The sequence below is a fragment of the Methylobacterium sp. AC690 genome (assembly GCF_979256535.1).
In genome coordinates this window covers 280,482-335,885 of sequence record NZ_CEEDOX010000002.1, presented here as the reverse complement: position 1 = coordinate 335,885, position 55,404 = coordinate 280,482, and the positions used below count along the sequence as shown (strand labels likewise).

The 55,404-nt window shown below is 66.4% G+C and carries 51 protein-coding genes, 1 tRNA gene and 2 pseudogenes (1 of these 54 cut by a window edge); 26 read left to right on the top strand and 28 right to left on the bottom strand.

Translation table 11 applies throughout. The features are described from left to right. The first annotated feature begins 148 nt into the window (after positions 1-148). Entirely contained in the window at positions 149-2,140 is a 1,992-nt protein-coding gene (locus AC0IY1_RS03945) for a right-handed parallel beta-helix repeat-containing protein (protein ID WP_471767873.1), read from the top strand. Between the two features lie 73 nt (positions 2,141-2,213). Here the strand turns inward: AC0IY1_RS03945 and AC0IY1_RS03940 are convergent, their stop codons facing one another. After that, positions 2,214-2,570 carry a hypothetical protein gene (locus AC0IY1_RS03940; protein WP_471767871.1) on the bottom strand — a complete coding sequence of 119 codons (357 nt, stop codon included), beginning with the start codon at positions 2,568-2,570 and terminating at the stop codon, positions 2,214-2,216. A gap of 22 nt (positions 2,571-2,592) precedes the next feature. Between AC0IY1_RS03940 and AC0IY1_RS03935 the strand changes: the two genes are divergently transcribed. Further along, positions 2,593-3,558 carry a UDP-glucuronic acid decarboxylase family protein gene (locus AC0IY1_RS03935; RefSeq protein ID WP_055948409.1) on the top strand — a complete coding sequence of 322 codons (966 nt, stop codon included), beginning with the start codon at positions 2,593-2,595 and terminating at the stop codon, positions 3,556-3,558. Between the two features lie 17 nt (positions 3,559-3,575). Here the strand turns inward: AC0IY1_RS03935 and AC0IY1_RS03930 are convergent, their stop codons facing one another. From AC0IY1_RS03930 to AC0IY1_RS03915, 4 genes are all read right to left on the bottom strand, one after another. After that, positions 3,576-5,687, bottom strand: coding sequence for a GumC family protein (locus AC0IY1_RS03930; RefSeq protein ID WP_055948412.1), 2,112 nt, complete (start codon positions 5,685-5,687; stop codon positions 3,576-3,578). A 155-nt stretch (positions 5,688-5,842) separates the two neighbouring features. After that, positions 5,843-7,240, bottom strand: a complete 1,398-nt coding sequence (locus tag AC0IY1_RS03925) for an O-antigen ligase family protein (RefSeq protein WP_471767868.1) — start codon at positions 7,238-7,240, stop codon at positions 5,843-5,845. Between the two features lie 224 nt (positions 7,241-7,464). Further along, on the bottom strand, positions 7,465-8,769 hold the full coding sequence (locus AC0IY1_RS03920) for a lipopolysaccharide biosynthesis protein (protein WP_471767866.1): 1,305 nt from the start codon (positions 8,767-8,769) through the stop codon (positions 7,465-7,467). Positions 8,770-8,791: 22 nt separating this feature from the next. Beyond that, entirely contained in the window at positions 8,792-9,793 is a 1,002-nt protein-coding gene (locus tag AC0IY1_RS03915) for a lipid II:glycine glycyltransferase FemX (protein WP_471767864.1), read from the bottom strand. A gap of 200 nt (positions 9,794-9,993) precedes the next feature. Here AC0IY1_RS03915 and AC0IY1_RS03910 point away from each other — a divergent pair, with 200 nt between their 5' ends. Both AC0IY1_RS03910 and AC0IY1_RS03905 read left to right on the top strand, forming a co-directional pair. After that, a complete protein-coding gene (locus AC0IY1_RS03910) occupies positions 9,994-10,773 on the top strand; it encodes a polysaccharide deacetylase family protein (RefSeq protein ID WP_471767862.1) in 780 nt (259 codons plus the stop codon). Continuing rightward, positions 10,770-11,894: a glycosyltransferase family 4 protein gene (locus AC0IY1_RS03905; protein WP_471767860.1), complete on the top strand. Its 1,125-nt coding sequence runs from the start codon at positions 10,770-10,772 to the stop codon at positions 11,892-11,894. Before AC0IY1_RS03910 ends, AC0IY1_RS03905 begins: the two co-directional genes overlap by 4 nt. Before the next feature lie 13 nt (positions 11,895-11,907). Here the strand turns inward: AC0IY1_RS03905 and AC0IY1_RS03900 are convergent, their stop codons facing one another. Next, the gene (locus AC0IY1_RS03900; protein WP_471767858.1) at positions 11,908-12,732 is read right to left on the bottom strand and encodes a WecB/TagA/CpsF family glycosyltransferase; all 825 of its coding nucleotides are present in this window, start codon (positions 12,730-12,732) and stop codon (positions 11,908-11,910) included. Positions 12,733-12,758: 26 nt separating this feature from the next. Beyond that, positions 12,759-14,024 carry a glycosyltransferase family 4 protein gene (locus AC0IY1_RS03895; protein ID WP_471767855.1) on the bottom strand — a complete coding sequence of 422 codons (1,266 nt, stop codon included), beginning with the start codon at positions 14,022-14,024 and terminating at the stop codon, positions 12,759-12,761. 715 nt (positions 14,025-14,739) lie between these two features. Between AC0IY1_RS03895 and dps the strand changes: the two genes are divergently transcribed. Next, positions 14,740-15,294, top strand: coding sequence for a DNA starvation/stationary phase protection protein Dps (gene dps / locus AC0IY1_RS03890; RefSeq protein WP_055948435.1), 555 nt, complete (start codon positions 14,740-14,742; stop codon positions 15,292-15,294). Positions 15,295-15,605: 311 nt separating this feature from the next. Here the strand turns inward: dps and AC0IY1_RS03885 are convergent, their stop codons facing one another. The 3 genes from AC0IY1_RS03885 to arsH form a co-directional block, all read right to left on the bottom strand. After that, the gene (locus tag AC0IY1_RS03885; RefSeq protein ID WP_471767853.1) at positions 15,606-16,487 is read right to left on the bottom strand and encodes an esterase/lipase family protein; all 882 of its coding nucleotides are present in this window, start codon (positions 16,485-16,487) and stop codon (positions 15,606-15,608) included. Between the two features lie 175 nt (positions 16,488-16,662). Continuing rightward, positions 16,663-16,974: a DUF2171 domain-containing protein gene (locus AC0IY1_RS03880; RefSeq protein ID WP_471767851.1), complete on the bottom strand. Its 312-nt coding sequence runs from the start codon at positions 16,972-16,974 to the stop codon at positions 16,663-16,665. Between the two features lie 83 nt (positions 16,975-17,057). Continuing rightward, complete coding sequence (gene arsH / locus AC0IY1_RS03875; protein WP_181017366.1) at positions 17,058-17,768, bottom strand: arsenical resistance protein ArsH; 711 nt, start codon at positions 17,766-17,768, stop codon at positions 17,058-17,060. Positions 17,769-17,917: 149 nt separating this feature from the next. Between arsH and AC0IY1_RS03870 the strand changes: the two genes are divergently transcribed. The 4 genes from AC0IY1_RS03870 (at position 17,918) to AC0IY1_RS03855 (ending at position 20,505) form a co-directional block, all read left to right on the top strand. Next, positions 17,918-18,265, top strand: coding sequence for an ArsR/SmtB family transcription factor (locus AC0IY1_RS03870; protein ID WP_082512836.1), 348 nt, complete (start codon positions 17,918-17,920; stop codon positions 18,263-18,265). After that, a complete protein-coding gene (gene arsC / locus AC0IY1_RS03865; RefSeq protein WP_471767850.1) occupies positions 18,265-18,690 on the top strand; it encodes an arsenate reductase (glutaredoxin) in 426 nt (141 codons plus the stop codon). Before AC0IY1_RS03870 ends, arsC begins: the two co-directional genes overlap by 1 nt. Before the next feature lie 109 nt (positions 18,691-18,799). Further along, entirely contained in the window at positions 18,800-20,095 is a 1,296-nt protein-coding gene (locus AC0IY1_RS03860) for an arsenic transporter (protein ID WP_471767847.1), read from the top strand. A gap of 113 nt (positions 20,096-20,208) precedes the next feature. Further along, the gene (locus AC0IY1_RS03855) at positions 20,209-20,505 is read left to right on the top strand and encodes a hypothetical protein (RefSeq protein WP_146056403.1); all 297 of its coding nucleotides are present in this window, start codon (positions 20,209-20,211) and stop codon (positions 20,503-20,505) included. A 2-nt stretch (positions 20,506-20,507) separates the two neighbouring features. Here the strand turns inward: AC0IY1_RS03855 and AC0IY1_RS03850 are convergent, their stop codons facing one another. Continuing rightward, the gene (locus AC0IY1_RS03850; RefSeq protein ID WP_471767845.1) at positions 20,508-20,888 is read right to left on the bottom strand and encodes a TonB family protein; all 381 of its coding nucleotides are present in this window, start codon (positions 20,886-20,888) and stop codon (positions 20,508-20,510) included. Between the two features lie 982 nt (positions 20,889-21,870). Here AC0IY1_RS03850 and AC0IY1_RS03845 point away from each other — a divergent pair. Together AC0IY1_RS03845 and msrA are read left to right on the top strand one after the other, a co-directional pair. Further along, positions 21,871-22,140, top strand: a complete 270-nt coding sequence (locus AC0IY1_RS03845) for a hypothetical protein (protein ID WP_471767844.1) — start codon at positions 21,871-21,873, stop codon at positions 22,138-22,140. Between the two features lie 279 nt (positions 22,141-22,419). Continuing rightward, positions 22,420-22,929 carry a peptide-methionine (S)-S-oxide reductase MsrA gene (msrA, locus tag AC0IY1_RS03840; protein ID WP_471767843.1) on the top strand — a complete coding sequence of 170 codons (510 nt, stop codon included), beginning with the start codon at positions 22,420-22,422 and terminating at the stop codon, positions 22,927-22,929. A gap of 435 nt (positions 22,930-23,364) precedes the next feature. On the opposite strand, the pseudogene AC0IY1_RS03835 reads toward msrA, so the two are convergent. Further along, positions 23,365-24,128: pseudogene (locus AC0IY1_RS03835) on the bottom strand (IS3 family transposase); the annotation flags it as partial. A 563-nt stretch (positions 24,129-24,691) separates the two neighbouring features. Between AC0IY1_RS03835 and AC0IY1_RS03830 the strand changes: the two are divergent. After that, entirely contained in the window at positions 24,692-25,549 is an 858-nt protein-coding gene (locus AC0IY1_RS03830; RefSeq protein ID WP_471767842.1) for a tyrosine-type recombinase/integrase, read from the top strand. Here the strand turns inward: AC0IY1_RS03830 and AC0IY1_RS03825 are convergent. Beyond that, the gene (locus AC0IY1_RS03825) at positions 25,447-26,517 is read right to left on the bottom strand and encodes an IS630 family transposase (RefSeq protein WP_471767841.1); all 1,071 of its coding nucleotides are present in this window, start codon (positions 26,515-26,517) and stop codon (positions 25,447-25,449) included. The two genes, AC0IY1_RS03830 and AC0IY1_RS03825, sit on opposite strands and share 103 nt — an antisense overlap. A gap of 84 nt (positions 26,518-26,601) precedes the next feature. Between AC0IY1_RS03825 and AC0IY1_RS03820 the strand changes: the two genes are divergently transcribed. The 3 genes from AC0IY1_RS03820 to AC0IY1_RS03810 all read left to right on the top strand — a co-directional run bounded on the left by AC0IY1_RS03820 (position 26,602) and on the right by AC0IY1_RS03810 (position 29,067). Then, complete coding sequence (locus tag AC0IY1_RS03820) at positions 26,602-27,288, top strand: site-specific integrase (protein WP_471767839.1); 687 nt, start codon at positions 26,602-26,604, stop codon at positions 27,286-27,288. Then, the gene (locus tag AC0IY1_RS03815; RefSeq protein ID WP_471767838.1) at positions 27,288-28,268 is read left to right on the top strand and encodes a hypothetical protein; all 981 of its coding nucleotides are present in this window, start codon (positions 27,288-27,290) and stop codon (positions 28,266-28,268) included. The genes AC0IY1_RS03820 and AC0IY1_RS03815 overlap by 1 nt, the downstream gene beginning before the upstream one ends. Before the next feature lie 394 nt (positions 28,269-28,662). Further along, positions 28,663-29,067: a hypothetical protein gene (locus AC0IY1_RS03810; RefSeq protein WP_471767836.1), complete on the top strand. Its 405-nt coding sequence runs from the start codon at positions 28,663-28,665 to the stop codon at positions 29,065-29,067. Positions 29,068-30,001: 934 nt separating this feature from the next. Here AC0IY1_RS03810 and AC0IY1_RS03805 read toward each other — a convergent pair. From AC0IY1_RS03805 to AC0IY1_RS03760, 10 genes and pseudogenes are all read right to left on the bottom strand, one after another. Beyond that, positions 30,002-31,132, bottom strand: a complete 1,131-nt coding sequence (locus AC0IY1_RS03805; RefSeq protein WP_471767835.1) for a reverse transcriptase family protein — start codon at positions 31,130-31,132, stop codon at positions 30,002-30,004. A gap of 207 nt (positions 31,133-31,339) precedes the next feature. After that, positions 31,340-31,663: a hypothetical protein gene (locus tag AC0IY1_RS03800; RefSeq protein ID WP_471767834.1), complete on the bottom strand. Its 324-nt coding sequence runs from the start codon at positions 31,661-31,663 to the stop codon at positions 31,340-31,342. A gap of 2 nt (positions 31,664-31,665) precedes the next feature. Beyond that, entirely contained in the window at positions 31,666-32,520 is an 855-nt protein-coding gene (locus AC0IY1_RS03795) for a phosphoribosyltransferase-like protein (protein ID WP_471767833.1), read from the bottom strand. 507 nt (positions 32,521-33,027) lie between these two features. Next, positions 33,028-33,817, bottom strand: a pseudogene (locus AC0IY1_RS03790) (IS5 family transposase). 513 nt (positions 33,818-34,330) lie between these two features. After that, positions 34,331-34,897 (bottom strand): hypothetical protein, encoded by a 567-nt coding sequence (locus AC0IY1_RS03785; protein ID WP_471767832.1) that lies wholly within the window; start codon positions 34,895-34,897, stop codon positions 34,331-34,333. A gap of 360 nt (positions 34,898-35,257) precedes the next feature. Beyond that, complete coding sequence (locus AC0IY1_RS03780; RefSeq protein ID WP_471767830.1) at positions 35,258-36,385, bottom strand: hypothetical protein; 1,128 nt, start codon at positions 36,383-36,385, stop codon at positions 35,258-35,260. Positions 36,386-36,465: 80 nt separating this feature from the next. Beyond that, positions 36,466-36,939 carry a hypothetical protein gene (locus AC0IY1_RS03775; RefSeq protein ID WP_471767828.1) on the bottom strand — a complete coding sequence of 158 codons (474 nt, stop codon included), beginning with the start codon at positions 36,937-36,939 and terminating at the stop codon, positions 36,466-36,468. A 12-nt stretch (positions 36,940-36,951) separates the two neighbouring features. Beyond that, on the bottom strand, positions 36,952-38,457 hold the full coding sequence (locus tag AC0IY1_RS03770) for a hypothetical protein (RefSeq protein WP_471767827.1): 1,506 nt from the start codon (positions 38,455-38,457) through the stop codon (positions 36,952-36,954). Between the two features lie 132 nt (positions 38,458-38,589). After that, a complete protein-coding gene (locus AC0IY1_RS03765; RefSeq protein WP_471767825.1) occupies positions 38,590-38,805 on the bottom strand; it encodes a helix-turn-helix transcriptional regulator in 216 nt (71 codons plus the stop codon). Between the two features lie 363 nt (positions 38,806-39,168). Further along, positions 39,169-39,244, bottom strand: a tRNA-Thr gene (locus tag AC0IY1_RS03760). 225 nt (positions 39,245-39,469) lie between these two features. Here AC0IY1_RS03760 and AC0IY1_RS03755 point away from each other — a divergent pair. Genes AC0IY1_RS03755 through AC0IY1_RS03745 form a run of 3 tightly spaced genes read left to right on the top strand, consistent with a single transcriptional unit; the run spans position 39,470 to position 41,068 of the window. Beyond that, positions 39,470-39,943, top strand: coding sequence for a tellurite resistance TerB family protein (locus AC0IY1_RS03755; RefSeq protein ID WP_471767824.1), 474 nt, complete (start codon positions 39,470-39,472; stop codon positions 39,941-39,943). A gap of 13 nt (positions 39,944-39,956) precedes the next feature. Further along, the gene (locus tag AC0IY1_RS03750) at positions 39,957-40,355 is read left to right on the top strand and encodes a CidA/LrgA family protein (protein WP_055956517.1); all 399 of its coding nucleotides are present in this window, start codon (positions 39,957-39,959) and stop codon (positions 40,353-40,355) included. Continuing rightward, positions 40,352-41,068 (top strand): LrgB family protein, encoded by a 717-nt coding sequence (locus tag AC0IY1_RS03745; protein ID WP_055956514.1) that lies wholly within the window; start codon positions 40,352-40,354, stop codon positions 41,066-41,068. Before AC0IY1_RS03750 ends, AC0IY1_RS03745 begins: the two co-directional genes overlap by 4 nt. A gap of 3 nt (positions 41,069-41,071) precedes the next feature. On the opposite strand, the gene AC0IY1_RS03740 is transcribed toward AC0IY1_RS03745, so the two are convergent. Next, positions 41,072-43,183 (bottom strand): ABC transporter ATP-binding protein/permease, encoded by a 2,112-nt coding sequence (locus AC0IY1_RS03740; protein ID WP_471767823.1) that lies wholly within the window; start codon positions 43,181-43,183, stop codon positions 41,072-41,074. A 136-nt stretch (positions 43,184-43,319) separates the two neighbouring features. Then, entirely contained in the window at positions 43,320-43,613 is a 294-nt protein-coding gene (locus AC0IY1_RS03735) for a hypothetical protein (protein ID WP_471767821.1), read from the bottom strand. A gap of 39 nt (positions 43,614-43,652) precedes the next feature. On the opposite strand from AC0IY1_RS03735, the gene AC0IY1_RS03730 reads away from it, so the two are divergent. From AC0IY1_RS03730 to AC0IY1_RS03720, 3 genes are all read left to right on the top strand, one after another. After that, positions 43,653-44,441: a 2OG-Fe(II) oxygenase gene (locus tag AC0IY1_RS03730; RefSeq protein ID WP_471767820.1), complete on the top strand. Its 789-nt coding sequence runs from the start codon at positions 43,653-43,655 to the stop codon at positions 44,439-44,441. A 467-nt stretch (positions 44,442-44,908) separates the two neighbouring features. Continuing rightward, on the top strand, positions 44,909-45,832 hold the full coding sequence (locus AC0IY1_RS03725; protein WP_471767818.1) for a ParA family protein: 924 nt from the start codon (positions 44,909-44,911) through the stop codon (positions 45,830-45,832). After that, positions 45,822-46,337, top strand: coding sequence for a hypothetical protein (locus AC0IY1_RS03720; protein WP_471767816.1), 516 nt, complete (start codon positions 45,822-45,824; stop codon positions 46,335-46,337). Before AC0IY1_RS03725 ends, AC0IY1_RS03720 begins: the two co-directional genes overlap by 11 nt. Positions 46,338-46,445: 108 nt before the next feature. On the opposite strand, the gene groL is transcribed toward AC0IY1_RS03720, so the two are convergent. Continuing rightward, positions 46,446-48,089 (bottom strand): chaperonin GroEL, encoded by a 1,644-nt coding sequence (gene groL, locus AC0IY1_RS03715; protein WP_055956495.1) that lies wholly within the window; start codon positions 48,087-48,089, stop codon positions 46,446-46,448. Between the two features lie 85 nt (positions 48,090-48,174). After that, on the bottom strand, positions 48,175-48,462 hold the full coding sequence (gene groES, locus AC0IY1_RS03710) for a co-chaperone GroES (RefSeq protein WP_018042554.1): 288 nt from the start codon (positions 48,460-48,462) through the stop codon (positions 48,175-48,177). Positions 48,463-48,675: 213 nt separating this feature from the next. Here groES and AC0IY1_RS03705 point away from each other — a divergent pair, with 213 nt between their 5' ends. The 4 genes from AC0IY1_RS03705 (at position 48,676) to AC0IY1_RS03690 (ending at position 54,061) form a co-directional block, all read left to right on the top strand. Further along, on the top strand, positions 48,676-49,686 hold the full coding sequence (locus AC0IY1_RS03705; protein WP_471767813.1) for a magnesium transporter CorA family protein: 1,011 nt from the start codon (positions 48,676-48,678) through the stop codon (positions 49,684-49,686). 89 nt (positions 49,687-49,775) lie between these two features. Further along, positions 49,776-51,227, top strand: a complete 1,452-nt coding sequence (locus AC0IY1_RS03700) for a lipopolysaccharide biosynthesis protein (protein ID WP_471767812.1) — start codon at positions 49,776-49,778, stop codon at positions 51,225-51,227. 101 nt (positions 51,228-51,328) lie between these two features. Next, positions 51,329-52,516, top strand: a complete 1,188-nt coding sequence (gene glcE / locus AC0IY1_RS03695; protein ID WP_471767811.1) for a glycolate oxidase subunit GlcE — start codon at positions 51,329-51,331, stop codon at positions 52,514-52,516. A gap of 162 nt (positions 52,517-52,678) precedes the next feature. Then, entirely contained in the window at positions 52,679-54,061 is a 1,383-nt protein-coding gene (locus AC0IY1_RS03690; RefSeq protein WP_055956485.1) for a heterodisulfide reductase-related iron-sulfur binding cluster, read from the top strand. A 7-nt stretch (positions 54,062-54,068) separates the two neighbouring features. On the opposite strand, the gene AC0IY1_RS03685 is transcribed toward AC0IY1_RS03690, so the two are convergent. Next, positions 54,069-55,070: an MBL fold metallo-hydrolase gene (locus AC0IY1_RS03685; RefSeq protein WP_471767809.1), complete on the bottom strand. Its 1,002-nt coding sequence runs from the start codon at positions 55,068-55,070 to the stop codon at positions 54,069-54,071. Between the two features lie 88 nt (positions 55,071-55,158). On the opposite strand from AC0IY1_RS03685, the gene AC0IY1_RS03680 reads away from it, so the two are divergent. Then, positions 55,159-55,404, top strand: the 5' portion of a protein-coding gene (locus tag AC0IY1_RS03680) for a helix-turn-helix domain-containing protein (RefSeq protein WP_471767807.1). The gene runs 594 nt beyond the window's last position; 246 of the gene's 840 nt are visible here — the first part of the coding sequence; its start codon is at positions 55,159-55,161; the stop codon falls past the right edge of the window.

Sequence of the window (55,404 nt, the reverse complement as noted above, 5' to 3'; positions counted from 1 at the left end):
GGTTGGGGGGCGGTGGATCGAGGGGTGTCGCTTGGGGCCAAGCAATCGGAATCCAGGCGGCCTGACCCGGATCCGCCGGGACCACAGACGGAACGTCACTGCGTTTCGTCTCCGGGCCGGCCTTGCGGCCTTCCTCTTCCTAACGGTGATGCAGGTCGCGGTTCGCGCCGCCGAGCCCGTCGTCATCACCGTCGATCCGAGCGGCGCTCCCACTTCAGGGGCCACCCCGAAGCGCGCGGTCGGCAACGCCGTCGTCGCCACCCTGCCGGAAGCCCTGTCCCTGCGCCGCACCTGGCGCCGATCCGATCCGCGCCGGCCGATCGCGATTGCCCTCGCGCCGGGCCCGCACCGCCTCGCCGAGCCGGTCCGGTTCGGTCCCGAGGATAGCGGCACGGCCGCCGATCCCCTGGTGGTGCGCGGCAGCCCGGACGGCAGCAGCCGCCTCGTCGGCTCCATCCCCCTGCAGCCCGCCCCGGGCGGCATTCCCGCCGACCTGCTCGCGCGCCTGCCCCCCGCCGCCCGCGCGCAGGTCCGCGCCTATCGGCTGCCGGTATCGGCCGGTCTCGAACCCCGCATCCAGGAGCCGCGCACCCTCGCGCAACGCGACGCCCGGGTGAACTTCGCCGTCTTCGACGGAGCCGGGGCGCTCTGGCCCGCGCGCTGGCCGAATCAGGGCTGGGCGAAGGTGTCGGCCGTCTCCGGCGATGCCGCCGGCTTCACCGCGTCGGACGGGCGCATGGCCGGCTGGCGCGGCGAGCCCGACCTGTGGGCCGAGGGCTACTGGCACTGGGACTGGCTGTTCGAGGCCTTTCCGGTGGTCGGCCTCGAGGGAGCGGCCAAGCGCCTGACCCTCGGGAGCCAGCCCTACGAGGGGATTGTGCCGGGTGCCCGTTACCGCATCGTCCATGCCCTCGCCGAACTCGACGCGCCCGGCGAGTGGTGGCGCGACGTCGGCTGGGGCGTCCTCCTGGTCTGGCCGCGCGATCCCGCCGCTGCGCCCGAGGTGGCGATCACCGACGGGCTGGTGGTGGTGGAGGGCGCGTCGCACCTGCGCCTCTCCGGCCTGACCCTCGAACAGGCGCGCGGCGACCTCGTGCGGGTCGCGGATGCCACCGACGTCGTCCTGTCCGGCGTGACCCTGCGCCGAACCCCCGGCCGAGCCCTGTCGATCGCGCGCGCGACCGCCAGCGGCCTCGAACTCAGCCGCGTGGCGGAGACCGGCATCGGCGCCCTCCACCTGTCGGGCGGGGACCGGGCGGCCTTGAGTCCGGCCGGGCTGTTCGTGCGGGATTGCCGGATCCGCAACTACGCGCAGCTGGCCCGGACCCAGAGCCCGGCGATCACCCTCGAGGGCGTCGGCCAGGTCGTGGAGGGCAACTACATCCACGACACCGACGAGTACGCGATCCTGCTGCGCGGCAACGCCCACCGGGTCGCCTGGAACGAGATCGCCCGGGTCCTGTCCGGCTCGACGGATAGCGGCGCGATCTATTCCGGCCGTGACTGGACCGCCCGCGGCACGGTGATCGCGCACAATTACCTGCACGACATCCGCGCCGCGCCGGGCTTCGAGATCAAGGGCGTCTACCTCGACGACATGGCGAGCGGCTTCACCGTGCGGGACAATCTGTTCGTGCGCGTCGATCAGCCCGTCTTCCTCGGCGGCGGCCGCGACAACCGCGTCGCCGACAACCTGTTCGTCGAGTCGAGCCCGGCCATTCACGTCGATGCCCGCGGCCGGACCTGGGCCAGGGACGCGATCACCGACCCGCAATCGGAGCTGCGGGCGGCCTTCGCGGCGATGCCGGTCGGCTCCAAGCTCTGGCGCGCCCGCTATCCCGGCCTCGCCACGATCCTGCAGGACGATCCCGCGGCGGCGCGCAACAGCCTGACCGGGAACGTCTTCCTCGGCAGCGACCCGTTCCGGTTCGGCGACGGCGCCCGGGCCGACGAGCAGGTCCGGTCCGGCAATCGCGGTCCGGACGGCCTGCACCTGCCGGCCGACGCACCCGCGCAGGGCGTGGCGCGCTTCGGCACGGTGCGCGACGCGGCGGGTGCGGTGGTGTGGCGGGCGGATCTCGCGCGCCTGGACCGCGACGCGCAGCTCGCCCCATCCCCCGTGGCCGCGCCGGCAAAATAGCGCCCAAACCGCACGCGGCCCCCGGTTGTTCCCTGGCCCGGACGGGAATTTTTTCTCGTGAATTCGGCGCCGATCACGGCGCCGTTAGCGTATGTTGAAGCGCGCGGGCGATGGGCTGGTATCCGACGAGGACGTAGCGAGAGACGAGCGCGACCGCGTTTTGGATGCTTGGACCCGTCACACCGACAAGTATCGCCAAGATGATCCCCCTGCCGCCTTGCTGCAGCAGCGGCGCGCAGCTTCGCTTCCAGTCCCACGAAATCTCCTCACGGGATCGACGGCGCGGGGCCTGCACGGCCGCGCTCGCCGCGGAGACATCGGTTGCGCGGGTCGATACGGTGGCGGCCGCTCCATGATCGCGGACCTGCTGCGCGCTGGGGCAGCGATCGCCGGCCTCCACCCCGACCACCCCAACGGCATCATCCTGCAACGCGAGTCAGTTCGGATCCGGCATGCGATACGGTGAGACGAAGACGGTTCTGGTCACCGGCGGGGCGGGCTTCCTGGGCTCCCACCTCTGCGAGCGCCTGCTGGAGCAGGGCCACGAGGTGCTCTGCGTCGACAACCTCTTCACCGGATCCCGCCGCAACATCGCGCCGCTGCTCGACCATCCGCGCTTCGAGTTCATGCGCCACGACGTGACGTTCCCGCTCTACGTCGAGGTGGACGAGATCTACAATCTCGCCTGTCCGGCCTCGCCGGTGCACTACCAGTTCGATCCGGTGCAGACCGCCAAGACCAGCGTCATCGGGGCGATCAACATGCTGGGGCTGGCCAAGCGCCTGAAGATCAAGATCTTCCAGGCCTCCACCAGCGAGGTCTACGGCGACCCGGAGGTGCATCCGCAGCCGGAGGAATACTGGGGCCGGGTCAATCCGATCGGGTATCGCTCCTGCTACGACGAGGGCAAGCGCTGCGCCGAGACGCTGTTCTTCGACTACCACCGCCAGCACAAGCTCTCGATCAAGGTCGCGCGCATCTTCAACACCTACGGCCCGCGCATGCACCCCAACGACGGGCGGGTGGTGTCCAACCTCGTGGTCCAGGCCCTGCGCAACGAGGACATCACGATCTACGGCGACGGCTCGCAGACCCGGGCCTTCTGCTACGTCGACGATCTCATCGACGGCTTCCTGCGCCTGATGGAGACCGGCCCCGCGGTCACGGGCCCGATCAACCTCGGCAATCCCGGGGAGTTCTCGATCCGCGAACTCGCCGACCTGGTGATCGAGCTGACCGGCTCGCGCTCCCGCGTCGTCGCCCGCCCGCTGCCCCCGGACGATCCGCGCCAGCGCCGGCCCGACATCGCCCAGGCCAAGGCGGTCCTCGACTGGGAGCCGACGGTCTCGCTCCGGGAGGGGCTGATGCACACGATCGGCTATTTCGACCGCCACCTCGGCGCCAACACCCCCGCCTGACGGGGGCGTACCGCGCCTCAGTCGAGCGCCTCGGCCTCGGTGAGCACGAGGCCGACGAAGGGGCGCGGGCCGATGGCCGCGAGCGCCCGGTCGAGGGTGGCGTAGCGGCTGCGGCCGTGGCGGACGGTGACGAGCACCGCCGTGACCCGGGGATCGGCCGCCAGGCGCTCGGCGATGGCGTCGGCGCCGATCAGGCCCACATGGATCACCACGAGGTCGTAGGCGTCCTGGGTGCCCAGGATGCTGTCGACGTAGCTGCGCAGATCGCTGCGCGCGGTCTGGCCGTCCTGCGGGATCAGGGCGAGGCCCGAACGGTGGCGCACCAGCACGTCGGAGAGGTCGGACCGGCCCGGAACCGGGGGCCCGCCGCGCCGGGGCGGCAGCCCGACCTCGCGGGTGACGGTGCCGTCGGCGGAGGCGTCGACCAGGAGGACGCGCTCGTTCTCCTGGGCGGCCGAGGCGGCGTAGTCGAGGGCGAGCATCGAGCGGCCGGCGACGTCGTCGGCGGAGGTGACCACGATGACGTGCGGGCGCTTGGCCGGCAGGTCGCGCCGCAGGCGGTTGCGCAGGCGGGTGATCGCGACCTCGTAGGGGCCGCTGCCCAGGCGGTCCGTCCCGTTGCGGACGCCCCGCGGCAGCGACGGCAGCAGTCCGAGCACGAGGCGCTGGGTCCGGGTCTCGAGGCGGGTGCGCGAGCGGATGCGTCCGCTGAACTGCTCGGCCGTCAGGCTGCCGCCGATTCCGAGCCCCAGGCCCGCCACGAGGGCGGCCGCGAGGACGAGGGCGGCGGGCGGCCCCTGGCGCCGGGTCGGCGGCAGGGCGGGCGAGATGATGCGCGAGGTGGAGGTGTCGAGCTGCTGCTGCTCCTGCAGTTCGCGCGTGCGCACCAGGAAGGCCTCGTAGACGCCGCGCCGCGCCTCGACCTGGCGCTCCAGCTCGCGCAGCTTCACGAAGCTGTCGCCGACCTTCAGGGCCTCGGCCTTGCGCTTCTCCAGGGCCTGCGAGAGCTCGGTGACGTTGGCGAGGCTGGCGCGGTACTCGTTGCGGATGGCGGCGGCGATGCGCTTCACCTCGGCATCGAGCTGGGTGCGGGCGCTGCGCACCTGCACGTCCGAGGCGTTCATGGCCGGGTGGCGCTCGCCGAGGCTGAGCGCGGCGTCGGCGCGCTGGCGCTCGGCCTGGGCGAGCTGGCCGCGCAGCTGCCCGATGGTCTGCGACTGCAGCACCTCCTGGATCGAATCGAGCTTGGCCGGGTCGCCGCCGGCGGCGCCCTCGATCTGGCGCAGCTTCGCCTGCTGCTCCGCGGCCTTGGCGCGGGCGGCGCCGAGCTGGTCGCTGAGCTGGCCGAGCTGCTGCTCGCTCACCAGCTGGGTGCGGGTGCCCACGAGGTTGTTCTTCGTGCGGAAGGCCTGGGCCGCGGTCTCGGCCTGCTGGACGCCGTCGCGCAATTCGCCGAGGCGGCTGTTGAGCCCCTCCCGCGCCCGGCGGATCGCCTCGGAGCGGTTGCCGATCTCGGTGGCGAGGTAGGTCTCGGCGATGCTCTGGGCGAGGCGGGCCGATTTCTCGCGGTCGTTGGACGAGACCGAGACGTCGACCGCGAAGCTGCGCTCCAGGCGCCGGGCCGACATCCGGTCGCGCAGGGCCCGCAGGGCCGTCAGGGCGGGGTCGGCCTCGGGCTCCGCCGGGCGCCCGAGCATCTGTCCGATCCAGGCGCGGATCCGGTCGAGGGCGCCGGGCTCCACGAAGTCCGGATCGGTGGCGAGGTGCTGCGTGGCCACGACCTTGCGCAGGACGTCGTCCGACTGCAGCACCCGCAGCTGGCTGTCCACCAGGAGCAGGGTGGATTCGTTGGCCTGGCCCTGGGGGTTGGCCTCGTCCTTCAGCACGGCGAGGCCGCGCGGGTCGATGAGGAGCTGGACCGTCGCGGCGTACTGGGCCGGCAGGGCGAGGAAGCCCGCCGCCAGGCCCAGGAGGACCAGGATCGGCAGGAGCACGGTCAGCCAACGGCGGCGCAGGATGCGGCCGACCTCGCCCATGTCCAGGAACCAGGGCAGGGCCTCGCGCGACGTCTCGGTGCCGGCACCGAGGTGCTGCAGGATCGCTGGTGGGGCGCGTTCGATGACAGCCATGGACGCTTTCCGTTACGCAATCGGCGAGGGCTGGGGCTCGGGGCCGCAGGCGTCCCGTCCTGGGACACCCGGGTCCGCCGAGTCCCGGCCCGGTCGGTCGATCCGGCCGATTTCGGCACGTGGTGCGCCGAAAGCCGCCGGGTGGGGGGCGCGTTTCATGAAATGCGCCACGTGCTCGGGATCCCGGCCTCGGGGGAGGGCGCGCGGGCACGCGGCGCGGGCGCCGGCGCGCGGGGATAGGCCGGCACGCGCCCGTCCGGCGGCAGCTGGACGCGGATGAAGGCGAGCAGGCCGGCGAGCGCCAGGACGTTGACGTTCCAGTCCTGGAAGATCCCCGGCGTCGTCATGCCGTTGAGCACCAGCATCAGCACGCAGGCGGCGACGAAGCGGCGCCCGCCGAGGTCGAGCTTCATGCCCCACGACAGGGTCGTGAGCAGGACCACCAGGGCGAAGCCGAGGCCGATCAGGCCGGTGCCGGCCCAGGCGCTGAGGAACATGTTGTGCGAGCTGGTGATGAAGACGTCGTCCCGCCCGAGGGTCTCGGCCAGGGTGGTGGTCGGGATCAGGAGCTGGATGAAGCGATCGCCGGCCGAGAAGCCCGATCCGGCCAGCCGGTCCTGCGTCGCCGCGATGAAGGTCGGCCAGAAGGTCGAGCGTCCGGTGCCGTTGGCGAGCTCGATGGCGGGCTTCTGCAGGAGGGTGGCCAGGAGGTCGAGGAGCGCCGGGAAGGCCGCGAGGTCGAGCATCAGCAGGACGAAGCCCGCGATGGCCAGGAGGGCGCCCGCGATGCCGAGGCGGCGCAGGACGGCACGGCGCGAGGACATCAGCAAGGCCGGGCCCACCGCGACGAGGGCGCCGGTGCTGGCGGCCGAGCCCGCGATCACGAAGCCCGCCAGCGCGAGGGCGAGGTAGGTCCGCCGGCGCCGCTCGGGCGGCCGGAAGATCACCAGGAAGCCCAGCATCGCGCAGACGTAGGGCATCATGTTGTTCTTGGCGGCCGAGAACACGATGCCGTGCGCCAGGCTGTCGAGGATGATCGGCAGCACCGCGACGAGCCAGGCCAGGGTGATGATCGCCAGCAGGTCGGCGAAGCGCCGCTCGATGTCGCTCCGGTCGAAGATCACGATCGAGGCGTGATAGAAGATGAACAGTTCGGCGCTGCGATAGAGCGTGTAGGGCGGGACGATCGACCAGGCCGCGCTGAGGGTGTTCACGCCGATCATCAGGGTGAAGGGCAGGTAGGGCATCGCGAAGGGCAGCAGCGCCACGCGCCGGTCGAGGGCGATCTTGCCGAACAGGTAGAGGCCGGTCAGTCCGGTGAGCACCAGGGTGATGATGTTGGAGGCGCTCAGCCCCTCCTCCAGCACCGCGTTTCCGTCTTCGCGCGGCACCGTGAAGACCAGGGGCATGAAGGCGAAGGTGCAGACGAGCACCATCGGAAGCACAAGCCGGGCATCGAGCGGGCGAACCGCGACCGCGAGCCTGCGCCGGACCATGGGATAGAGCATCGTGAACCAGGCGGGGATCGCCAAAACGAGGAACAGGTTCAGCACGCGTGTTCCTCCCTGGTGGCCTGCGGGTCCGACGATGACGACACTTCCGCTGTGAAGCGTTTCACCGGTGTGAATTGCTCCCGAAACGCGGCCGGACTTCGACAATATCGTAAATGCCCGCCGAACGGTCTCGACGACTCTCGGTCGGAGAAGACGGGGGCAGGGAAAAGCTTGTGAAGGCGAGGTTTGCGGGTGTGTCTCGCGAGCGGATCTGGCCCGCGCCCTCAGCCGCTCCCGGCCGAGCGGCGGCGCAGGGTCAGGATCAGGTGCGTGGCCGAGACCGCGTGCCCGATCGTGATGACGAGGGCCGCCCCCGCGATTCCCGCATAGGCGATGAGCGGCAGCATGATCGCCAGGGAGACCACCAGGCTGACGACGAAGGCTCGGAAGACCGGGCCGGTATCCCGGATCGCCCGGAAATACTGGGTCGCCAGATCGCGCAGGAAGATGCAGCCGACCGCGAGGGCCAGGATGCGCACGCTGGCGGCGTAGTCCGCGAAGGCCGGTCCGAAGACGAGGGTGAGCCAGGTCCCCGCCGGGAGCGCGATGGCGAGGAGGAGCAGGGCAACGACCGGGCCGAGGGTCAGGGCGGCCTTCGCCAGATAGGCGCGGAGACCCCGCTCGCCGCCGGTCTCGTAGGCGCGCGCCGCCGCCGTGGGCAGGATGTTCTCGGTGGCGGTGAGCAGGATGATGACGAAGCCCACGAGGTACTGCGCCGCGCGCAGGCCGCCGATCGCCTCGTCGCCGAGCATGATCCCGGCGAGGATCCAGGCCACCTGCTCCTGCCCGAAGGTGACGAAGACCAGGGGGAACATCCAGCGGCCGATGCCCCAGTGCCGGCGCATCACGGGCTTCAGGCGCAGGGCGCGCCGGGGGGCGCGCCAGATGCCGTAGGCGACGGGGGCGGCGGTGACGAGGGCGGTCCCCGCCAGGGCCGCGGTGGCGAGGGCGGCGTCGAGGCGCAGGCCCGCCCACCAGGCCGCCCCGAGCACCAGGGGAAAGGCGACGGCCCGGGCGGTGTCCATCGCCACGGCGACGAGGCCGCGGCCCCGGGCGAACAGCGTCCGGCGCACGGTGAGCTGGAGGTTCTGCGCCACGGTGAGCCCGGCCCCCGCGACGACCACGCCAATCTCCACGGCATGGTGGCGCAGGGCGAAGATGCCCACGAGGGCGAGGGCCACCCCGGCGGCGGCGATGAGGGCGGCGAGCAGTGCGGCGGCCAGGACGGTGGCGTCGTAGGTCGCGGCCGACCGGCGCCCCTGCGCCGCGAGCGTCATCATCGGGGCCGTCACCAGGGCATTGTGCAGCCCCTGCGCGAAGGCCGTGACGATCAGGATCAGGACGAAGAGGCCGAATTCCTCGATGCCGACGAGGCGTGCGGTGACGATGCCGCTGACGAAGCCGAAGCCGCTGACCGCGGCCTGGTCGAGGAGCGAGGCCAGGGCCGGACGCCGGGCGAAGCGCCGCGCGCGGGCGAGGAGCCCGGCCTCGTCGCCGAGGGGCTGGATCACGGGGGCTTGCGGGACCATCGATCTCCGGGGGATGCGCCGGTCAGCGATAGGACAGGAACGCCGCCGCTGCATCCCGCAGGCGGGGGGTGCGGCCATAGATCCAGCGCGGGCCGCTGATGGCCGGCCTCTTGCTCAGGCCGTGCTTGAACTCGAACACGCCGCGATTGTTGGCCGGGTCGATGCCGCCGAAGTCGAAGGTCTCGCGTCCCTCCGCATGGGCCTGCTCGACGAAGCGCCAGACCGCCAGGGTGGGCGCGGCGCAGGCGCGGGCCCGGTCGTTCGAGGCCGTGTAGAAATCGGTGAAGCGCCGGCCCGAGACGTGGGCGATCCGGATCAGCACGCGCTCGCCCTTCTCCCGCACCTCCAGGATGCGGTGATGGGGATCGCGCGCGACGAGGTCGCGGAACTGCGGCCCGTCGAGGCTGTCGCGGAAGCCCTTCTGGGCCTGCAGCGCCCCGTACATCTCCCAGAACGCGTCGAAGGCGGCGAGGCGCTCGTCGAGGTCGGTGAGGAAGTGGGTGGTGAGATCCGGGTTGCGCTCGGCCTTGCGCAGGGCCTTGCGCCAGCGCTGGTCCATCGCCTGCAGGATCGGCTCGGTGCCGCCCGTCAGGTCGAGCTCCAGGGTGAAGTACTTGGCCGATTGCGCCGGCACGAAGCCGTGGCCCAGCAGGGCGAGGACGATCGCGTCGGACTGAAAGTGCTCGAAGCTCACCGCCAGGAGATCGAGGCGCCCGAGGGCGAGGTGCTCCAGCAGCAGGGCGACCACCGCCTCGGCGTGCTTGTCGCCCTTCTCGGTGAGGAGCGGGCAGCCCTGAAGCAGGACGAACCGCACGAAGCCGCGGCGCTTCACCTGGTACTGGATCAGCGCCACCGGCGCCTCGCTGGCGTCGCGCACGATCAGGCGGGTCACGTCCCAGCCGACTTTTGCCTTGTAGGTGCCCCACATCCACGAGGCGAAGACGTTGCCGCGGGGCAGAGCCCAGACGGCCTCGTCCCAGACGGCGGACTCCAGGCAGGGACGGATGCTCAGTGCCGCGCTCATCGGAGCTTCCTGTCTCGTATCCTCGACGCATCCCTCGCGGGACGGGCCTTCCTACGGCGAAACGCTTGTCATCCCTCCCTGCGCACCGGAGATCTCCCGCGCAGACTGTGAAGATCCTTAATTTAACGCTGTTCGCGAATGCTGCCGGGGATCATCCACGGATCCCGGCCGATCGGGCGCGAAGCTGCTAACGTCCCGGCATGCCGAGGACGCTCGAACACTTTATCCGCGACACGCCCGTCCTGCGCGAGGCGGCCCTGCGGGTGCGGGCGCTGTCCCGCTCGCTGGCGGCCGCCCCGCCCGGGCTCTACACCCTCTGCTACCACCACGTCGCGCCGCGCGAGCAGGCGCGCTTCGCCCGGCAACTGCGCTTCCTCGGCCGCCACGGCACGTTCGTCTCGGCCGACCGGGCCGCCGACCTCCTCGCCGACGGCACGGCCGGGCAGGGGCGCCACTTCCTGGTCAGCTTCGACGACGGCTACGCCGACAACCACGCGGTGGCGCTTCCCGTGCTGCGGGCGCTCGCGATCCCCGCGATCCTGTTCCTCGTCAGCGACTGGGTGGACGCGCCCCCCGGCGGGGACCGGGCCGGCTACATGGACCGCGCCGCCGTGGCCGACTGGCTGGCCGCCGGGCTCGATGTCGGGTCGCACTCGACGCGCCACCGCAACCTCGGGCGCCTCACCGCGACGGAGGTCGCCGAGGAGCTGACCTGGTCGCGCCGGGATCTCGAGGCCCTGACGGGCCGGCCGGTCCGGCACTTCGCCTGCCCCTGGGGCGTGGCCGGCACCGACTTCGACCCGGGCCGCGACCCGGCGCTGGCCCGCGAGGCCGGCTATCGCAGCTTCCACACCACCCGCCGGGGCGTGGCCCGGGGCCCGGAGGACCTCCTGCTGATGCCCCGCCACGTCCTCGAACCCGCCTGGGGGCTCTACCAGATCGATGCCCTGGTGGGCGGGCCGACGCGCGCCGCCCGATGAGCCGCCTCGCAACCGGGCGCGGCGACGGACCCGTCGTGATCGTGATCGGCGCCCGCGCGCCCTACATGCACCGCCTCTACGAGCGCCTGGGGGCGGCCCTGGACCGGCCTCTCCACGTCCTCGCCTGCAGCGCCCGGGAGGCGGCGCGGCACTGGGAGCTGCCCGAGCCCGAGGCCTACCGCTTCGCCGTGGTGCCGGGCCTGCGCTGGTACCGCAGCGCGGTGAGCAACCTCTACATCAATCCCGCCATCGTGCCGCGCCTCGCGGCCCTGCGTCCGAGCGTCGTCGTCGTCAACGACTTCGCCCCCACCATGCTGATGGCCGCCGCCGCGGCCCGGTGGCTCGGCGTGCCCTACGGCCTGCGCACCGACGGGGTGCCCGAGACCGATCCGGGCCGGCGCTCGCGGCCGCACCGGGCGATGCGGCGCCTGCTGGTGCCGGGGGCGCGCTTCGGCCTCGGGCCGAGCGCCGGCAGCCTCGCCCTCCTCGAAGGCTACGGCCTCCCCGCCGACCGCCTCGCCCTGGCGCCGCTCTTCCCCGCCTGGGAGCCCGGCCCGGCGGCGGCGACGCCGGAGGCGGAGCGTCCCTACGACCTGCTGTTCTGCGGCATCCTGAACGAGGACGTGAAGGGCGCGCGCTTCTTCACCGACGTCGTCCTCGCCTGCCAGGCCCGGGGCCGGAGCCTGCGGGTCCGGGTCGCGGGCGACGGTCCCCTGCGGGCGGAGATGGAGGAACGGCTGGCGGCGGCCGGGATCGCGGCGCAGTTCGACGGCTTCGTGCAGCAGGCCGAGCTCGGAGCGGTCTACGCCTCGGCCCGCCTCTTCCTGTTCCCGAGCCGGGGCGACGTCTGGGGCATCGTGCTGCAGGAAGCCCTGCAGAGCGGCGCGGCGGTGCTGGCCTCGCCGCATTCGGGCGCGGCGCGCGAGCTCGTCGCCGCCGGCGAGTGCGGCGCGGTCGAGCCGATGACGGTGGAAGGCTGGGCCGGGGCGGCCCTGGCCCTCCTCGACGACCCCGCCCGGCGCGCGACGTACCGCGCCCGCGCCGTCCCGGCCCTGGCGCGGTTCTCCCTCGAGGCCGCGACGCGGGCCTACCGCGCGGCGCTGGCCCCCGCCGCCGGCTGAGGCGCGCCCGGTCTCAGACCGAGCGCACCCCCTCCGGGGCCGGGACATGCTTGGCCCGCCGGGCCCGGTCGAAGGCCACGATGGCGAGGAAGCGCGGCACCACCTGAGCGTAGCGGGCGCGCAGGCGCCGGGGCTCCTGGATCAGCCGGTAGAGCCATTCGAGGCCGCACCGGGTCATCAGCCGCGGCGCGCGCGGGATCGTGCCGATGTTCACGTCGAAGGCGGCCCCGACCCCCATGGCGATGACGCCGGGCAGGGACGGGGTGTGCGCCTGCATGAAGAGTTCCTGCTTGGGCGTGCTCAGGCCGATCCAGAGGATCTGGGTGCCGTTGGCGCGCAGGCGCGCGTAGAGGTCCTGGGCCTCGGGCTCCGTCAGCGGACGATACGGGAGGGTCTCGGCCCCGGCCACGATGAGGCCGGGCGCCCGCCGGGCCATCTCGGCGGCGAGCTTGTCCGCGACCCCGGGACCGCCCCCGAGGAAGAAGTGGCGCCAGCCGGCCTCGACCCCGGCGCGGCACACTGCCTCGACGGATTCGATGCCCGGCACCTGCGCGATGGCCTTGTGGCCGCGCAGGCGCCCGACCCAGGCCAGCGGCCGCCCGTCGGCGCAGACCAGCAGGGCGGCGTCGTGGGCGGCCCGCACCTCGGGCTCGTCCTGGGCCCGCACGATGCCGTGGGCGTCGCGGAAGACCACGAAGGTCCCGGGACCCGGAACCGCCCGGCTCAGGCGGCGCCGAAGCGCGGCCACCAGGCCTCCCATGTCGGTGATCGAGACCGGGACGCCACCGAGAAGGAAGTGGGGGACGTCCGGGTCGTGGCCCCAGGCGCGCACGGGCATGGCAGGATCCGGAGTGAGGGGGCGCGTCATGCGGCAGCCCGGGGGGTTGCGGAGGAACGGGTGGCGATGGCTTCGCGGTAGATCGTGAGCGCGCGCGCGGTGACGGCGTCCTCGGTCCAGTCGCGCTCGTAGGCGAGGCGGGCGTGGCGCCCCATCGCCCGGGCGGCCTCGGGATCGTCGACGATCCGGTCGAGGGCCTGGGCGAGGGCGCGGGGATCGCGGGGCGGGACGAGGAGGCCGGTGCGGCCCTCCGTCACGAGGTCGGCGAGGGCGCCGATGCGCGCGGCGACCACCGGCGTCCCGAGGCTGAACGCCTCGGCGATCACCATCGGCAGGCCCTCGTACCAGTGCGAGGGCACCACCAGGGCGGCCGCCCGCGCCATCGCGGCCTGCACGGCCGCGGGGTCCTGCGGGCCGAGCAGGGTCAGGCCGGGCGCGCGGCCGAGGGCGTCGGCCTCGGGGCCCTCGCCGATGACGGTGATCGGCGCGCGCGTCAGGCGCGCGGCCGCCATCAGGGTGCCGACGCCCTTCTCGGGCACGAGCCGCCCGACGAACAGGATGCCGGCCCGGGGACCGTTTGCATCGAGGCTCGGATCGGCCAACCCGTTGGGCTTGATGCGGATGCGGCTGTCCGGAAGCCCGGCGGCCAGGAAGCGGGTGCGGGCGAAGGGCGTCAGCGCGATGAAGCGGTCGACGTCCCGTCCCCAGGTGCCGGCCCGCCGGTGCACGTCGATCATCCGCGCCACCGCCAGGGAGCCGAGCCGGGACCCGCGATAGCAGGCATGCCGCACCGCCTGGTAGGGCGAGCCGGTCACGCAGTCCTCGCAGGGGCGGGACTCGCGCATGAGGATGCCGTTGGCGCAGGTCACGCGGAAATTATGCAGGGTCTGCACGGTGGCGACCCCCTCGGCCTGGACCGCGGCATGCATGCCCGGCGACACCTGCGGGAAGACGTTGTGCGCGTGCACCACGTCCGGGCGGAAGGCGCGGACGGCCTCCACCACGGCGGCGATCCCGCGCGGGGCGTGCGGCGCCTCGTAGGCCGTGCGCAGCCGGTCCCAGCCCGTCCGGATCGTGGCGTTGTCGAAGAACAGGGTCTCCACGACCTGCCCGGCGCGGCGCAGGCTCGCCACCTCCTGGGCCACCACCGAATCCTCGCCACCGCGCACCTGATAGCGATTGTGGACCACGAGGATGCGGAGCGGCGCGGCCGCGAAGGGGCCCGCGGGCGCCTTCTGCCGAGCCGGATCGCCTCCGGGCGGACGACGCTGTGCGACCTCTGGTTTTGTCATCGCAGCAAGCCAAGCCTGGACGAATGGCAGCGGGGCTGCCGGCGAAGAGCGAGACGATCGTGACCCGACCGTCGACATTTTGCAAGAATAAGCGCCTGTCCTTTAAGATTTGACATCGCCTCTGGACAAGCATTGTGCACTGCCGTTCACCAACATCTTACCAAGTTCGTTTCCGTTGCCGCAGAACCCGTCGTCATTCAGGCATCGCCCCGCATACGGGCCGCGAGCGCCAGACGTTTCAAGGTCGGTGGAGCGACAAAGAGTCATCGTTAAGGAATAGTCAGGCGCCCTGGACTGTGGGCCGGGCGAGTCCGGGACAAACGCAGTTTAAGCCCGGCCGTTCGCGTCGGCATCGTCCAAGCCAATTTATGGTTGACGGTCGCCTGCCCGCGCCGCCTCGACTCGGATCACGGGGATTTTCAGTCACGGGGAATGCGGTCCGGCCGGGACGGAAGCGGCCGGCGGCCATGCTGGGCCGCGGGTTGCTGTCCACGCAGATCAGGCGCGCGCGGCCACCGGCTCTGGAACACACGGGATCAGGAACATGGGCCGGGGCCTGTCGTTGATGGGGCAGACTGATCGCAGGGGCGGCGCACGCCGCCCGGGCGAGATCATGTTCCGCCGGCATTGAAGGCTCGGCGTCGCGACCGCGCAGGCTGCGGGATGAGCGACGCGCCTTCCATGAGACTTGCCTGAGACTTGAAGGACGAACTGAATGGCCGATTCCAAGACCCAAGCCGGAAACCAGCGTCTCCACGAGACCCAGAACGGCACCAAGTCCAACGCGAAGAAGGTTTCGATCGAGGTGCTCAACGCGCGCCTGTCGGACGGGATCGACCTCGCCCTCGACGTGAAGCAGGCGCACTGGAACCTGAAGGGACCGCAGTTCATCGGCATCCACGAGATGCTCGACGGATTCCGGACCGAGCTCGACGACTACAATGACAAGGTCGCGGAGCGCATCACCCAGCTCGGCGGCACCGCCCGCGGCACCGCCCAGGCGGTCGCGTCGGCCTCGCAGCTCAAGCCCTATCCCCTCGATGCCTACGCGATCGCCGACCATCTGGCCGCGCTGATCGACCGCTACGGCGTCTACGCCAACGCGGTGCGCCAGAACATCGACGACACCGACGAGGCCGGCGATGCCGGAACCGCCGACCTCCTCACCGAGGTCTCGCGCGGCGTCGACAAGCAGCTCTGGTTCCTCGAGGCCCACGTGCAGGAGCCGACCGGCACCCTGCGCGACGGCGACCACGCCGGCCAGCGCTGAGCGCCCGCCCAGGTTTGACGGATCAGGGGACGCCGCGAGGCGTCCCCTTTTTCGTGGGCGGACGGCCCGTGACCGACGAGCGCTTCACTGCGGTCGTGGCGAGATCGCTCCACCACCGGCAGGGGACCTGTCGCGTCTCACCGCGACCCGGCTGGGCCGGTCACACCGCCGCCGGAGACGTCTCGCGTCGCACCGTCTGCCGCCGTCACGCTGGCAGCGCGGGTCCCCCCATCGGCAAGGCGAGGAACAGGGTGGGGTGTGGAGGGTGTCCGGAGAGGGAGCGCCCCTCGCGACAGGGCTTCGCGTGTCCATCACGAGCGCTCCTCGGGCGCCCCCGTCTCCAGGAACCCGCGCGCGATCCGCGAAAACTCCGGCGTGCGCAGGTAGCCGTAGGACTTGTGGTGGTTGGCCTCGCCCGTGGGCCGCCGGTAATCGTTCACCACCCTGTGGTCGTCGAGAACGACCCCGGTGTCGCTGGGTGCGTAATCGTCCGCGAGGGTGCCGGTCACCGTGACGATGTCGTTGCCGTCCGCGAGGTTGGTCCAGTTCATCACGTTGTTCGGCACCCGGGTGGCGCCGAATTCACTCTCGATCTTCATCTTCACTTTCGCGAGACCGAGGGGCGAGCCGACCGTGACCAGGTGGTCGACCCGGAGGTCCGGGGCGTCGCGCTCCAGCAGCCGCAGAACGTCGTAGGCGATCACCGAGCCCATGGAATGCGCCACCAGCAGGATGCGGTGCCCGCGACATTCGGCGAGGCGCTCGCTCAGGCGCGCCCGGACCTCCGCCGCGAAGGCGCGCTCGCCGTGGTAGTGCCAGAGATCGTCGAAGCGATGCTCCAGGATGAGGTCGTCGACGAGGGTGATCCCCGTCACCTCCTCGACGCGGTCGATCCCGGCATAGAGGGTGGCCAGCACGTCCTGTCCCGTCAGGCTCGGCGCATCCTCCGCGCCGTGCAGGGGTTCGGAGGCCGGCTGGGGGCGATACGGCTCGGTGACGGCATCGCCGGCGAGGGGCGTCTCGTAGCGCAGGTCGGCCCAGTAGACGAAGCCGAAGGTGAACGTGGCGCCGTCGAGTCCTTCGTTGCGCGACAGGCCCTCGGTGATCGCGTCCCGCCACCAGCGCGTCTTCTCATCGACCGGCGGCTTGTTGGCCAAGCCGTGGATGCCGATGATGACGCTGGGCCGTTCCATGGAGTCCGAAGGTATCCTGTACGCGGGTGGCGCGGCTGCGCGCACTCAGTCTCGAATAGCGGCGCTGCCGCGCCCGCCGGGTCTCGAATGGCTCCGCTGCCGCGCTGACCGGGAATCTAGGGTGGGTGGCGACGGCGGCGACCGGGCGAAAGGTCGCCTGGAGGCGGAAGACTGCTCAGCCGGCATCTTCCCAGTAGCCCCGGACATCGGCGGCCGTGGCCGTGAGGTGGACGTGCTCGTCCACCCGCTCGACCCAGGAGAGCGGCAGCAGGTGGTGGCGACCGTGGGCCGCCGGATCGGTCCGTGTCAGCTTGATGAGGGTGTCGCCCTCCATGTGGTCGACCGTCCCGACATGCAGTCCATCCGACGACCGCACCTCCATGTGCGGCACGATCTGCTGCGGCGCGATCTCTTCGGCCAAGACCTCTTGCGCCACGACCTCTTGCGCCACGATTTCTTGCGCCTTGATATCCGATGGCTCTGCCATGTGGCCTTTCCGCTTGGGACCCTTCTGCCTCAACGGCCCTGCGCCGCCCTGGTTCGACGCCGCGGGCGCTTCACCACGGGGCGTCAGGCGGGGCGCGGGGTGAAACCGATATCCGCCGCCACCGCCCGGAGCCGTTCCGGCTCCCGCTCCTTGCGCTCCGAGTACCGGTCGACGAGGTGGTCGGCCCGCTCGCGGGTCAGGAGCGTGAACTTCACCAGTTCCTCGCAGACATCGACCACCCGGTCGTAGAGCGGACCCGGGTTCATCCGGCCGCCTTCGTCGAACTCCCGGTACGCCATCGGCACCGAGGACTGGTTCGGAATGGTGATCATCCGCATCCAGCGCCCCAGCACCCGCAGGCCGTTGACCGCGTTGAAGGACTGCGAGCCGCCGGAGACCTGCATCACCGCCAGGGTCCGCCCCTGGGTCGGGCGCACCGAACCCTCCGACAGGGGCAGCCAGTCGACCTGGGCCTTCATCACTCCGGTCATCGCCCCGTGGCGCTCGGGGCTGACCCAGACCTGGCCCTCGGACCAGATCGAGAGGGCGCGCAACTCCTGCACCTTGGGATGGTCGGCGGTGGCATCGTCCGGCAGCGGCAGCCCGTGCGCATGGTAGATCCGCACCTCGCCGCCCATCGCCTCCAGGAGGCGCGCCGCCTCGTAGGCCAGGAAGCGGCTGAACGAGCGCTCCCGCAGGGAGCCGTAGAGGATCAGGAAGCGCGGGGCGTGGCTGAAGGTTTGCGGTACCCCGAGCGCCGCGGAGGTCGGGACCGTGAAATGCGCTTCGCTCATGGCCGGCAGGCCGTCGGCGAAGGGCTGCCGGGGCCGCTCGTGATCGGTCTGGTCCGGAGCGGTCTTATCCAAATCGATCTTGTCCGAATCGGTCTTGTCCAAGGCGTCGGCATCCTCTACGTTTCAATGATGTTTGAAATATTGACACCATGATGGACGAGGGGCAAGCCGTCGCCGCCTTCGCGGCCCTCGGCCAGGCGCACCGCCTGCGCATCGTGCGCCGCCTCGTCACCGCCGGGCCGGAGGGCCTGGCGGCCGGCCTGCTGGCGGAGGCGGTCGGCGTCTCCGCGACCAACCTGTCGTTCCACCTCAAGGAACTGAGCCGCGCCGGCCTCGTCACCGCGCAGCGCGAAGGCCGCTCGATCCGCTACCGCGCCGCCTATCCGGACCTCTCGGCGCTGATCCAGTTCCTGATGCGCGATTGCTGCCAGGGGCGGCCCGAGGTCTGCGCCCCCGCCGTCGCCGCCCTCGCGACCTGCTGCCCGGAGCCCGCCTGATGGACGTCGTCATCTACCACAACCCGGCCTGCGGCACCTCCCGCAACACCCTCGGCCTGATCCGCAATGCCGGCCTCGAGCCGCATGTCGTCGAGTACCTCAAATCGCCCCCCAGCGGCGCGCTGCTGCGCCGCCTGGCGGAGCGGGCCGGCCTCACCCTCCGCGATCTCCTGCGCGAGAAGGGCACGCCCTATGCCGAGCTCGGCCTCGACGACCCGGCGCTCGGCGACGACCAGCTCCTCGACGCCATCGCGGCGCATCCGATCCTCCTCAACCGTCCCCTGGTGGTGACCCCCCTGGGCGTCGCCCTGTGCCGGCCCTCCGAGACCGTGCTCGCCCTGCTGCCGCCCCAGCAGGGGGCCTTCGCCAAGGAGGACGGTGCGCCGGTGGTCGATGCGCAGGGGCGGCCGGTCGCGGAGTCCTGACGGCGCCCGGACGCGATCCCGCCTGAGAGCAAGCTCTCGCCCACGCCCGAGATTTCACCCGCGAACAAGATCTCGCAAGGTTTCGTCGCGACACGAACAGAAAAAGTCGATGCTTGCCCTCGCCATCTTCGTCGTCACCCTGGTCCTCGTCATCGTCCAGCCGCGGGGGCTCGGGATCGGATGGAGCGCCCTCGCGGGGGCCGCCGTCGCCCTGGCCACCGGCGTGATCCAGCCCGGCGACATCCCGGTGGTCTGGCACATCGTCTGGGACGCCACCTTCACCTTCGTGGCGCTGATCGTGATCTCTCTCCTCCTCGACGGGGCGGGCTTCTTCCAGTGGGCCGCCCTGCACGTCGCCCGCTGGGGCGGCGGTCACGGTCGCCGCCTGTTCCCCCTGGTGATCCTGCTGGGCGCCGCCATCGCGGCGGTCTTCGCCAATGACGGCGCCGCCCTGCTGCTCACTCCGATCGTGCTGGCGATCCTGATCCGGCTCGACGTCCGCCCGGCCGCCGCGATGGCCTTCATCGTCGCCTGCGGGTTCGTTGCCGATTCGACCAGCCTGCCGCTGGTCATCTCGAATCTCGTCAACATCGTTTCGGCGAACGTCTTCGGCATTTCCTTCGGCCGCTACGCCGCCGTGATGGGGCCGGTGAACCTCGTCTCGCTGGCCGCGACCCTCGTGGTGCTGTGGCTGGTCTACCGGCGTGACCTCGACACGACCTACGCGGTATACCGCCTGGACCCGCCGCCCAGCGCCATCCGCGACAAGGCCGTGTTCCGCGCGGCCTTCCCGCTCCTCGTCGTGCTGCTCGGCGCCTACTTCGTCACCGCCCCGTTCGGCGTCCCGGTCTCGGCCGTCACCGGCGCCGGCGCCCTCATCCTGCTCGCCCTGGCCGGTCGCAGCGGGGTGATTCCCCTGCGCAAGGTCCTGGCCGGCGCCCCCTGGCAGATCGTGCTGTTCAGCCTCGGCATGTACCTCGTGGTCTACGGCCTGAAGAATGCCGGCCTCACCGAGCTCCTCGCCCAGGGCCTGGTCCGGCTCGCCCAGGCGGGCCCGGTGGTCGCCACCCTCGGCACGGGCCTCGCCGCTGCCCTTCTGTCCTCCGTCATGAACAACATGCCGAGCGTCCTGGTGGGAGCGCTGGCGATCCAGCAGGCCCCCGACCTGTCCCCCCTGACGCGCGAATTGATGATCTACGCCAACGTCATAGGCTGCGATCTCGGGCCGAAATTCACGCCGATCGGCAGTCTCGCGACCCTGCTGTGGCTGCACGTCCTCGCCGCCAAGGGCCACCGCATCACCTGGGGCCAGTACATGACGGTGGGCCTCCTCGTGACGCCGCCGGTCCTGCTGGCGAGCCTTCTCGCCCTGGCCCTCTGGCTCCCGCATCTCGGCCCGCCGTAAGCCGCCCGCGGCCTGCGCCGCGGCGCGAAATCGCCCGGCGATCAACAATCGTGAATGCGCGCTCCGGTGCAATGCCGGACCCTGTCCGCTCACCGAGGCTCCGAGGGGGTCCCATGAGAGCGGCATTGGAGGAAGGGCTCGCGGCCCTGGAGCGGATCATCGCCGCGGCCGAGGAGCGCCGGATCGAGCAGATGATCCGGATCGCCGTTCTCCTCGCCGAGGAGCAGGACCCGAGTGACGCGCAGGAGGCCCTGCGGCGGACCGAACGCCTCCTCAAGATCATGCAAACACAGCGGATTTTGCTGATCGGCGTCCATCCGGCGCCCTCCGACACCGTCGGGACGCGCGAGACCTCCCCCGTGGCAGCGTCCCTCTCCGGCGCGGCGACGGCGCACGCTGCGCCGCTGTGAGCTCACTGGTCCAGCTGGAGCGGGAAGCTGAGATCCGTGGTGCCGGCCGGGGTCAGAAGCGGCGCCGGCGGCGGGCTGAAGGGGCCGGCCGCCCGGACCAGGCCCCGTGCCCGCTCATCGAGATCCGGCAGGCCGGAACTCCGCTCGACATCCACCCGATTGACGAAGCCGTCGGCCGCGATCTGGACCCGGACCACCACCGTGCGGCGCCCGCGCTTGCGCCCGGCAGCGGCCGGAGCGCCCGTGGCCGGATCGATCTTCGCGATCACCGCCGACACCCAGCCTGTCACGTCCCGGGAGGGTCGCTCCCGTGCCTGGAGCCCCACCCCGCTCCAGAGCGTCGCGCCAACGCTGATCCAGCGGACGACCGAGCGCAGTCTCATCGGTGGTACTCCAGCACGCTGCCGTCAGAAGGATCGACCGGTCCGGCCCGCCGGTCGATCCACCCCGCAGCGCCGAAAAACACAAACGGCGCAGGGCCTTGAGGCCACTGCGCCGCTGGTTCTGGCCGCCGAGGGGGCGATGGCGGCCGTTGATGTGATGCGCCTGGATCGCCGGCGCGGATGTGCGCCGAAACACCGCCCAATGCGAAGAAGCCGGTTGCGCCTCCCTCCAGGGAGGCTTCTCGTCCCGCCATTAAGGGCCCTGGGTGTGATCGGACCGCTCCGCGTCGGGCGCGGCAGACGGTCGTCCAGCGTTGCGTGCTGCGGACTGGGGTGTCGAACCTTGGACGGGCGTCCGTCCGCGCGCCTCCGCTGATCCGCCTCGCCCGGGATGGTGGCGCGGCACCGGGTCGGGTCCAGTGAACGACGGAGGCTTCGTCACACCCGCGGACCAGCTTCGGCATCGCCTGCCGGTGGGCACCGGCCAGGATGTACCGGCGCCTCGCCGCCTCGTCGTCCCACAGCGTCATGGTCCAGAAGGTCCGGGCCCGATCGACCAGGATCGCTCCCGATCGGAGCGCTGCCGCCTTCCGCGCCTGCCCCCCTGTGCGGAGGGCTCTCTGTGCGGAGGGCATGGACGGCGAAGCCCGGCAGGAACCGAACCGACCGGATCCTGAGGCGCGTGATACCGACGAAAGGCACGTCACGCGGCCCCTGGCCACCTCCTGTGAGGGGCTCCGCAACCGCATGATACCATCATCCGTTCGAGCCGGCGTTCGCATGCCGCACGGTCCACGCCTCAGGTTGCGAACCGATACGCTCTGCTTCGTCGGTCTCGATCCCCGCGCGCCAGCGATCAAGCTCTGACGACGTGCCAAACGGCACCGAGTTTCGGATTGTGGGATCCTAGATCAGCGTTACTCAACAAGTCACGGCCAGCCGCCACTCGACGGAGACCGCGCAAGCCTAAGTGGATTGTGCCATGAATACGCGTGTTGCTTCTATGATTGCTGCAATTGTTTTCACCGCGAGCGCGTCTGCTTCGCCCGTCCTGGCCCAGAGCGACACGGCACCTGCTGGCATCACCGCCGACGTGGCGTCCGGTGGGCATGGAGCCCGCGGCTACGACGACATCACCACCGGCTCCATCGGCTATGGCCGCCAGCCCTCCTCTGCACAGGAGGGTAATGCCGAGCAGAACAGCTTCCCCGTCTGGCAGTACGGCCGCACCTCCGGGGGGACGGCTCGGTAGAGTGCGATCGCCGGACAGGAGATACCGAGCGGCGGGGTGAACGCCCCGCCGTTGCCTTGTCCAATACCGACGTCCAGGGCGCCTTGGCCGGCCTTCGTTCAGAGGTCATGGGCGGGATTGGTCGAAACGCCCGGAACGACACCCGCCGGTGAGACCCGGCGGCAGGTGCAAACTCACCGCGAAGGCGTCCCGCGACATCATCGAACGGCGGCAAAAGGCGGTTCGGCTCCCTATCTATCGGGCAACGGCGTCACGCCTCACCTCGGGAGAGATGGAACCATGAGTCATGAACGTGCAGTCCTCGCAGGGGGATGCTTCTGGGGAATGCAGGACCTCATCCGTCGGCAAGAGGGCGTCGTGTCGACCCGTGTCGGCTATACGGGAGGCGATGTACCGAATGCCACCTACCCCAACCACGGCACGCATGCAGAGGCGATCGAGATCATTTTCGATCCCGAGCGGACGAGCTATCGCCGGGTGCTGGAATTCTTTTTTCAGATCCACGATCCGACAACGCTGAATCGGCAGGGGAACGATCGCGGCCTGAGCTATCGCTCGGCGATCTACTACACCGACGACGCGCAGCGGCAGGTCGCCGAAGAGACCATCGCCGACGTCGATGCATCCGGTCTCTGGCCCGGAAAGGTCATCACGGAATTGGCCCCCGCCGGGCCGTTCTGGGAGGCTGAGCGGGAGCACCAGGATTATCTCGAGCGCCGTCCCGACGGTTACACGTGCCACTTCATCCGCCCCAATTGGCGGCTTCCTGTACGAACCGCCGCCTTGTAAAATGCCTGAGTGCCGCGCTTCCCACGCTGTCCTGTCGGAGGTGGTCGGATCGGTGAGTGGAATGACTGGCCGTTTGTCGGATCGTAAGGTTTTCAAGGTGCCCAACCTGACCCGTCAGGTAAGCACGGCGATCCGCGAGATTGCGGCAGTCGCGAGCGCTCTCGCGGCGCAAGGACAGGCCAAGCTCGTCCTCAGGGTCTGAGACCGTCTCGCTGCCGCGCGGACGATCCTCTCGATCTCGGGGACGAGGGTCCCTTTGCGTTGTGGTTCGCTATCGGGTCGATCGCACCATCGAGGGGAATGACCGTGCTCGGCCAAGGCTCTCTTCCGAGCAGCCTCGAGCCATCACTCGGCGGTGCCGATCGACCGAGCGGAGTGGTTCTGTGGCTGTTTGGAGACCGGAATGGTGCCGCTGGCCTGTCCCTATTCGGTGGCTCAGGTTCGAAGTTCGTGCATTGTCGGTCGCGTGACGATGGTAGGTCGAGCGGTCGGCACTGAGCCGTTCGGTTCCGTTGGCCAGAGGATGACTTCGGGCGCAGACTTCGGGCGCAGGCGGCTGGTTGCTGAGCGCTGCGTGCGGTCGGATGCTGTTGAAGTGCCGCTGCCATGGCTCGATCACGACGCGGGCCTCCTTCAGGGTGAAGAACACCTCGCCGTTGAGGAGTTCATCGCGCAGCTTCGCGTCGAAGCTCTCGTAAGTCACCGTTCTCCCACGGACTGCCCGATTCGATGTAGGCGACCTCCGAGCCGACCGCTGCGATCCAATCTCGGACAGATCGAGCGATGAACTCAGGTCCGTTGTCCGAACGGATAGGGCCGGGCACCCCGCGCAAACTGAACAGATCCGAGAGCACGTCGATCACGTCCAGCGCCTTCAGCTTACGGGCGACCCGGATCGGCAGGCACTCGCGGGTGAACGCATCGATGACGTTCAGCATCCGGTCCTTGCGTCCGTTGTGCGTCCGGTGCTCGACGACGTCGTAGGACCAGACGTGGTCAGGCCGCTCGGGCCGTAAGCGAAGGCAGGAGCCGTCGTCGAGCCAGAGGCGTGCCCGTTTCGGCTGACGAGCCGGAATCTTGAGCCCCTCGCGCCGCCAGATCCGTTCGACCCGCTTCACGTTCGCCGTCCAGCCGTCACACCGGAGCAAGGCCGCAATCCGACGGCAACTGTCGCGCCCGTACTGGACGGCGAATGCGATTCTTCAGCCGTATGCTTCTTCCGCCCCATGATGACATCCTCCACATGGCTCGAAGCCATATCTCAGGGAGGACCACTCTTCAGGAGGCAGGCCAGGGACCTCGAGTGCATGGTCTGCAAAAAAATCTCGTGAGCTTGGATGCTTTGGCGAGAAAATCGTTCTGCTTGGCGCCGTCGAAGGTTGATCTAGCTGGTTAAGCCCACGCGACCTCGGTCCTGCGTTCAGCAACCGGCACTGAGACCAACATCCCTGCGCTGCACCCCTCGTGCGCACCAGATGGCATTATTAGTGTGCTAACTCTACTTAGCTGTGCGCTAAGGGACGGAAATAATTGGTGCCGCAAGAGGGATTCGAACCCCCGACCCCCTCATTACGAATGAGGTAGCAATTCATTCGCGCGTTTCCATTTGTCTTCGTCAATCCCCATTAAGCCATTGAAGTCATTTCGTTCAACGCGCATACCTTGCTCGTAGCCTTTCACCGAATTTCGCGCATTGCCGGGGTGATTTGCGCCCCCAGCGCGCCCCCGGAGCATCGGTGGGCCTGAGAGTGAGGGTGTCGGAATGCCATCTCAATTACTCACGGACGCAGCTATCAGAGCATGGATAGTGCCCGAGACGAGTCGGGTGGAGATCGCTGACAGTCGCTGCCGTGGTCTGGTGCTTCGCATTACCTCGAAGGGCGATCGGAGTTGGAGTTACAGGTTTCGCGATGTCGAAGGACGTACCCAGCGAGTGACGATCGGCCCATACCCCGAGGTTGGTCTTTCCGCAGCGCGAGCCAAGGCAGATGATCATCGCGCTCGCGTCGCCCTTGAGGGAAGCACCATGGGAGATCGCGAAGCCGCTCGGCTCGTTGTTCAGCGTAGGCAGGCAGAGGAACAGGCTGCTGTCGCGTCGGCCGAGGCAGAGAGGTTGGCGGCAGAGCAGGCCGCAGCTGATGTGCAGGCCAACGCATGGGAGACGTTGGCAGAACAGTACCTGTTGCGCCACGCCAAGCCGAAGAAGCGCTCGGCTGGCGAGGATGAGCGCATGTTACATCTGCATGTGACGCCGCAGTGGGCAGGGCGCGACTTCCGTACTATTAAGCGGATAGACTGTATTAGGCTCATCGAGCAGGTGGGCGACACCGGGAAGACGGCGCTCGCGAATCGCTTGTGCCCGCTGCTCTCGAAGCTCTTCAAGTTCGCCGTGGATCGCGGGATGCTCGAAGCCTCGCCAGCCGTGGCCCTGCCTCGCGTTGCGCCGAATGTTGTTCGAGATCGTGTGCTCACGGACGAAGAGATAGCCCTACTTTGGGGGGCAACTAGTGCACTGACTCAGACGGATGGTTCAGGGGATCGGCTGACGGCAGCGAGGATGTCGGTGGCTGGCTTGGTCCAGACGAAGGGTTTGGCGTTCCGGTTGTGCTCGGCGATGTAGCGTTTGATCGCTGCCTGCAGGTCGACGACGCCGGTGAAGGAGCCCCGCCGCAGCCGACGACGGGTCAGCGCTGAGAAGAAGCCCTCAACGGCGTTGAGCCAGGAGGCTGAGGTCGGAGTGAAGTGGAAGGTCCAGCGCGGGTGCCGGGCGAGCCAGGCGCGCACCTTCGGATGTTTGTGGGTGGCGACGTTGTCGAGGATCGCGTGGATCGCCTTGCCGGGCGGGACGGCAGCCTCGACGGCGTTGAGGAACCGGATGAACTCACCGTTCCGGTGGCGCTGCATGCAGCGGCCGAGCACGGTGCCCGCCAGGACGTCGAGGGCGGCAAACAGCGTCGTGGTGCCGTGACGGGTATAGTCGTGGGTCTGGGCGGCGGGATGGCCTGGGGCGAGCGGACGGTCAGGGCGGGTCCGCTCCAGTGCCTGGATCTGGCTCTTCTCATCGAGGGACAGCACCACTGCGTGGGCCGGTGGCGCCATGTAGAGGCCGACGACATCCTCGACCTTGGCGGCGAAGGCCGGGTCGCGCGAGCGCTTGAACGTGCGCAGTCGATGCGGTTGGAGGCGGTGAGCGTCCCAGATCCGTTGCACGGCGCGCAACGAGATTCCGACAGCGCGGGCCACGGCACGGCCGGTCCAGTGCGTGACCTCGCCCGGCGGCTCCGAGCAGGTCAGCGCCAGCACCTCGGCCACCGTCTCGGTCGAATGGGGTGGTGTCCCGGGCGGACGCGTCTTGTCGCGCAACAGACCTTCGACGCCCGCCTCGGCGTAGCGCCGCTGCCAGCGCCATACGGCCGGGCGGCTGACGCCCGCCCGCCGAGCGACGTCTTGGACACTCAAGCGCTCGGCCGAGAGCAGGACGATGCGGGCGCGCTGGGTGTGTTTGAGCGGGCGGGAGCGGTCGCTGGCAATCGCAGCCAGCCGTGCCGCGCCGGTCGCATCGAGGAGCACGCATACCGTCTGAGCCATCGCCCAGACTCGCACGTCTCATCGTACGCGTGAATCCTCTGTCCGCGTCACTGCACTAGCGATGCCGCCGCCTTCTCACCTCTCGTGTCGCTCGCACTTCGGCTGATCATCGTGACAGGCGTGCGCCCAGGGGAGGTGGCCGGTCTTCACGAGAGCGAGTTGCAAGACCTCAACAATTCGCCCCGAGCCGTTTGGTACATCCCAGCCGAGCGGATGAAGGCCAAGCGCCCACATGCCGTGCCGCTCACGCCGCTGGCGCTCACCATCATTAGAGAGGCAATCCAGTTTACGAACAATATAGGTGAGCGTCGCGCTGTCGTGAGCGGTATCACGCCCCTCGTGCCCGGCCAGCGACACATATTCACCTCGCCCCGTGGCACACCGGGCAGCAAGGCAATGGATGCCCACGCACTGGCCCATGCCATGGCTCGTCTAGGCCGAATTATGGTGAAGCCTACAAACAATGAGCTGCCGCCCTGGATGAAGAGCAAGGCTGCCTCGACGTGGCTGGCTGATCAACCAACGCCTCATGATCTCCGCAGGACCGCTGCCACGGGTATGCGTAGCCTCGGTATCTCGATTTCCGATGTGCAAGCGGTACTCGGGCACAGCCGACAAGACGTGCTCGGCCGGCACTACGATCGTCATGACGCTATGCCAGAGAAGCGCCGTGCCCTAACGCGCTGGGCCAGTGAGTTGGAACGTATCGTTGGAGACGAAGCTGATCAGACAGTGGTGGCGCTTCGTACATTTCGCGTTGGGGTGGCGTGATGGCACGGGATCAGCGCCCCTATGAGGAACTGTCGCTCAGCGAGAAAATCGAAGTGCGGCAAGCCTACGAAGACTTGCCGTATATCGATCCTAATGCATCTTCGCCGCTAACGCGCTGGGAGGACCGGCTGCTAGGGCGCCCGGCTTTAGACATGCCATCGCTCGCGGAGCAATCGGGATGGCGTAGCTGGCGGGTTGGCCATGAAGCCGAAATTGACCGTTGGGTTTCGCGGGCTTTATCGCCTAACAAGCACTCGGGTCTAAGGATCAAGGCTCAGCAGTTAGCGGCAACCTGGGAATACGGATGGTGCCCCTACTACATGGCCCGTTGGCATACGGTGTTCGCGGCAAGCATGGCGAACATGCGGATGGAGTGGGCGCCATTCGAGTGTGAGCGAGTGTTAGAACTGATGCTCGCTCAAGATCAGCGAAATGACGTACGCTCGCGCGCTCCTCAGGCACAAGACGAGACACTAGTAGAGGCTAGACGGCGAGCGAGCCGAATGGCGCTCATCCAGGTGGCCGATGAGTCGCGAGCGCTTTGTGAGAAGCTGGCACTCTCTGACTCGATCGGCTGCAACGTGCCTGACCTATCCGCGCTGACACCAAGGAAAGCAGGCGCGTACTCATGCACTCTGACCAACGTCCGAGAGCACCTTCGCGTCATAAAGGCGGAATTGGATGCGCTTGATAGCCTGGCCCGCTTCCCTGATGCTGTACAACGCACCGATGATATAGAGACATGGTGTCAGGAGTTCGCCGGGTTTATGGCAGTCGGCTGGTTGCGAATGACGGGCACCCTGATTGGTGAGGGGAAGTGGTGTATCGACCTGATTAGCGATGCATTCGACAGCCTGTGGCCTAATCCACCAGAGCCGCGCGATTGGCGGGTGAAAGCCCGCCGGGCGCGGGAGCATTCGCTTGCCCTGGCCCAACAGACCAGACTCATGACACATCCCTTTGGCCGCAACGGCATCTGATCTTAGTGGAGAAAGCTAGGCCGCCTCTGGTTGTTGGTGAGCAGACATCGCGTTGAGCACCAGTTCAGTGGCCACAGTCAGCGCATCTGGTCTTTGATAAACCTGTCGACGCCGTTGCTTTCACTTGAGTGCGCACTTTTTGGAGGAACATGCGCACTACGTCGAATTGCCATTGCCTGTTCATTGTTCGTGGAATAGCAGGTGGGCAGTCGATTCCTTGGCTTCGCGCCCGACCAAATCGGGCCCATCTATCGACTGACGGACACTGCTATGGAGTAGTCTCACGCCGGTCTGTAAGTGGTAAGGCGCTTATACAGGCTCACACTGAGCTGGACTTAGGTGCCAAGATAATAACAACTCAAACATTATTTTATTTGACAAAAGGGAAAAACAGATGGACTGGCAAAGCATTACTTCCGCCATCTTGGCAGGCGGGTTAGCTGGGCAGCTTATTACTTTAATTGGTACTGACCGGCTGACCTACCGTCGGGACTATAGAAAGTGGTTAGTGGCAGAGCGCATGAAGCTTTTTTCAGAGCTTCTCACAATCGCCACTCTAATTCCAAGTACTGTCGAAGAAAGGAACAAATGGACTTATAAAATTCGGGACACATCCCAAAGAATACACATTCTTTTTGAAAAAGGAACAGCCCCGCAACCTCTAGCGAATGCAATGGAGGCCACCTTTCAAATGGCAAAAAATTTGAAAGAAACCGAGAAAACTGATGATTGGACCTCAGCACAGCGTGATACTGTTAGGACACTTCGTCAACAAATGGCAGAAAATCTGAACGTGTAAGTTGGGCGTTCTTACTAGAGTGTATTGTAGTCAATAGGTGTGAAGTGGTTCGTGCAGTCGTTGGAACGAGAAAGTCCAGCAACTTACTGAATTTGGTTCACAACGCCGGGACGGTGCGCCTTGCCCCCTTAGGCACAAGCGTTTTTAGCTTAGCGAAAGACATTTCGATCGAGTTGAGGCTGTGCGCCGCTTGCCACAGCGGCGACCTGGATCGCAGTGCTTTCATGGGCGGGCAGGCCGTCGAAGATGACCACATGCCCGGCCTGAGGGGCGGGACGAACACCTGCTCGGCTTTGCCTTGCAATCCGTTCTACATCATCGGCCCGTCTAGAACCATCGGCGCGCTACTCCCTCACACCCGAGCTATGCGCGATACCAGAAAGTGCGTGCTGACCACGGGCAAACGCTTGCGCCTAAGTCTCATGCGTGTGGAAAGACCGCGCTCGTTGAAAAGATTAGACGGGTAGGATCAGGATCAAACTGTTCAGTTAATTACGCCGCACGGTCTGCGGCCACGGCTTGTCGATCCCAATGAATCGAAGACGCTGACAAATTCTTCAGGTCTCAGTCCAGTGTCCGGAGAAGCGCCAGATCGTTGCCGGTTCGACTAACACACCTGGCTCGGTGCGCGGACGTCCCTGTACCTAAGTGAGCCTGAAACTGTTGGTCTACTCGATGAGCTCCAACAGGAAGGCTTCGTTGGCGTCGAGCCAGGCGACGCTTAATGGCTTTGGCGTTTGGGCATTGTCTTACAGGTGAGAACGGCCTGCAGGGCCCAGCGGATCGCTGTAGCGATGTCGAGGCAATAGCGCCTAGCCGCAGTTCGGCCTGAAAGTTCAATGTTCATGGCTCCTGCATCCGGACAAGAAAATTGTGGCTTTAGGCACGGGCTATGGCGACTTCCCTAACGAAGCCTCGGGGAACAACGCTCACCTCACCACGAAGACTCAAAGCCTGTAGAGAGCGTCTCAACCGGCTGCTCGAGATGCGTATGACTTGAGCCATTCACCAGAAGGCGCTTCAAAGCCAAGGCATCTCGATCGTTCCGGTCGAGGTGCAATATATAGTGAGCTTTTCCAAGTAGATGCTGGCGGAAATTAACATTATTAATGTTTAGGTTTCTAGCATGAAGCTCAAAACCGAATTTAGTTATATAATATAGATGCTGGCGGATGGCTCTTCTGATCTCCCTCGGGGCCGACATCTTTGTATTAACAACAACTCCAGTCACCTGTTGCCGCTGATGGTCGCGCATAAGGCGAGTCTTGTCTAAGTTGGGCTCAAACCCCTCGTCTTTTATAAATTCGTAAATTTTGGCTATATCTGAGTGCCTAATGACAAGGCCTGAGATCGTCATATCATCTGCATAACGGGTATATCTGAACCCCATTTCGCGAGCGTAGTCATAAATTTTGACGTCGAGTGGATGTGCAATGAGGTTTGATATAGCAGGACTTGTGGGAGCGCCCTGGGGTAATCTTCCATTCAGACAGCAGAGATGTGCAAGTAACGCCGAAACGTTTGCGCAATAGCCAAAGCTTCCAAACAGACTACAAACTCGATCTAAATCGATGCTGTGGAAAAACTCTCGTATATCTACAGCAAGTACACGCCGCTGATTGCGATGGAATTTCGCGTTGTCTCTTACTGACTTTCCTTTTACAAAAGCTTTAGCGGCAACATGCACCTGGCGCTTTTCAAGAATGTTCTCGAGTATCCACTTCTGAATTTCTTTAAGGCTCGGAAGCGGCTCTGAAATTTTCCGAGGCTTACCCGACCTTTTTGCAATCGTGAACGTACGATAGTAATTATGCGACCGTAATGATGCGCCCATCAGATAACTTTGCTGATATCCGACAAGTAATGAAAGATGGTTTATATCAAATATTATTGGAAGCTGCTGTACAAAAAGCTTCTGCCCATACTGCAAACAAATATTTTGTTCAGCTTCGGAAAGTCCTGATTCAGTAGCCTCAAAAACAAAATTGGCGGCATAGAGCCGCCATTGAATGTCGATCAATTCTTTTTTGTTTTTAGAGGTTTGCGGAACTATCCTTTGTTTCATTGTCTTGTATTGTCGGCCATTCTATTCGAGTTGTAAGTCACATATTCATTCAAGTCCTCTCGTGCCGGCGCGCTCGGCATTGCCGAGCGCTCGATGAGGAGCAGAGTTTGGCTTCTAGCCGAAGTCTGCTTCTCATCACGAGCTAGAAAGAACGTTCACTCCAGAGTGGCGATTCGCCACTCCTGTGGCACGCCACATGGGCTTCCGCTATAGACCTCGTAGGCTGGTTACCACAGCACGGTTAGGAACGTAAACGTCACTTGCATCGCTTTTTTGGCGACGTTTGTCGTTAGCAGGTTCGATCCACCGGTTGCTCCCGCCACTCATTTGTTCCGGCCTGCTTTCCAAATAATCCAACCCTGTCTCGGTCAAAAACGGGCTGTCATCCACCGTATAATCAACAAGACCCTCTATAACAGCTTGATTTAGCAGCTCCGCAATCCTGTGATATAGTAATCCATTATCAACTAAGTCGAGAAGGCTCCGGTGTGCTTTAATTGCTCGCAGCACTTGTTCCAACTGCTCGGCCATTATTAGGTCCTTGGAAAAGGTGAGGGGTAAGAGGAACCGCCCTTAAGTTTGGTCGCCCAGAATACAGGAAATGTGTTGTTAGGGGTCCTCTGCATGGTCACAAGCGCTTCGGAAAGCTTATAGCCATTCTTTAAAATCGGCTCTATATCGATGTGGTTTTCGATACTTTCCATGAGGTTGTAAAACGTGGCGTCGCCCTTCATTGTGTCGCAATCTGCGATTCCCCTAGGAGCGAGTACATCATATACAATTTCGAAACCGCTGTTGCTAATAGAAGTAACTCCTGCCTCCATTGCAACAAGCGCTAAAAATTTTACGCTTTTGTGCTTCGCCAATATGGTGGCGTAACCTTCAATAAAATTTACTGCCGTATCGCCTGATCCTACAAAGTCGTCAATTACCAGCAGTGTACAGTTGTCTTCCTGGGAGCCGGACTCGATCATCTGTGCCATATTTGCAAAAGACCTGAGTGGGAGGGCGCGGAAATTGGTTGAGCGTGCCCATACCGTATTGGCGAAGCTGTACAACAGCGAATTGCCGCTTTTTATTCTCCCGTTGTCCTTTGGTGCCATCAGTGGAACCAGATTGTAGCAGTGTCCTAGATCAGTACATGGATCAATTTTATCTAAGGCACGCACGAAAGATGGCATATATCTCTCGAACTCGAACAACAAGTATTTACAAAGCAGTTTACAGAAAAGATCGAACTGATCATCCGCAAGTATTGTGGCAATCTCAATGCACCGGTCTAAAGCATACTTGATTTGTATCTGACTATTTTTTGTATTAAACCACCCGTTATCTGAAAATATCGCGGTGATTCTGAAAATTCGTTTGTTAATCTCCGGCTGGCTCACTTTTTATGACTCTATCATTGACGGGCTTGTGATGCGAATGTGCTGTGACATGAGCTGCCATCACTCGTGATCCTAGTGCAAGCCGGATTATAGGGCAAACGCTCCGCTAACAACGCTACGAATGAGATATCAAGAGGTGTTGTAGGGGATAAAGCTGACGCTTGTGCAAGTCGCATAGAGTCGGTCTCTGACTTCCGTGCTTGCCCAGGAACCTACCTTCGGCAGTTTTGTTGGCCGATCTCAGAGGTTGGTGAAATGATACGGCGATATGAAAGCCGGCTCTTCCGCTCTGCGACTAAGGAGTGCAGTTGGCGCTCGTTGATAATTTGCAAGACTTCGCACATTTCTTCGCCCGGTATTTCGCCGACTCTTGATGTATCAACTACCTCGTTTTTAGGTTCTTCTGCCACTCTGCTGTAAGGCAAGTCCTCGTCCCGCCACGGGGACGCATAATGCTCTTTGTCATGTTTCGGGCGGTCATCGTGTTGTGATGTCTAAGACGCCGTCTCATAAGAGTTGAGCGAGGCGTCTGACGATGATCATGGCTGCGGCCAAGACGACGAAGGCGATTGCGAGGACTGGGTGGCCTCGTAGTCACGGGCGAGCCTGAGGCATCGAGCGATCCAACCGAAGGTTCGTTCGATCACTCAGCGGCGTGGCTGCACAGCGAAGCCTTTTTGGGCCTTATCCAAGCTAACGATCTCGACAGCAATGACGGTAGCATTGCTTACGCGCTCGCCCTGATAAGCCTGATCGGCAGAGCAGTAGGCTAGGAACGGCCACGACCGACCGGACGCCCCCAGCACTACAACCCCACCGTGGCTGTCGTGCCACCTGGCCCTCGAGACGGTCGCGAGGAGCGGACGTACATCCGTATCGGTGAGCGCGTCGCGCTTGCGGCAGGCGACTCGTAGGATGGGATCGTAACCGTGCTCGCCCTTTGACTCCGACGCCGCCCGAGCACGTGGCCTGCGCATTGAGGAGGCGGCCGGGCGGGTTGGCCTCACGCCCGCCGCGCTCGTGGTCGGCCAAGGTGAGGGAGTGGGTGATGCGCTCGAACATCCCTGCCTTCGATAGCCTCAGGAACCAGCGGTGAACGGTAAATCACGGTGGTAAGTCCGACGGCAGATGTCGCCAGGCGCAGGACGTACTGGATGCCGACCAGGGTTGCCCACAGCGGCCAGCGCCAGAGACGACCGGGGGGGCGGTAGAGGAGAAGCCGGGCAATGTGCGCCCACTCCGCGTGGGTTAGGCTGTGTGCATAGGGCGGGTTTTCGCGCGCAAGCTCGCCACGCACGGGGGCACATCGGCAATCCGGGGTGAGCGTCAGACGACCCCAATGCTGACGATGCTCGCCCCTCACCTCCGAACGGCCGTCCGACTCCCGTTTTGGAAGGGGTCTAAGAAGTCCACCATTTCCAAATCGGCAAACGCCGTCCCCCCGCCTGAGCGGCTTCCCGTGCTCAAAGCATCTGTCATGTAGCTGCAGAGGAACTGGATGACTGCTTGTCCGGCCAGCCAAGCTTTGGATGGTTATGCTTTAATAATCCCTGATCGGGCAGTAAACTCATTGATTCTTTGCCGTTAAACCGCAAATAAAATTGCTTATTTATCTAGGCGGGGTGATGTGAGCACTTAATTAATGCTTGTTAGTCCTGTCGGTATTTTTGCACTCGTCGAATAGCACCTTGCAGTGATCGAGGTTGCAGCCGGACGCTAGTAAGACGTTATGATATGGTCAGCGTTGAGCGGGGTGCTGTTAGGAGCAAAGAGCAGCGAGTCGTAGCTGACACGCGCCACAGGTACCTCCTTAGTCGTCGGGGGTGATGGGCTGTGCGACGGGCGCAAGCGCAGACTCAAGCACGTCGTTCCGTCGCCGAGCGCGGCGGCGACGCTCGGAGGCGTTCTTCCTAGAGCGCCAGCCTTTGGGATCGGCGGCTCGATACTGTTTTTCTCGGAAGGCCTTTCTCGCGCGGCTTTCACTGGATGACAGTTTCGGTGGCGTAGGGTGGCCGAGAGCAATACGCTCGCGACGACGTGCTTCCTGGGCGCGGCGCTGCTGCAGGTATCGTTCGGGGTCTCTGGCCTTATAGCGATTGCGCTGAGCGCGGTTCTTCTGGCGAGCGGCCTCTTGGTCGGCCGAGAGCGGTGAGGTTGACTCCACCTGGCTAGTGCTAGCGGCGGAAAGCGCACGCGCACGCGCACGCGCTCGCGCCTTCTGATCGCGACGTTGCTGCCGATAGCGCTTGGGGTCGGCGGCCACGTAGCGATGCTTCACTTCTCTTGCCTTTAGCCGGCGAGTTTCTTTAGCTTTGTCTACCTCCGCCGCCAACTCAACGTGGTCTTGCAACTTATAGCCCTCGTCCGTCTCGACCATGAAAACATTCTTTTTAGCTTGGCGTAGGAAACCATTGGGTCAACGATAAATTTGCGGCCCGGCCCGCCCGTCAAAAAATTACTCACGGCTGAAGTGGCGGGTGCAGCGGCCCCCGCACCCCGTTGGTCTCGGTTGAACGATCCTTGAAGGGGCGGGCATGTCCGCGGTCGGTCTTCGACTTCTGGGCACCGGGTGGGGTTGCTCGGTATCCTCCGGTGCCACTGGCTCTGCATTGCCCATCCCCTGCCCGCATCCGTGTACTCGCATACACGCTGAGCAAGCCCCTGGGCGTGGTGGCTTCAGCGAAGCGGCAAGGTGACCGCCGCCTGCCGAACGCCCTCGTGGGCTCGCTGGACTGCCTCAGGCGACATCCGCCTTCTGACTCTGGGACGCTCGCCACGCCGCCCGCTGTTTGGCGATATCGAGGGCCATAGCGTCGGCGAGGTTGATGCCTAGGTCGATCGCTCTGGCGGCATCGGCCACCATGAGCGGGCCATTGTCGCGCTGGGCGAGGGAAATACGCATGGCGGCACGGTTGGCAGCGGGCGTGTTGGCGCGATGGGCGAGCCCGCGGCGGATCGCTTCCTCGGCCACAAGGATGGGGAGCTGGGTCTGCCCCGGCGCCACTACAGTCTCTTCACCGTGCCGGTCCCGGTATCTGATCGGCTGGGAGATGATCACCAGCCACATGGTCTGATCGGCATGGAACGCTGGCTCGTTCGGTCCTTTCGGCTGGGGCGCCGTAGGCAGGACGGTGGTGCCGGCTCGGATGGAGGCAGCGCGGGCGCGCTTACCGGCCATTGTGGCCCTGGCGAAGTCGGCCGCGCATCGTGTCTCACGAGCGAAGCTATGGTGGGTCACGATGCCATTTCGGTCGATAACACCCCGCTTGAGCGCTGCTCCGGGCATGGGCGCGAGGCCGCTCCGTCCAGCATTAAAGCCAGTAAATGTTCCCTCCGGCAGCGCGTGCGCTAAGGCCTCGGCGAGCAGGATGGCCGTGATCTCGGCAGCGTTGGCCCCTGCACCCGCATAGGTGGCCTGCACCTCAGCATGGACGGCCAGGGCAACGACAGAGAATGCCTGAGCCGGCTTGTCCAGTTTCGCAGCACTGGCTTCGAAGGCAGCGCAGCGGGCTTCTATTTCCGCGGCCGCCTGCTCGCGAGCTGCCGTGTTGCGCGCGTCGCTAAGGCGTGCCTCCACCTCGGCGAGGCCGGCTCGCTCCCGATCCAGGCTTTCGCTGATCGAGCGCACGAAGTCCTGTGCTGCGGTGAGTGCAGAGTGGTGCGGGGCGGTCTTATCTGCATTGTCGCCGCTGTCCAGGGCGGTGGCCACCGCCTCATCCAACGTGGAAGTGCGTGCGACCACGTCGGAACGCGCGGTGGCGAGTTGCACATCGAGCCGACCGACGCGGTGGGCACGGCGCTTGGCGTCATCCTCAAGGGCGGCGATCGGGTCTTTTGCCCCGCCGAAGAGTCCTGGCATTTTCATGGTCTTTCTCGCTCTTTCGGCCGCTTGAGGGTTGAAGCGTCGCGCACCGGGCGGCCTGCCGGTGCCTGCGCGTGGGGGCTCTACGGGCCGGAGCGACACGCCAGGCCCGTAATGTTGATGGCCTTGGCACGCCACGCCTCGGGCGTGATCTCCACGTCCACACACGGCCTGATGAACCGCGGAGTGCCGTGCGCTGCCGGCCTGATCTCGATCAGCCCAGCCGCAGCGAGGGTTGCGATGATCCTGTCGAAGGCCGTGCGCGTCTCGACGATGTCCGCGACAAACGTCATGTCAGCGACGACGAAGCCGGCGTCGGCCCAGCGGTAGGCGATGTCAGCGAGCACCATGCTGGCTTGGGTGTTCGGCACACCCACAACCAGAAGCCACCGAGCAACGTGTTCTTGCCACTTGCCCCGCGGCGCGTCGCTGGTAGCAGGTCCCAGCGACGGCTTGCGAAGCTCCGGGCGGGAGAGGACGATGCGGAGCGGCGAAGCGCGTAAGTGGCGAGGCTTGCGGACGCGACGGGTGGTGTTGGGCGCGATGGCGACGGTCACAGGCGGGTCTCCTCACTGAAAGATCGGCGCGTACATCGCGCGATGCCTACGCTCTTCTTCGTCACGCTGGCCGCGCTTGATGCCCTCGATGTAATTGAGGGGGTCACCGCCGGGCTCCGCCTTGAGGCACTGGGCGATCAACTTCGAGGCCTCGAACGCCCCGTGTTCCTTGATCAGCTTACCCAGTCGGCCGCGCAGGGCGGCGTCGCTCATTACGATGCCGTTCGCGGCGGTTCTCTCAGCAATTCGGGGACGCAGTTCACGCCACAGGCGGGCGTGGTGCTCGCGGCTCTCGGGAAGAACCGCGGGCTCGACATGTGCCCTGGGCTGGGATCGAGGCGTCGGCGGGGTGTAGCGCTCGCCCCTGGCCCAGGTCCGCGCCGCACGGAGCTGCTCTGCAGGTGACAAGCGAAGCCCAGCCGGCAGTTCGTCGGGACCGTAGCTGATGGGCGCGGCTGTGACCGGAGAGGCTGCCTGCCGGTGGGGCTCGGGCCGCCCGTCATCATCGAACTCGCCGCCATCGGTGAGCGCATCCGCCTCGCCGTTGTCATACATGCAGCCGTCGTCGTCGAAGTCGTCGTCTCCGCTCCCAGTGCTCGGCCGACGATCGACCATAAAGAAAGCCGGATCGCCGGTAACGGTGATCGGCGTCGTAGAGGCCGAATGGGAACCGCCTGCGGTCGGTGCGGGATCGGCGCTCGGCCCTTCGGGGAGCCCCCCGGCGGGGCGCTTCGCGCCGGGTGATGGATTGGGGGATTGGTCGGCCGACGCATTGGGTGAGACGACGAACTCAGAAACACCCCTGTCCTCGTAGAGGACTGCCCCCGGACGTTCAGTCTCACGAGCGTCGGCGAGGCGGCGGTAACAAGTGGCCCGCGACCAACCCTTCTCGATCATCATCGCTCTGACGGCCTCGCCGGTCGCCCGCGGTTTAACCCCGGCGGCGCGGCGGTTTGCGGCTGCCCGCTCGCGATCGGTTACCTTGAGAGCCGCGGCACGCTGGGCCGGCGAGACATCGGCCGCGTGAATCATACGGATGCTGAGGCGCGCGCGCGTTGAACTGTCGAGGCTCAACAGCCGGCCGAGTTCCTGACCAATTTGCGCACGCCAGCCTTTGCGCGAGCGGCGGCCCGCAGCGCCCTGGCGGCCAGCCTCTGACATTTTGCGCAGGGCATTAAGCTGTTCGTACACCCAACGTTCGCCCTCTCGCTCGATGAGCATGGGGGCGATTTCGATGGAGATCGTGATTGCGCGGCGCGTGCTTCGGTACAGATCGTCTTCGCGCTCTTCCTCGCGAATGACGTACAGGGCCAGGATGCGCCTCAGGAGCGCTTCACCTTGATCGCCTGCGGCGGGGCAGCAGCCATTTGCGACCGCGCATCTCACCTCGTGGATCACGCTGTTGAGCCATGGCGTCGGCCGGATGTTAGCATGGCCATGCTGGAACCCTTCGCACCATTGCGTCAGCGAACCCGGCCTGCACTGTATAGAGGCGGCAGCCATCTGGCTGATGCTCAACCCAGAGGGCTTGACGCCAATTCCTCTTTGCTGATGATCAACAGAGTTCACTGGATGGGCCTTTTCCGGTGAAAATGGCAGGTACAGCGAGGGCCGGTGCTGTCAGGAGCGCCGGCCCTTTGTTTTGCCAGCTCAGGCAGCCTTGCTCGAATAGTTGCCGCGCCACTCGGCAGCCGGCAGCGCGGCCTTGTATCGGGCCACCTCACCTTCACTGATCATAGTGCGAGCGCCGAGTTTTACTGCTTTGATATGACCCGCATTCATCAGCTTGTAGAAGGTGGTGGTGCCGATACCTAGAAACGCACGCGCTTCCTTAACGCTCATCAGGCGATCGCTGCGGGTATCCATGGGTAGCGCCCTCTTCGTCTTGCCAGCGACTTTCACCGGCTTCCTGGGGCTACCCTGGCATGTCTCCGAATTGGCTTCGCACATCGACTCGGCCAAAAACTGCATGGACGATGTGTGGCATGGCCCGCGCGGGGGCTCGGCCGGGATCAGAGCGTTATCGCGAGGAGGTATGAGCGAGCGCCGACCACCTTCAGCTCAATGCCGAAGCGATGGCTACGATGCTGGGCGCCCCGCTAGCCGACTGCATGGCCAGCAATTGGGACAGCCGATGCAATCTGCGCCCCCAGCGCGCCCCCAGCGGACATACGCTACGGCACGGGTAACGGCACACGATCAGCGATCGTTGATTTTAAAAGGGAAAAGTGGTGCCGCAAGAGGGATTCGAACCCCCGACCCCCTCATTACGAATGAGGTGCTCTACCAGCTGAGCTATTGCGGCGCGGTTCCGAAATGGACGCTGCTGTCCGACGGGACCGTTCGGGGGAGGGTCATATCGGTCGCGGCGCGGAATGGCAAGCTTCGACCGGCGTTTCGGGCGGTGGAATGCGCTCGGAAAAGCGATGCAGCACGGCCACGGTGCCGGGGCATCGTGCCTGCGATGCGGCCGGTTGCTTGACGGCCCGGTGGTCGACCCCGAAGGATTCCGGGCGTTCCAAGGATCATCATGTCGCTGCTCGCTCGCCTTCGCGCCTATGCTGCTGAATCCTTTGGTCTCGGAGGCCATCCCTCGGTGGTCGAAGAGGCCGATGAGCGCCTGGCAGCAATCGCGCTCCTGGTGCACGTGGCGCGAGCCGACGGTATCCTCGCACCGGAGGAAACCGAGCGCCTCAGTCGTCTGGTCGAGGGCCGATTTACCGAGACGAGGGCGGAAGCGGAGGCGCTGATCGCGCGGGCCGCGGCGTTCGACGCACAGACCCGCGACATGGCACAACTGGTCGAGATGATCGGGCACGAGGTCGGTCCGGATCGGCGCGCCCGCCTCCTTGCCATGGCTTGGTCGGTGGCCGGCGCGGATGGCAGCGTCCACGAGTTTGAGGAGGCCCTGGTCTGGCGCCTCGGCGGACTCCTCGGCCTCGACGAGGCTGCCATCGGCGTGGCCCGGCGCAGCGCCGCGGATGGGCAGGTTTCCCTGAGCTGAGCACGCTGCCACGATGATCCTCAGCCTCACCCTGATCCTCCTGGCACAACTCATCGGCGAGGCGCTGGCGCGAGCGAGCAACCTGCCGGTGCCAGGTCCCCTGATCGGTATGGCGTTGCTGCTGCTGTTCCTAGTCATGCGGGATCGGGCCTCCCGCTTGGCACCTCGCGTGTTGGCGCCGCCCCTCGTGGACGGCCGCCTGGAAAGCACCGGCAAGGGGCTTCTCGCCAATCTGTCGTTGATGTTCGTGCCGGCGGGGGCCGGCATCGTCGGACGCCTCGACGTTCTAGCGGTACACGGAGTCGCGTTAGCGGTGGTGGTCTTGGTCTCGACGGTCACGACCCTGGCCGCCACGGCGTTGACGTTCGTCGTGGTTTCGCGCTGGCTCGCCAAGCCGAAGGCACGGCCGTGACCGGCGATTTTGCCGTCTGGGTCTATCTTTCGCGGACACCGCTGCTGTGGCTGACCGTGACGCTGCTCGCTTACGTGGTCGCCGACCGGATCGCTCTCGCGACCCGGCGCCATCCGCTCGCGAACCCGGTGCTCATCGCCATCGCGCTCACCGCCGCCGTCCTGGAACTCACGAAGACCCCCTACGCGACCTATTTTGAGGGCGCCCAATTCGTGCATTTCCTGCTGGGGCCGGCCACCGTGGCCCTGGCGATTCCGCTCTACGAGTATCGCGCCACGGTGCTGCGCTCTCTTGCACCGATGTTGGCAGCCCTCGGGGTCGGTTCGGTGGTGGCGCTGAGCTCGGCCCTGCTGTTGGGGCAAGCGTTCGGCATTCCCCGTGACGTCATCATCTCGCTGGCCCCGAAATCCGTGACCACCGGCGTCGCGATGGGCATCGCTCAGTCACTTGGTGGAGACCCGACGCTGGCCGCCGTCATCGTCATGCTCACCGGCATGACCGGCGGCATCCTCGTCACACCGTTGATGAATGCCCTGCGCATCCGGGACATGCGGGCCCGCGGCTTCGCGGCGGGTCTGGCCGCTCACGGCGTGGGCACAGCGCGGGCCTTCCAGGTGAACGAGGTAGCGGGCGCCTTCGCGGGCATCGCGCTCGGCTTCAACGCCTTCCTCACCGCGATCCTGGCGCCCATCGCGGTGACGTTCCTGCGCTGAGCTCTACTCGGCAGCCACGGGCGCCGGTACCTCACGCGGCACGAACCGACCATCATTGGCGGGCTGCATGTCGAGACGGCGTTCGTGCAGGGCATGCAGGGTCGACCGATGGCCGATGGAGACGATGGTGGTGCCGGGCAGGCGCTCGCGCAGCATCCGGTAGATCGCAGCCTCGCTCGGCTCGTCAAGCGCGGCGGTGGATTCATCGAGGAAGAGCCAGTCGGGCTTGGCGAGAACAGCGCGGGCCACCGCCAGGCGCTGCTGCTCGCCGCCCGAGAGGCGCTGATCCCAGGCGTCCACCTCGTCGAGACGATCAACCAGCCCCGGCAGCTGGGCGGCCATCAGAGCGTCACGGATCGCCTCGTCCGGGAACATGTCCGTGGTGCTCGGGTAGACGACGGCGCCACGCAGCGTCCCCAGGGGGATGTAGGGGCGCTGCGGCAGGACCAGGGCCGACTGTCCCTTCGGCAGGTCGATCCGTCCCTGGGCGAAGGGCCAGATGCCCGCAATGGCACGGAACAGGGTCGACTTACCGGAACCGGAGGGACCCGTCAGCAGCGTGGCGCCGCCCTTTGCAATGGTCAGGGCGTCTGCGGCCACGATCTCGCGTCCGTCGGGTAGGCCGAGGCGGAGCTTCGAGGCAGTGACGTCGCCCTTGGTGTCGTTGCCCTGGAACAAGCCTTCCCCGGTCCCTCCGATCGCCTCCGCCTTCGTCATCGCCTGCTTGAACGAGGAGAGTCGGTTGGTATTGGCGCGGTAGGCCGCGATGGTGACGTAGGAATTGATGAAGAACGACAGCGAGGATTGCACGCTGCTGAAGGCATCTCCGGTCTGCTGAAACTGACCAAGTGTAATTTTCTTCAGGAAGTAGGACGGCGCAGCAAGGATATAGGGAAACACCACGCTGATCTGGCTGTAGGACAGCGTGAAGCTACCGAGCTTGATCCGCCGGACGATGATGTCGAGGTAGTTGCCGACGATCGCGTGGAACAGGCTGCTGAGTCGGACCGTCTCGGCGCGCTCGCCGCGCAGCAGCGCGATCTGCTCGCCGTAGATGCGGGTCCGGGCCAGGGAGAAGCGGAAATCGGCCTCCACTTTCTCCTGGCGGAAGTCGAGCCCGATGAGGGGGCGGCCGATGACGTGCGTCAGCCAAGTTCCAATGACGGCGTAGCCGACCACCAGCCAAACCAGGAAGCCCGGCACCACCGTATCGGTGAAGGGCAGCACGAAGTCGCGAGACAGGCCCCATAGGATGACCATGAAGGACACCAGGGTCGCGGCCTGAGACAGGAGCCGGATGGAGAGCGTCGTGGTCTGAGAGATGAAGAGATTGATGTCGCTCTGAATGCGCTGATCCGGGTTGTCTGTGCTCTCCCCGGTGAAGGGGACCCGGTAATGCGTTCCGGCATCCAGCCAGCGACCGTAGAAGCTGCGGGTCAGCCAGGTGCGCCAGCGGATGTGAAGCGTGGCATCCACGAAGGTGTCGAACATGCCGACCACAACCCAGATGGTCGCGAGCGGCGTGAACACCCAGACCAACTGGTACCAGAAGGCGTCGGCGTTGTATTCTTGGAGGGCGTTGAACAGGTCGCGGAACCAGAAGTTCAGCCGCAGCTGCAGGGCGACCTGCGCGAAGGTGATGAAGATCGACAGGGCAACGAGGCGCTGGCCGACCTTACCCTCGGTGCTGCCGAACAGGCGGAAAGGTCCAATCTCCCGTGTCGGCTTGTCGGTGGTGGCGAAGTAGGGGTCGGCGATCAATGTGATCGCCCGTATCGGCTCGAGGTACGAGATCGCCAGGACGATGCCGGCAAACACCACGGCCCCCGTGGCTGCGAAGCTCGGCGGCAGGAGGGCGGCGAGCGTCGGGGGCAGGAAACCCATGACTGCCAGTTGCTTGGCCCCTGCCAGGAACAGGTAGCCGATGCCGTAGACCGAGACGAAGACCTTCAGGTAGGACGAGAGGCGCCCTGATGCGAGCAGAATGCCCGCCATGGCAAGGCCGCTGAGACTGACGTAGAGCGGCGCGGTAACGCCGGGTAAAAGCAGGAGGGCGAGGGCGAAGAGTGCAGTGACGGCGGCTTGCAGGCCGAGGCCTGTCCTCAATACGGCCACGCGCGTCTCCCCTCAGTTCTAGACTTCGTTCGGCGTCGTGCCCCGGGGGGGCCGCCCATGCATCGGCATTGCAGGCGGGTCGTGGCGAGATCGTGGCGCACTCCTGCGGCCGACTATCCTCGCGCCCTTGCTCGTCTCACCAGTCCCAGTCGCCGAATTCCGGCTCGCGACAGCGATAGCCGATCGGGCATTCCGGGTTGTCGCGCGTGGGCACGAAGCGGAGCTCGGCGATTTCCGTGAGATTGCATTGACCGCGGTCGCGAACGAAGCGCTCGAGCGCTCCGCCAGAACTGATCGAGACGGAGCCTCGGCTCTTCACGAGAGCCATCGCGTCGGCACAGGTCATGCGCTGGGTCGTCGAGAGGGGGCTCTGGGCACCGGCCGGCGTCGCCAGGGCGACACAGAAGGCGAGTGCGAGGCGTCTCGTCACGATACTCGGCGCCACTTCTCAGTTTCGATACGGTCAAGCATGGCAGTTTCCGCGTGGTGCGGAAAGGGCTTGCCGTCCGCTTGCCGCAATCGGGCGCTCTATCCACCGGGATTGCGCCCTCGCAGCGGCGCTGCAACCCAGTGCGTACCTGCTCGAACCCAGGCCGGTGCGCCCGAATGGACGAACGTCGAAGCCATGACGGGATTGTCGATCCTCAACCTTAATGCCGTGCGAGCCGCCCCTGTCTCGCGCGAGCCCTACAGCTTCTTTCTCGGCAACGACGTGCTCAAGCCCGAGGCCGTCGACGAGATCCGCCAGGATTTCCCTGCGATCGCCAAGCCCGGCTATCTCACGGTCGACGAAGTCGCCCTCAAGGGCCGCTTCAAGGCGCTGATCGACGAACTGGAGAGCGACGCGTTCTCGCGCATCATGGGCGAGAAGTTCGGCATCGACCTCGTCTCCTGCCCGCGCCTGACCACCATCATGAAGCGCAGTCAGCTCAAATACGGCTCGATCCACACCGATGGCCCGTCCAAGGTGATGACGATGCTCATCTACATGAACGACGCCTGGGACGCCCCGGCCGCCGGGCGCCTGCGGGTGCTCTATGACGGCAAGAATTACGAACCCTTCGCCGTCGAAGTGCCGCCCACCATGGGCACGATGTTCGCCTTCCTGCGCGCCGACAATTCCTGGCATGGCCACGAGCCGTTCGAGGGCGAGCGTCGCGTTGTGCAGGTGGCATGGGTCAAGGACGCGAATGAACTGGAGCGCAAGAAGAAGCGCAATCGCACCGCCCAATTCCTCAAAGGCATCTTCGGGCGTTAAGTTCGCACCGAAGCCCCGTTTGGCCCTGGTCCCAAGGGACCGGGGCCCGCCGCACGATCGACAGTGCCCCGACGGACCGATCGCGCGTCGAATATCCTCGCAGTCCGGGTCTGTTTCCCGTCGCCCACGCCCGGTTCTGTCGAATCGGTCTGCAGCGGAGTAGGGCCGGCTTTTTGCGGATCGCCTCGGCCGTCCCTTCATGCGCGGCGAAGATCACAGGTGACGCGAGCGCGAGCCTGTCGACGCGGCCAGCACGCGCACGCACTTCACGCGTCTTAGTCGATATTCCCAAGTCCTGACAACCGTGCATTGTTGTGACCGGCAGGGGATGCCTGCCGGGCACTGACGTGTGACGCATCACGCTGAGCCGATCGCTTGATTCGCGCGTCCGGTTCGTCCGATCCCCGGTTCGCGGCTCGCCGTCCCGACCGACAGCGAGGGGAAACGACGTTGTGGGGGGAACGGGCATGAGCGAAGCCGCGCGCCGGCCACGGGGGAGCGGCCGGCTGATTGCCGTCGCGAATATGAAGGGCGGTGTGGGCAAGACCACAACGGTCGTCATGCTGGCTGAGGCTCTGGCTGCAGACGGAGCTTCGGTGCTGGTTGTCGATCTTGATCCTCAGGCCAGCGTCTCGGTCTGCCTCGCCGGGGAGACAGCGTTGGCCGAGATGATCGCCCGGGGTCGCACCCTCGAGGCCTATCTCGCGCTCAAGCTCGTGAGCCGCGAGAAGCCACTCCTGGCACCCCGCATCCAGAGTCAGACCGGCGTCACCATGCACCGGAACGCGCCGCTGCCACTCGCGCTGCTTCCGGCCGGTCCCTACCTACGGCTGGTCGAGCGCGAGATCATCTACGAACTCACCGCGCGCAACTTCTCGATGCGCGCCATCGACGGAAAGCTCCGAACGATCTTCGAGGACGAGTTCGTCCCGCTCGCGGAGCGCTTCGACTACATTCTTTTTGACTGCGCACCTGGCATCTCTCCGATGACCGAAGTTGCGATCCGCGGTGCTGACCTCGTCATTGTCACGTCGATCCCAGACTATCTCTCGACCTACGGGCTCGATGCTTTCATCCAAACGGTATGGGGCGACAAGGATCGACGGCACGACGCGGTCGTACCCGCGCGACAGCCTCACGTGCTGGTGACGCGGTATCAGCCACAGGTCCGCCAGCACCAGCACACGCTGGCGCGGCTCCAGGCGGAAGCGAGTGCAGAGGATCCGGGGTTCCGCCTCTTCGCAACGCGCATACCCCAGGCAGCGGCGCTGGCTGGAGCGCTCATGCCACGTCGGGATTTGCCCACGTTCTCGGGCAAGTACGGCATCCATGTCTCCACGATCCTCATCCCGCTGGTCGCAGAAGTGAAAGGAGTCTTCGATGGCGCTTGACGTGGATGGTTTCGTTGCCCTCGGGGCGATCGCGCGTTCACCGGAGGTTTTTCCGGATATTCGGGCGGACCTCGCCAGGACCGTCCGGTCCCTGGTGGTGAAGCAGTTGAAGGTCAAGAATCTGACTCTCGATGGCCTACGCCGGGTGCGCAGATGTTTGGGCACCGAAACCTACGCTCTCATCATCGACGGCCTGACCGAGGCCGAGGCGCGAGCGTTGATCGGACGTCTCGACAAGCATCACGCGGAGGCGAAGCGCGCAAAAGCTGACTGGCTTCGACGCCGCTTGGCCGATCTCGTGGGTGGTGCCGAGCCCGCGGTGAGGGCGGAAGCCTCTCCGCAGCGACGGGCCGGATCCGCCGCTGGGGCTCCGAGCCTCACGCGTGCCCTCGGAAGCCCTGCCTTTACCGCATCCTGGGACCGCAAGGATCACGATCGGACTGGGAAGGCCGGATCAAAGGCGGTTGGTGCGAAGGCGGTGCGCGTCAAGAAAAAAGGCGCCTGATGCGCCGCCTGCGATCCTGACTATTGCACTGCGATCGGCTGTCGCGCAGACGAAAAAGGGGTCGCCTTACGGCGACCCCCCATTCCGATTTGGTCGGGTTCTGACTTCTTAGAAGTCCATGCCGCCCATGCCGCCGCCGCCCGGCATCGCCGGGGCGCCGCTGTCCTTCTTCGGAGCATCGGCGATCATGGCTTCGGTGGTGACGAGGAGGCCGGCGATGGAGGCGGCGTCCTGCAGGGCGGTCCGTACGACCTTGGCCGGGTCGACGATGCCGGCCTGGATCATGTCGACGTACTCTTCGGTTTGGGCGTTGAAGCCGAAGGTGATCGAAGAGGTGTTGTCGGTGATCTTGCCGACCACGATCGAGCCTTCGACGCCGGAGTTGGCAGCGATCTGGCGAATCGGGGCTTCAAGGGCCTTCAGCACGATCTTGATACCGGCCTGGACGTCCGGGTTGTCGCTCTTGAGAGCACGGACGGCTTCACGGGCACGGAGGAGGGCGGTACCACCGCCGGGAACGATGCCCTCTTCCACCGCAGCGCGAGTGGCGTTGAGCGCGTCGTCGACGCGGTCCTTCTTCTCCTTGACCTCGACCTCGGTCGCGCCGCCGACGCGGATGACCGCGACGCCGCCGGCGAGCTTGGCCAGACGCTCCTGAAGCTTTTCACGGTCGTAGTCCGAGGTGGTCTCCTCGATCTGCGCCTTGATCTGGCCGACGCGGGCCTCGATGTCCGACTTCTCACCGAGACCGTCGATGATCGTGGTGGTCTCCTTCTCGATGCGGATGCGCTTGGCGCGGCCGAGCATCGGGAGGGTGACGTTCTCGAGCTTGATGCCGAGATCCTCAGCGATCATCTGACCCTGGGTCAGGATCGCGATGTCCTCGAGCATGGCCTTGCGGCGATCGCCGAAGCCCGGAGCCTTGACGGCCGCGACCTTGAGGCCGCCGCGCAGCTTGTTCACGACGAGCGTGGCAAGCGCCTCACCCTCGATGTCCTCGGCGATGATGACGAGCGGCTTACCGGTCTGCACCACGGCCTCGAGAACCGGCAGCATCGCCTGGAGCGACGAGAGCTTCTTCTCGTGGATGAGGATGTAGGGGTCCTCAAGCTCGGCGACCATCTTCTCCGCGTTCGTGATGAAGTACGGGGAGAGGTAGCCGCGGTCGAACTGCATGCCCTCGACAACATCGAGCTCGGTCTCGGCCGTCTTGGCCTCCTCGACGGTGATGACACCCTCGTTGCCGACCTTCTGCATGGCGTGGGCGATCATCTCGCCGATTTCCTTGTCGCCATTGGCCGAGATGGTGCCGACCTGGGCGACTTCCTCGGAGGAGGCGACCTTCTTCGCGCGGCTGGTGATATCCTTCACGGCGGCGGTGGTGGCGAGGTCGATGCCGCGCTTCAGGTCCATCGGGTTCATGCCGGCGGCGACGTACTTGGCGCCTTCCCGAACGATGGCCTGGGCCAGCACGGTGGCGGTGGTGGTGCCGTCACCCGCGATGTCGTTGGTCTTCGAGGCCACTTCGCGCACCATCTGGGCGCCCATGTTCTCGAACTTGTCGGCGAGCTCGATCTCCTTGGCGACGGTGACGCCGTCCTTGGTGATGCGCGGCGCACCGAACGACTTCTCGATGACGACGTTCCGGCCCTTGGGGCCGAGCGTCACCTTCACCGCGTCAGCGAGGATATCGACGCCACGGAGCATCTTCTCGCGGGCGTCGGAGGCGAAGCGGACTTCTTTCGCTGCCATGTCAGATCCTTGTCAGTGATGGGCCCCGAGGCGCCGGATGGCACCCTCGAAGGGCTCGTGAAAGGGAGGAGAACCGAAAGCCGACTTAGGCGACGACGCCCATAATGTCGGATTCCTTCATGATCAGGAGGTCCTGACCGTCGATCTTGACCTCGGTGCCGGACCACTTGCCGAACAGGACGCGATCACCCGCCTTGACGTCCAGCGGGTTGACGCGACCGGCTTCGTCACGGGCGCCGGGGCCGACGGCGACGATCTCGCCCTCTTGCGGCTTCTCCTTGGCGGTGTCCGGGATGATGATGCCGCCCTTGGTCTTCTCTTCGCCTTCGATGCGGCGGACGACGACACGGTCGTGCAGCGGACGGAACTTCATGAGCTGCCCTCTTGCTTCAAATTCGTGGATGGCGTTGATGCGGCGCGGCAGCGCGCTCAACCCAGGTCGTTAGCACTCTCCTTGAGTGAGTGCTAACGATGGCGACGAGTTAGGCGCGGGCGTCCCTTAAGTCAAGACTGTCGCAGGTTCGGACGACGATCCAGCGACAGGATCATCCCCCAATTCCACAACCCGATGGAAAGTCCTTCGCGGATGATCAAGCTTCATGGTCCGCAAGGCGCGGTCGAGCCCGCGGCGCAGGCAGCCGCAGAAGCATACCCAGTGGAAGTCGTGTGGATCGATCTCGATGATCCGAGCGCCGAGGAGGCCGAGCGGGTCGAGGCCTGCACCGGCATCCGGGTCCCATCGCGCAAAGCCCTCAGCGAGGTCGAGAATTCGAGTCGGCTGCGGCGCTTGAAGACCGGGTTCTCGCTCTCGACCCCGATGGTCACCTTCGACAAACTTGATACGCAGTTGAAGCCGTTGGGCTTCGTGCTCACCAGGGACCGCCTCGTCACAGTGCGCTTCCACGAGCTGCGGGCCTTCGCGGAGGTGAAGAAGCGCATCGATACCGGCGACGGGCCGGGCACCACCTCCACCGAGATCTTCCTTCTCCTGATGGAGGAGCTCGTCGACAGTCTCGCAGACTCCCTCGAGGACATGGGCGCGGACCTCGACGAGTTGTCCACCCGGATCTTCGATTTCGATGTCCGCGGCGGTGCACCAGCCGGGGACGCCAAGCTGCGCAGCCAGACGCCCCGTCGGCGCGACTTGGCACTGCGCCGGATCCTGCGCGGCATCGGACGCCGCGGGAAGACCCTCGGCAAGATCCGTTCGAGCCTCCTCGGACTGGAGCGGATCGTCCCCTTCGTGGCCAACGAGTGCGAGCACATCCTCGGCGAGGAACAGGTGCCGCGCTTCGAGGCCGTGCGGCGCGACATCGCCTCCCTCGACGAGTTCGAAATCCGCCTGTCGGAGAACGTCCAGTTCCTTCTCGATGCGACCCTCGGTCTGATCAGCATCGAGCAGAACAACACCTTCCGGGTTCTCACCGTGGCATCGGTGGTCGGCATCCCCCCGACCCTGATCGCCTCGATGTACGGCATGAACTTCAAGCATATGCCCGAACTCGAATGGGCCTATGGCTATCCCTACGGCTTGGCACTCATCCTTGTGAGCGCCATCATTCCGATCGTTTTCTTCCGCATCCGGGGGTGGTTGTGACTGGTTGACGGAATGTTTGGCCGCCCGCGCTAGAGCGTGGCGCGACGATGCCCCGTCCAGCCGGCATCCGAGGATGACCCGTCCACGCCATGGCCGTGATCGCTGCCTTCGTCCTGAATGCCGGCCTGAACTTCGTCCTCGGCCTCCTGATCGCCAAGCTGCTGGGACCGGCGGAGTTTGGTCTGTTCGCGCTGGCGACGGCCGGTGCGATCGTAGCCAACACGGTCCTGTTCGAGTGGCTGCGTCTCTCGGCGACGCGATTCTACTCAGCCCGGGTCCGTGTCGATGAACCCTGGATCCGCCAGGGCCTCGACCGGGCTTACATGGCCCTCACGCTCAGCCTCTTCGTGGCGGCCTTGTTCTGCGCAGGACTGGGATTCACGCTCGAGCCCAGCGCGGAAAGTCGTCTCGCGATCACGGCCGGCGCGGCGGTCGCTGCCTTGGGTATCGGCGTCTTCGACTATCATGCGGCGCTCGCCCGGGCGCGCTTCGACGGCCGGCTCTACTTCAACCTCGTAGCAGTCAAGAACGGTCTCGCCTTCGTGCTGATGGCAGGGGCCGCCTGGTTCTTTCCCCAGCCCGTCTGGGTCCTGACGGCGGCCGGCATCAGCCAGGGTTTCGCGATCCTGCTGCTGTATCGGCCGCTGCGCGATCCGGTCGCCCCGCGCGTGCAGCTGAAGCTGCGGGAAGCCTGGCAGCTCTTCGTTGCCTACGGCCTTCCTCTCATTGCCGCTAATGCGATCTACCAGCTGCTGCCGTTCCTGAATCGGGGCAGCATCGCGTCGCATGCAGGACTCGCCGAGGCGGGCTACTTCGCCCTCGCCGCCGATGTGACCACCCGGAGCATCGGCACCCTCGGGACCGCCCTCGACCTGCTGCTCTTCCAGCTCGCGGTCCGGGTCGAGGAGGAGCAGGGGCGCGCTGCGGCCGAGCGCCAGGTCGGGCTCAACATCGGCGTGGTGGTGGCCCTGCTGCTGCCCTGCGCCGTCGGGTTCTGGGCCGTGCTGCCGGCTCTCGAGGCGCTGGTGGTGCCGGAGGCCTATCGCGGCCCCTTCGCCGCCTATGCGGGGCTGATGGTACCGGGCTTCTTCTGCCTCGCGATGACCAATTTCGCCCTTAACCCGATCTTCCAGATTCGCCGGCGCACGCGCCCCGTGATCGCTGCGGCACTGGTTGGGCTCGCCTTGAACGGGCTCGGGTTATGGCTCCTGCCGTCCCGGTACGGTCCCGAGGGCGTCGCGATCGCCCAGACCGTCGGCCTCGGGGCCGCCACCCTCGTCCTGGCTTGGCGGGCACTCACCGGACCCCAGCGCCTGCACCTGCCCTGGTGGGAGATCCTGGCCGCCAGTATCGCCTCCCTTGCCATGGCGCTCTGCCTGCTGCCCCTGCGCCATATCGAGCCGACCCGAGCGCTGCTTTCCGTTCCCCTCGGCATGGTGGTCTACGGCGTGCTCGTCTGGCTCTTCGACATCGCGGGCCTGCGCGGCCACGTGGCGGCGCGTTTCACCCGGTCCCCACCCGGGACCGCACCGGCTGAATAGCCGATCCGAACCGGATGCCATCTGCACGAACCTCCTCTAAGGTGGCTTCACAGGAACAGGATCGAGGGCGCCGCAGAGTGCCCCGGATCGGGTAGGAATCGATGCGTACATATGAGCCTCAGGACGAGGGCGCCGCGGCCGAGATCGTCCGCGCGGCGGTCGGGAGCCCGGAGCGGCTCCGCCTCGTCGGCGGAGCGACCAAGGCCGGGATCGGACGGCCGGCCCAGGACGAAGCGACGCTCTCCAGCGTGGGCCTGAGCGGCATCACGCTCTACGAGCCCGCGGAGATGGTGGTCGCCGCCCGGGCGGGGACGCCCCTGGCCGAGGTTCAGGCCCTTCTCGCGGCCCGCGGGCAGATGCTGCCCTTCGAACCCATGGACCACCGCTCCCTGATGGGCACGACCGGAGAACCGACCTTCGGCGCCGTGGCGGCGGCCAACACTTCCGGGCCGCGCCGGATCAACGCGGGCGCCGCTCGCGACAGCCTCATCGGGGTGCGCTTCATCAACGGACGCGGCGAGGCGATCAAGTCGGGCGGGCGGGTCATGAAGAACGTCACCGGGCTCGACCTGGTGAAGCTGATGGCCGGGTCCTGGGGCACCCTCGGTCTCCTGACGGAGGTGACCTTCAAGGTGCTTCCTGTTCAGGAACGGGTCGCCACCCTCGCATTCCCGGACCTCGACGATGCCCGCGCCATCACCGCCCTGAGCGCCGCCCTCGGCTCACCCTTCGAGCTGACTGGCGCCGCTCACCTGCCGGCCGGGATCGAAGGCGGCGCGGCGCGGACGCTGATGCGGATCGAGGGTTTCTCGGAGTCGATCGATTACCGCCTCGGCGAATTGCGTCGTCTGCTCAAGCGCTTCGGCCAACCCGAGATCGTCGAGGGCGAGGCGGGAACGGCGCTTTGGACGCGTATTCGCGACGCTGCCGCCTTCGCCGAGCCGCGCAGTTCCGCGGTCTGGCGCATCTCCGTCGCGCCGACCCGCGGCCCCGCCGTCACCGCCGCGATCGCCGCCCGGCGCGACGCCCGCTGGTTCTACGACTGGGGTGGTGGGCTGATCTGGCTCGCGACCGATGCGGCCGGCGATGCCGGTGCCGAAGGCGTCCGCGCCGCCGTACGGGCGCAGGGTGGGCACGCGTGCCTTGTGCGGGCACCCGACGCCGTCCGGGCGGCCGTGCCGGTCTTCGAGCCGCTGGCCGAGCCCCTCATGCGGATCACCGCGGGCATCAAGGCGGCGCATGATCCGCATGGCCTGTTCAATCCGGGGCGGATGTACGCCGGTCTCTGAGCGGGGGGCGGTGCGGGACGAGGTCGCGCCGCCTGCGCTGTTCGGAGCGATTCCAAGGCTCGGCAACCGGCGCGAGACCCTCTAAACAGGTGGGACCAAGAAGACGATGCCGACGCGGGCCGGACCCGATGGACGGCACGAGGGTGGACCCGAGGACTCACCGTGCAGACCAATTTCAGCCTGACGCAACTCGCCGATCCGGCCATGGCGGCGTCCGAGAAGATCCTCCGGACGTGCGTGCATTGCGGGTTCTGCACCGCGACCTGCCCGACATATCTTCTGCTCGGCGATGAACTCGATTCGCCGCGCGGGCGGATCTACCTGATCAAGGACATGCTCGAAGGCGGAAAGCCGGCGGTGCCGGAAGTCGTCAAGCATGTCGACCGCTGCCTGTCCTGTCTGTCCTGCATGACGACCTGTCCCTCGGGTGTGCACTACATGCACCTCGTCGACCATGCGCGGAGCTATATCGAGGAAACCTATCGGCGTCCGTTGAGCGACCGGCTCCTCCGCAGCGTGCTGGCCTTCGTCCTGCCCTACCCGAACCGCTTCCGGCTGGCCCTTCTGGGGGCGAAGATCGGGGCCCCGTTCCGGCCCCTGGTGGCGCGCCTGCCGCGGGTCGGCAACCGCCTGGCGGCCATGCTCGACCTCGCCCCGGCCCACCTGCCGAACCGCAACCCGACCGACCGGCCCGGCACCTTCCCGGCCGAGACGCGCGCCCTGGAAGCGAGCGCGGCGTTGCATGGGTATACCGCACCGTCGCGTCGAGGTCGCGTGGCCCTGCTGCGCGGTTGCGCCCAGAGCGTGCTCCGTCCCGATTTCAACGAGGCGGCGATCCGGCTCCTGACCCGGCACGGGGTCGAGGTGGTCCAGGCCGCGGGGGAGGGCTGCTGCGGCGCGCTCACCCATCACATGGGCAAGGCGGATTCGTCGCACGCCCAGGCCCAGCGCACCATTGACGCCTGGATCGCCGAGATGGACGGCGCCGGTCTCGATGCGATTCTCGTCACCGCCTCCGGCTGCGGCACGACGATCAAGGATTACGGCTTCATGTTCCGCGAGGACCCGGCCTATGCGGAGAAGGCGAAGCGGGTCTCCGCCATCGCCAAGGACGTCACCGAGTACATGGCCACCATCGGGTTGATGCCGCCGATCGTCGAGACCGACCTCGTGGTCGCCTACCACTCGGCCTGCTCGATGCAGCACGGCCAGGGCATCCGCACCGAGCCGAAGAACCTCCTGAAGACGGCGGGCTTCACCGTGAAGGACGTGCCCGAGGGCCACATCTGCTGCGGCTCGGCCGGCACCTACAACATCCTCCAGCCCGAGATCGCCGCCCGGCTGCGGGACCGGAAGGTCGCCAACATCGAGCGGATGCGCCCCGACGTCATCGCCACCGGCAACATCGGCTGCGCCACCCAGATCGGGAAGGGGACGGCGATCCCGATCGTCCACACGGCGGAACTGCTGGACTGGGCGACCGGCGGCCCGAAGCCGGCGGCGTTGGCGGGATTGCCCGAGCGGGCGATGCTGGCGGCGGAGTAGGGACGCATCAGCGCCGGGGCCGCTCCGCCATCGGGCTCCAGCGATATCCCAGTCCGTCGCGGACGACGTACCCCAGCGACGGGAAGTCGGTGTGGTAACCGGCGACGAGGACACGATCGGTGGCGGCCATGTCGTAGATCGTCCGCCGGGTGGCGGCGCCGGCCGCCTTGTCCATGTCGAACAGGGCGTGCCAGTCGGGCCGGGCCAGCGAGGCCACCTCGTGATGGGCGCTGTCGCCCCAGACCAGCAGGCGCTGGCCCGCGCTCTCCACGTGGAAGGCGAGGTGCCCCGGCGTGTGGCCGAAGGCCGCCACGGCATCGATGCCCGGAACCACCGTCTGGCCCGGGGAGACGAGGCGAATCCGGTCGGCGAGGGGAAGCAGGTGGCTGCGGAAGACGCGGGCCGACCGGTACGCGTTGCCCTCGGGCGCACCCGCGAGGCGATCGTCATCCGTCCAGAAGGCGAATTCCCGTTCGCCCACGACGTAACGGGCGTTCGGGAAGAGCGGGCCCCCGTCCTCGAGGAGACCGCCGATATGGTCGGTGTGGCAATGCGTCAGGACCACGAGGTCGATGTCCTCCGGTGACAGCCCGGCCTGCCGAACCCGCTGCGCCAGCTGCCCGCCGGCCGGGCGCGGGATGAAGCCCACGGCGCCGTTCCCGGTGTCGAAGAGAACGGTCTCGCGGCCGGTCCGGACCAGGATCGGCGTGAAGCCGGGGCGGAAACGGTCCGCCGGCCGATGGTTCTCGCGCATCAAAGCCTCGACCTCCGCCCTCGGACGGTCCTCGCCCACGATCGGCCAGGGTCCGTCGATGACCGCGTCGGCATCGCGCAGGGCCGTGACGGTGAAGGTTCCGAGGCGTATGTGATGCAGCCCATCGACCAGGACGTTTGGGGCCAGGACGTGCGGGGCCAGGTTCGGGGTGGACGTGCCAGCCAGGGCCGACCTCGGCAGGGCGAGGCCGGCGACCAGGGTGGCGGCGAGATGACGGCGGGTGAGTTCGGTCATCGCTGGGAGTTTCCCGAGAGAGCCGGTTCCGTCAGGATGGGTGTGGGACCGGTCGCCAACGGTCTATCGCGGCGGGAGGGCGCTCAGCTTGAACGAACGTGCTGCGCCGCCCGGCACCTCGCCCGTCCCGCTCTGGCATGTCGAGGGCGCGCATACGCTCTACGCGGGGCCGCTGACGAACCATGCCAGCCACCAGCACGGGGCCCCGGTCTACCTCGCCGGGCTCTACGAGGCCTTCCGCATCCGCTTCGCGCCGGGGGCGTGGATCACCTGCCGCACGGCCTTCATCCCGGCCGGGATGCCGCATGAGCTGGATTGCGCCGGTGCGCCGATC

What these genes read in the sequence shown, in the direction of transcription:
- AC0IY1_RS03945 (WP_471767873.1), top strand. Translation starts at nt 149, where the DNA reads ATGCAGGTCGCGGTTCGCGCCGCCGAGCCCGTCGTCATCACCGTCGAT.
- AC0IY1_RS03935 (WP_055948409.1), top strand. Translation starts at nt 2,593, where the DNA reads ATGCGATACGGTGAGACGAAGACGGTTCTGGTCACCGGCGGGGCGGGC.
- AC0IY1_RS03930 (WP_055948412.1), bottom strand. Translation starts at nt 5,687, where the DNA reads ATGGCTGTCATCGAACGCGCCCCACCAGCGATCCTGCAGCACCTCGGT.
- AC0IY1_RS03920 (WP_471767866.1), bottom strand. Translation starts at nt 8,769, where the DNA reads ATGGTCCCGCAAGCCCCCGTGATCCAGCCCCTCGGCGACGAGGCCGGG.
- AC0IY1_RS03915 (WP_471767864.1), bottom strand. Translation starts at nt 9,793, where the DNA reads ATGAGCGCGGCACTGAGCATCCGTCCCTGCCTGGAGTCCGCCGTCTGG.
- AC0IY1_RS03910 (WP_471767862.1), top strand. Translation starts at nt 9,994, where the DNA reads ATGCCGAGGACGCTCGAACACTTTATCCGCGACACGCCCGTCCTGCGC.
- AC0IY1_RS03905 (WP_471767860.1), top strand. Translation starts at nt 10,770, where the DNA reads ATGAGCCGCCTCGCAACCGGGCGCGGCGACGGACCCGTCGTGATCGTG.
- AC0IY1_RS03900 (WP_471767858.1), bottom strand. Translation starts at nt 12,732, where the DNA reads ATGCCCGTGCGCGCCTGGGGCCACGACCCGGACGTCCCCCACTTCCTT.
- AC0IY1_RS03895 (WP_471767855.1), bottom strand. Translation starts at nt 14,024, where the DNA reads ATGACAAAACCAGAGGTCGCACAGCGTCGTCCGCCCGGAGGCGATCCG.
- dps (WP_055948435.1), top strand. Translation starts at nt 14,740, where the DNA reads ATGGCCGATTCCAAGACCCAAGCCGGAAACCAGCGTCTCCACGAGACC.
- AC0IY1_RS03885 (WP_471767853.1), bottom strand. Translation starts at nt 16,487, where the DNA reads ATGGAACGGCCCAGCGTCATCATCGGCATCCACGGCTTGGCCAACAAG.
- AC0IY1_RS03880 (WP_471767851.1), bottom strand. Translation starts at nt 16,974, where the DNA reads ATGGCAGAGCCATCGGATATCAAGGCGCAAGAAATCGTGGCGCAAGAG.
- arsH (WP_181017366.1), bottom strand. Translation starts at nt 17,768, where the DNA reads ATGAGCGAAGCGCATTTCACGGTCCCGACCTCCGCGGCGCTCGGGGTA.
- AC0IY1_RS03870 (WP_082512836.1), top strand. Translation starts at nt 17,918, where the DNA reads ATGATGGACGAGGGGCAAGCCGTCGCCGCCTTCGCGGCCCTCGGCCAG.
- arsC (WP_471767850.1), top strand. Translation starts at nt 18,265, where the DNA reads ATGGACGTCGTCATCTACCACAACCCGGCCTGCGGCACCTCCCGCAAC.
- AC0IY1_RS03860 (WP_471767847.1), top strand. Translation starts at nt 18,800, where the DNA reads ATGCTTGCCCTCGCCATCTTCGTCGTCACCCTGGTCCTCGTCATCGTC.
- AC0IY1_RS03855 (WP_146056403.1), top strand. Translation starts at nt 20,209, where the DNA reads ATGAGAGCGGCATTGGAGGAAGGGCTCGCGGCCCTGGAGCGGATCATC.
- AC0IY1_RS03850 (WP_471767845.1), bottom strand. Translation starts at nt 20,888, where the DNA reads ATGAGACTGCGCTCGGTCGTCCGCTGGATCAGCGTTGGCGCGACGCTC.
- AC0IY1_RS03845 (WP_471767844.1), top strand. Translation starts at nt 21,871, where the DNA reads ATGAATACGCGTGTTGCTTCTATGATTGCTGCAATTGTTTTCACCGCG.
- msrA (WP_471767843.1), top strand. Translation starts at nt 22,420, where the DNA reads ATGAGTCATGAACGTGCAGTCCTCGCAGGGGGATGCTTCTGGGGAATG.
- AC0IY1_RS03830 (WP_471767842.1), top strand. Translation starts at nt 24,692, where the DNA reads ATGCCATCTCAATTACTCACGGACGCAGCTATCAGAGCATGGATAGTG.
- AC0IY1_RS03825 (WP_471767841.1), bottom strand. Translation starts at nt 26,517, where the DNA reads ATGGCTCAGACGGTATGCGTGCTCCTCGATGCGACCGGCGCGGCACGG.
- AC0IY1_RS03815 (WP_471767838.1), top strand. Translation starts at nt 27,288, where the DNA reads ATGGCACGGGATCAGCGCCCCTATGAGGAACTGTCGCTCAGCGAGAAA.
- AC0IY1_RS03810 (WP_471767836.1), top strand. Translation starts at nt 28,663, where the DNA reads ATGGACTGGCAAAGCATTACTTCCGCCATCTTGGCAGGCGGGTTAGCT.
- AC0IY1_RS03805 (WP_471767835.1), bottom strand. Translation starts at nt 31,132, where the DNA reads ATGAAACAAAGGATAGTTCCGCAAACCTCTAAAAACAAAAAAGAATTG.
- AC0IY1_RS03800 (WP_471767834.1), bottom strand. Translation starts at nt 31,663, where the DNA reads ATGGCCGAGCAGTTGGAACAAGTGCTGCGAGCAATTAAAGCACACCGG.
- AC0IY1_RS03785 (WP_471767832.1), bottom strand. Translation starts at nt 34,897, where the DNA reads ATGGTCGAGACGGACGAGGGCTATAAGTTGCAAGACCACGTTGAGTTG.
- AC0IY1_RS03780 (WP_471767830.1), bottom strand. Translation starts at nt 36,385, where the DNA reads ATGAAAATGCCAGGACTCTTCGGCGGGGCAAAAGACCCGATCGCCGCC.
- AC0IY1_RS03765 (WP_471767825.1), bottom strand. Translation starts at nt 38,805, where the DNA reads ATGGATACCCGCAGCGATCGCCTGATGAGCGTTAAGGAAGCGCGTGCG.
- AC0IY1_RS03755 (WP_471767824.1), top strand. Translation starts at nt 39,470, where the DNA reads ATGTCGCTGCTCGCTCGCCTTCGCGCCTATGCTGCTGAATCCTTTGGT.
- AC0IY1_RS03750 (WP_055956517.1), top strand. Translation starts at nt 39,957, where the DNA reads ATGATCCTCAGCCTCACCCTGATCCTCCTGGCACAACTCATCGGCGAG.
- AC0IY1_RS03730 (WP_471767820.1), top strand. Translation starts at nt 43,653, where the DNA reads ATGGCAGTTTCCGCGTGGTGCGGAAAGGGCTTGCCGTCCGCTTGCCGC.
- AC0IY1_RS03725 (WP_471767818.1), top strand. Translation starts at nt 44,909, where the DNA reads ATGAGCGAAGCCGCGCGCCGGCCACGGGGGAGCGGCCGGCTGATTGCC.
- AC0IY1_RS03720 (WP_471767816.1), top strand. Translation starts at nt 45,822, where the DNA reads ATGGCGCTTGACGTGGATGGTTTCGTTGCCCTCGGGGCGATCGCGCGT.
- groL (WP_055956495.1), bottom strand. Translation starts at nt 48,089, where the DNA reads ATGGCAGCGAAAGAAGTCCGCTTCGCCTCCGACGCCCGCGAGAAGATG.
- groES (WP_018042554.1), bottom strand. Translation starts at nt 48,462, where the DNA reads ATGAAGTTCCGTCCGCTGCACGACCGTGTCGTCGTCCGCCGCATCGAA.
- AC0IY1_RS03705 (WP_471767813.1), top strand. Translation starts at nt 48,676, where the DNA reads ATGATCAAGCTTCATGGTCCGCAAGGCGCGGTCGAGCCCGCGGCGCAG.
- AC0IY1_RS03700 (WP_471767812.1), top strand. Translation starts at nt 49,776, where the DNA reads ATGGCCGTGATCGCTGCCTTCGTCCTGAATGCCGGCCTGAACTTCGTC.
- glcE (WP_471767811.1), top strand. Translation starts at nt 51,329, where the DNA reads ATGCGTACATATGAGCCTCAGGACGAGGGCGCCGCGGCCGAGATCGTC.
- AC0IY1_RS03685 (WP_471767809.1), bottom strand. Translation starts at nt 55,070, where the DNA reads ATGACCGAACTCACCCGCCGTCATCTCGCCGCCACCCTGGTCGCCGGC.